Genomic DNA, 57671 nt, shown 5'->3' with positions numbered 1-57671 from the left:
GAAAATCTGAACTTGAATCGCGGAATCCATCCCCACGATGGTCTTCCAACTATCCTCCTGTTTAGCTTGAACCAGGTAACCTTCGTTGGTATGCATGCCCTCAGCGTGTAGCTGTTTCTTTTCACGTAGCCAATTTTGAATAGCCTGACCGACCATCTCAAGGTCCAAGCCATCAGTTAGTTTAAAAATTCTTGAGTCTGCCATCTTGAAATCACTCCTATTTGTCTTCTTTAGCTTCCCGCATCACCATCTGAATCCATTTCTGCGAGTACCCATACTTCCGAGCTAACTCGTGTTGATTATGTCCGTTGAATTCTTTTAGCACTAGCTGAGCTGTTACCTTACGATCGTATAAATGGACCGGAAAATTTAGTTGGGTGCCTTTATAATGCTCGTAGATAATCAGCATTGATTCGGTCCCAACTAAATTATTCAAACTCTTGTAAAATTGATGTAACGCATCCAGCTCAATTCGCTCTGCCATTGTCCTCGCCACCTCCTTAGGCTAAATTGTAATTGTTTGCGAATCTTTTAGTAACTGCACTTATCCTCGCCCTTTTCCACGAAAAGTGCCGTAACAATGGCATGTCACTCGTCTTGCAAAATGCCGTTTGTTTAAAACGCCGTCACGATAGGCACCCTATTTCATGTCAGGACAACTTGGCAAAAGAATTGACGCTAGATTTGCGAGATGCGTGCTTCTATTGCGCTTAAAAATATTTTTCGGAACACTAATTTTGAGACACAATTACCGGTCATTACACCTAAAAAAACTACCCTCAAATTTCTTTGGGAATAGGAATAGTCAACTTCAGCCACCATGTTGTTTTATTAACGCCGGCTAGTACACTTTAAGGGAGACATCAAGCTTTGCGTCGAGGAGGAACCAATCATGACTGCGTATTTTCTTGTTAATCATCAGGACTATTTTGCAACTGGTTTTATCGTCAACAACGGTACCGCATACATCGATACTGGCGCTGGACTTGACGTCGCGGTAACGGTGAAAGCTGACAGTTCAGCGGACGCCAAAGCCGAATTGTACCGCCAAGTCTTCACGCATCCCGCCGCGGGGAGTGAACCGGCCACATTGACTGAATCAGAACATGTGCAATTGACCCAGAAACTTGATGAAGGTTTCACGTTAACCAGCACGGACGGCTTGGAAAGCTGCTAAAAATACTGAATTCGAGGTAATCACAATGACTGAAAATGTTAAAAAGAACGAAACAAAGACAGCGGATAATCCATTCTGTCATGCGGGGATGACCTGTGCCCCTGGCTGCGGCTGTGCGAGCGCCGATGGGATCTGCCACTGCCCAATGATCTCTGACCGTAAGTGTGCCTGTGATGGCTTCTGTGGCGTCCCGAAGCACTAGTAACTGCTGGTGACGAGGATTATTAATTTTGGCGTCAAAATTTAAGCTCGACACACAGACGTGGCGATGCCTTTTCAATCAGGCATCGCCACTTTTTTATTACTGTTGTGCTACTTCGCTACTTACCTACTGGAACTCTATGTATTCAACATCGAGATAACCTCGTAGCGCTTTCGAATACTTAACTTCACTCAAAAAACCACCTCCGTTTTGGAAGTGGTTTTTCATAATCTTTTGCGTTTTCGACTTAACTTTATTTAGAACCTGTTAGTTCCGCTTCCGGAATAACAACGTGCCCAAGCTCCCAATCAACACTGCCAAGCCGGCCAACGGAGAAACGGACTTGTCACCGGTTTGTGGAAGAGTCGTGGCCTGGTTAGCTGACTTAGCAGCCAGTTTAACCGGGGCATGACTGGTAATCTTGGCGCCTTGACCATGGGTCTTCAGGACGATTGGTTTAGCCACGGGCTTGTCCGCTACCTTATCTCCCGCGTTATCAGGTACCTTTCCTGGTTTAGCCGGGGTCGTGGGGTCTACCGTGGCGGCATCCCCACCATTATCAACCTCAGCGTAGGTAAAGATAACCGTTTGATTATTAGCGGTAAAAGTTCCGTTGGCAGTCGTATCGCCAACCACCTTGTATCCAGTAATCGTTGGTGCGGCAACGTTGTAGGTATCGCCGACCTTTCCTGATTTCACGGATTGTGTCAACACGTTGCCGTCTGTGTCAACACTCACGATTGTGACAGTCCCCATCGCGTCGGGTGTTGGATCGACTGGCGTGACTGGCTTAGCATCGGCCGTGTAAACGTAGGTAACGTCAATTGCCGTAGCCGCTAAGGTCCCGGCGGCATTTTCTGGTGTGGTCTTCAGCTTGTAGCCGTCAATCGTCAATGGCGATGTGGTATAGGCGTCCCCAACCATCCCATTCACCTGGGTGTCGACATGAATCGTGGCCCCCTTATCATCCACGTAATGCACGCTGACCGGTGCCGCTGCGGTAGCCATTTCATAGGGCTGAATGATTTGGAAATTGTTGTAGTTGTCTTTAGATTGAACCTTCGCCGTCAAATAATACTTATTGGCTAATGGTGTCACTCTGAAATTTTTATAGCTGGTGACACCGGGCTCCTGAGCCTTGATGTCGTTAAAGGTTAGGCTCCCATCAGCATTCGCTGTTGGCGTCCCACCCTGGTAGTAAATATTGAACAGATCATCTTGACCATCATTGTAGTTCGAGTCATTAACCACCATGACATCGCCAGGGATTTGGAGCGCATCACTTTCGCCATTCTTAGTGACAACCTTAACCTTGAGAGTTGCCGTGGGGTTGCTCGGGTCAATCTTAATTGTCGGTAAGACCACCACCTGGTTATAGTCGCCAAAGGTTGCGGCCGACGCCGTAAATGCCCGGCCAATGACTGGCGAGAAGTCCATGATACTATTGAAATTTACGTATACTTCTTTTAGTCCGGTCATGGTTTCTAGTGGCGAAAGGTCTTGAATACGGTTATGTTGGACGTCTAAAGTTTCCAAATTGGTCAGATGAGCTAATGGCGAGAGATCCACAATATCGCCACGATACTTGCTGGAGCCCAGGCCAAACGTTGTCTTTAAATTAATCCAGGTCAACCCGGTAGCGTACTGTAGCCCTTCCAGTGAGAACGCGGTCTTGCCATCAATATAGGTATCCAATTTATGCGTTTGATTGCCACCAACCGCTTCTAACTTGGTTAATTGTTTAATGTTGTCCTGAGTAATCTGATCAACACTGGTCAGATCCAAGTCAGGTAATTCTTGTTGAATGTTATAGAGCACAATCAGTTGTAATTGTTTGTTAGGCATCCATTCATCGATAGACTGGTCCGCCTTAGCGACTGGCGCAGGTGTATCAGCGATTGGGGCGGCTGTCGGTTCCGGTGCATAATCTCTGAGGGTTCGCTTGGATGTTGTTTCCACCCTTTTAACGGGAGCTACAATGTGGTCCGCTTGGTTATCCTTATCCACATCATTATCATCGTTCGTCTCTTTATCATCGGCCGTGACAGTTGGCGCAGGATTATTTTGTTCTTCACCGGTTGGCAGATTCTCTTCGCCATCGTCGACCTTAGCGACAGGAGCCGCCGGCTGTTCTGGCTGTTCCGAATCGGGTGCCTTTTGGGCAACAGGTACCTGATCTGCCGGCCCATCAGTGGCGGCGTTGGCCGTCACTGGAACGCCAAATGCCAATGTAGCGCTTACAATTCCGGCAAATACCCAGAATTTTCCCTGCTTGTACATCTTGTAGTGACGTTTACTATTATCCAAAGGCTTCATGATTTATCGCTCCTCACTGGCGGTTCCTAGTTAAACGGTCTAGTTGTCATTTGGAAATTTATTGACTATGTAATAATGTTTCGTATTAACTAGTTCCATTATAACGACTAAACCAGAAAAATACTAGGTCATACTACGAAACACTTTGTTAGTCAGACAAGGGAAATTCAATCGTAATCATTTCTGTGATCGCCCAAGTACCGGCGCTTAGGCCAGTGACATTTTTAAAAAAATTCACTCAAAAGTCTACAAAACCAGCTTCACACATTTCCAAATATGGCAAAAAAGGCATCCGTTATCGTCGCGGATACCTCGGTCATTAGTTTCTACTGTCGATGTCGCTTAAACCACCAGCCACCAAGGCCGGCCACCAAGACGACCCAACCTAACCAACGAATCGACGTGACCCGTTCATTCGTCGCAGGCAAGGCCACCGATGGTTTCTCAGGCTTCGTTGCGGTCGCAAACGCACTCCCAGTATGGAGCGGCAACGTCGTAGTTGGCTGACCAGTCTGACTGTTACCTGTTGCCGTCTCGTTGCCGACGGGTACGGATGGCTTGGCTGGCTCAGACCCATCCCCCTGACCGCCACTCACCACATTAGGTGCGCAGGTGTAAGTCACGTCCACCGGCTGCTCACCAAAGATCCCGACGGCATTCGTCGGCTGGCCAACGACCTGGTAACCTGGCAGTGACAGTGGTTGCGTCTGATAAATACTCCCCACCTGACCGACAACACTGATATCGCTGTGAACCGGCATCCCCTCAGCGGTCTGATAGTGCACCGTCACACGACCTTGCTTAATAGCCGGCAAGGTTGGGGTCGGTCCCGGGGCTGGGGTAGGATTCGGTATCGGCGGGGTAACTGGTGACACCGGAGCTAGTTTACGATAGACATAGGTTACCGTGATCGCCTCATCGCCAAATTTTCCCTGCGTGTTGACGGGCGTTCTTGTCAGCTCATAGCCGGGAATCTTGGCAGCTTCCGTCCGATAATCATCACCAATATCCCCATTCAGAGTTTGACTGGCCGCCAGTTCATGGCCTTGCTCATCCTGAAAGTTCACCGTGACTGGCTTGGCGGCATCACCGATATCGTACCTCTGAATAATCCAAAAAGAGTATTTGTTTATCTCATACTTTGCGATTAAGAAATAGTAATTACCCGTTTGAACGCCACCTTGAGGGAACGACGCCTGGTCACTAATATTCGTAAAATCGAGCCCACCTTGGCCATCCTCGGTGACCTTCCCCCCCTGGGTGTACCAAAAGGTAACGGGATCACCATCGTAACCATAGGCACCACCCACATAATGGTGGTTCAAATACATATCTTCGAGTTGCTGGTCGACACCCGTGGCTAGCTCACCGTTCTGTAAGTGAATCGGAATATCCAAATGAACTTTGCGTGTCCACGAGTTAACCTTGATGGGATCCGGAAAGATGTACTGAAACATGTCATTATCACTGACATCAGCCGGAATATTCTTCAGGCTTGAAAAATCCGCGATAAAATTATCATGAAGCTGCAACTCCGTGAGATTGGTTAGCCCCGCCAATGGCGACACATCACTGATTCGGTTATTACTCAGCCATAACTTCTTCAGTTGTGTCAGATTCTTTAACGGTGACACGTTCTCGATATTCCCGAAGTTTTGATAAGGCGCCGCATCCTTGCCCCCACCACCCATCATGAGGACTTCTAAATTAGTGGCGTACTCCAGACCATCAAGCCGATATTCTTCGCCACCCGGATTGTAGGTCGACTCGCCATTCTCACCACCGAAATAACCAATAAATAAGGCCTTCAACCGCTTCATGTCATCCTTCGTAATATCAGCAGTTGACTGCCAAGTCTTCTCATCATCCGGAATTGGAATGAGATGGGTTAATTGATAAAAGATTGCCCGTTGGAGCCGCTTGTTCGGCATCCACTGATCAATCGACTCGGTGGCCTGTCTACTCGTCGCACGTGGTCGGTCGGCCTTAGCCGCAGCGGGCTTCGGCACCTTTGACTTCTCTGGCTTGCTCCCGGCTTCTGGCGCGGTCACTGTTTCATGAGTTGCCACAGCATCCGACACAGCCATCGCGGACCCGGTACCTCCTGACGCCGGTGCTTTGGATTCACTTTGACTCTCTTCGCTCGAACTATCCGTTGAAGACGCACTCCCCAAGAGCGCCTCCCCTGACCGATCGACGTCCGATCCAACCGACGCCTGTTCAGCCGTCGTGATCGCCGCTAGTGCCCTCACCGGTGTGATGAGCGGCCCACCAATTTCAGTTAAAATAACCGCGGTGACCATCCAGCTTTTAAAGTGTCGTGTAGCTTGCTGTTGACTGACTCCTGCTCCCCAATGCATGTCAAACGCCTCCTGAACCTGTGATAATAGTTGCTGGACGCCACTGATTACCACAGAATAATCATGATTGCTCAACTGTTGTGAACTGACTTTAGTATATCGAACTTCATCCGGACTTTCTACACGTTATTAACAATTTATATTGTGTCTAACCGGTAATTTGTTTCGACATTAATTGGTCGTTGACTCTAATCATCTGAGCAGGTGCTGCATTTCAATTGTAAATTCATCCGTAACAAAAAAAGCCGTCCCACTGTGTGAGACGACTCCAATTCACCCTGAAAGCATTCGTTACTGGCAATCAAAGGCCTACTTAAAGTATTTTTGAGTCACTAGATTTAGCTAACTAAATGGAATTTTTCAAAATGTGCCTTCAAATAATCCAGCGTCAAACTCTTCGTCGTCTTGATCAGCTGCTGTGGCTCACCGCTAGCCATTAACTGGCCACCGGCTTGCCCACCCTTGGGGCCCAGATCAATCAGGTAATCAGCGTTGGCCATCAGATCAAGGTCATGCGTGATGATGATAACCGTGGCGCCCTTGGCCTTCAGACTGTTGATCACACCCAGTAGCGTTTGCACGTCCTGAGGATGCAACCCAACAGAAGGTTCGTCGAAGATAAATAAGGTCTTGGCTTGGCGTTTATTCAAGTGGCTCATGAGCTTTAACCGTTGGGCTTCCCCACCAGACAAGCTTGGCGTGCTTTCGCCTAAATGCAGGTAGCCCAGTCCCATTTCATCTAGCAATTGGAGCTGCTTCTCAATCTTAGGAACCGTTTCAAAGACACTTAACGCCTCACGGACCGACAAGTTCAACAGGTCGACAATGTTGTAGCCGTGCCAACGAATCTGTTGAATCTCGTCCTTGTACCGCGCGCCGTGGCAGTAAGGGCAGACCTCTTCCATGTCCGGCAAATATTGAATATCCAGAGTAATGGTGCCCAGTCCGCCACACTGTTCACACGCCCCCTGCTTGTTATTATACGAGAAGTAAGCGAGGCTAAACTTCTTGGCCTTGGCTTCCGGTAAATTGGCAAATAGCCGCCGCAAATTATCCATGATGGTGGTGTAGGTGGCCACCGTCGAACGGGTATTCTTCCCAATCGGCTTGGCATCCACGGACACGACATCTTTCAAATGGGTCTTCAGGGTCGTCACCTGCTTGGGCAGGGCGGCCTTGGCATTCGCCGCCTGAATGGCTGGGACTAGGCTGTCCAAGATCAGACTCGTCTTACCAGCGCCAGAGAACCCAGTAACGGCGGTGATTTCATTTCCAGGAATGGACACAGCGATGTCGTGTAGATTAAAGTAATTCTGGACCTCAAACTGCGTCGTGAGATCGCTGGCCTTCCGACTAGCGGGCACCTTGTCATGCATAATGTTAGCCTGTCCAGAAATGTAAGGCCCAATCAGTGATTGCGGATTCCCCACTAAGTCTTGCGGCGTGCCCTCGGCAATGATTTGACCGCCGGCATCCCCCGACCCCGGGCCAATCTCAATCACCCAATCGGCAGCTGAAATGATATCGACTTCATGATCAACCACAACCAAAGAATTTCCTTGGGCAATTAGTTCCCGGAAGATCCGGATCAGCCCCTTAACATTATCGGGGTGTAAGCCAATGGAGGGTTCATCCAAGACGTACAGAACCCCCGTCGTCTCCGTCCGAATAGTCTTGGCGAGTTGGAGTCGTTGGAGCTCTCCGGTCGACAATGTATTGCCGTTTCGCGATAAGGTCAGATAGTCCAGTCCCAGTTCCAGCAAAGGCCGCAACGTATCCGTCAAATTCTTGAAGAGCACATCAGCCATGGCTTTCATTTCAGCGGGCAACTCTTCCTTTGCCGCCGTTTGCCAGTCGGACAATGACCCCAGGGTCAGGTCAGAAACTTCCGCAATATTTTTACCGCCAACTAGTTGCGTCAAGAGTTCTGGATTCAGCCGCGTTCCGTGACAGGTTGGGCAGACAGAGAAGTGGAAAAATTCGTTGACCTTCTTGATCGCGCGATCACTTTTCACCGTCTTCAGGGAATCGTAGACGGCCTCGTGGGCGTTCTCATACAGCGTCTTGTCGGTATGGAAAACTCGTCCGGTTGAGGTCCGAAAGTCTACGGGATACTGCTTCTTGGCACCGTTGAGGACAATGTCTTTTTCCCGGTCGGTGAGGTCCTTGTAGGGCACGTCAATGCGTACGCCCAGCGTCTCCGCCACCGTCGGCATAAAGTTTCGGCCAGGCAAATGCCATGAAGCCACAACGCCTTCAGACAGACTGAGGTTCTCGTCGCCAATCAACTTGTCTTCGTCTAAGGTCTGAACCGTCCCCGTCCCATGACATTCTGGACAGGCCCCACCGGAATTGAAGGCAAAGTCTTCGGCGGATTTCGCCATGAATTCGACCCCACACTCCGGACAGGTCACGATTCCCATCTTGCTGTCGGCGCCACCCGGAAGGTCCATGGCCTGAGCCACTTTCAAACTGGGGGCGATCCGGTGCCCGTTGGGACAAACCATCGAGCCGAGGCGCGAGAAGATGAGGCGCACGACGTTAAACAACTCACTCATCGACCCCACCGTTGAGCGCTCGGAAGGGACGCCCGGCCGTTGCCGCAGGGCGATCGCGGACGGAATGTGCCGAACTTCCTGGACCTGCGATCGCTTGCTTTGACCGATTCGCCGTCTGGTATAGGTGGATAGCGCCTCCAGGTACCGCCGCGACCCCTCCGCATATAAAATTCCCATTGCCAGCGAACTCTTCCCGGATCCCGAGGGACCTGAGATTGCCACAAACTGATTCAAGGGAATGTCCACGTCAATGTTTTTTAAATTATGGACGTTCCCACCCCGTACACTGATATGTTCACGTTGTTTTTCACTCGTTGTCATACTTGCCCACCTTTGCCTTTAGTTCCGTTCATGATACTTACCATTTTAAACTATCCTGTAACGGTACAGTCAAGTCTGGGGGCTCTGATTATCGGCAATCTTTAGTCGTTAGCCATGAGTCCTAAAAAGTCGTCTCACGTCAACTGTAGCCCCGCTTCAACGGCCCAAGACTTTTCACGGATCGGCATATCATCATTTTTAAAAATAAAATAGGTCTTACCAAAGTGTACAGTATACTGTACAATATACCAATGAGGTGATCACATGAATAGAGACGATATGATTTCACGGCAACTGCTACAATTGGCTCGTAGAATCAAGCAGCGCCGAAATTTTCACATTAAGAATTTGAATTTAACCACCGAACAGGGTGACGCCTTGCGGTATTTTGCGGAACATCCCCAGCAAACCGTCGCGATGTTTAAGGACTACCAAGGGATTACCCACCAAACTGCCCGCGTGATTGTCCAACACATGGTAACCGCAGGGGTCGTGGAGCTCGTGCCCAATCCTGACGACGGCCGGTCAAAGCTAGTCATAGTGACTTCGCTGGGGGCAACCAAATACGCACAGCTTGATCAGCATGGCTGGCAAACAAGTAAAGAACTTTTCGCTGGCTTTACACCGGCAGAACAACAACAATTTCTAGCATTAGCCCGCCGCGCTAATGCCAACTTAGAAGGGAAATGATTTGGCGTGCACACACGCTTATATACCAAAGATGTGTCCTTAGTTTTAGTGGCCAGTTTCTTTTATTTAATGGGGCCAATGTTAATCAATCCGATTATTGCCGGATTTGCGGCTAATGTCGGGGCTAGCAGCATTCTAGCAGGTGTCATTGCCGGGGCCATGAACTTGACCGCGCTGGTCTTGCGGCCACTAGCTGGAAATCTAACCGACCGCGTGTCTAAATACACTCTCACGCTAGTCGGTGGCCTCTTGCTTTTACTAGCAAGCCTAGGCTATACGCTGACCACCAACGTGGCGTTAATTCTACTTTCTCGTGTGATTAGCGGTGTTGGCTATACGTTATGTTCCGTCTGTATGGCCACCTGGATGGCGGACCTCTTGCCAGCCGATCGAATCGGTTCGGGGATGGGAATTTATGGGTTGGCCAGTGCCTTAGGGATGGCCGTGGGCCCAGCAATTAGTGTCTACTTATACCAACACTACAGCTATCAAAGTGTCTTCTGGGTCGCTGCCCTGTTCAGCGTCCTCATGCTGGTTGTGATTCAGTTCGTTGGCAACCATGGTCGTCCCGTTGCCCCGCGCCCAGCGAGCACGACATCCCCTAAAAGAGTTCAATTAGTTCAACCCAAGGTCGTTCCCCTGGCAGTTATCCTACTGTTGTTTTCGTTACCCTATTTTGCCACAGAAAACTACATTGTGAGTTATATTGCTCACCGGCACTTTGCCGTGCCAGCGGGCGTCTTCTTCCCGACTTACGCAATTATTTTATTGATAATGCGGATGGCCTTACGCGATGCGTTTGACCACGTACCCTTCAAGAAATTCTTCTGGCTATGCTTAGGCTTTAATCTCCTGGGCATCATTGGTTTAACTGATTTGAATAATTGGTTCATGCTGTTCCTCGGGGCCTTTGGCTTCGCTGCTGGTTATGGTTTGATGTTTTCAATCTGCCAAGCCAAGGCGCTCTCTCTTGTGCCCAGATCAGACCGCGGCTTAGCCAACAGCACCTTCTATATTGGCATCGACCTCGGGATGTCTGGCGGACCGATGCTGGCGGGGCTCATTACGGCTATTCTTCCCTGGTCATGGCTCTACCCAGTTATGGGGGTAACATTGCCATTGATTGTGATCGTTTACTGGTTTGATCGCCGTTCATTGACCTGAAATCACTTGAACTTAAAGCCGCCGTCAATTCAGAGTGATCACTGTTTAGGCTTCAGTAGTCAACCTAACTCCTGAAAAAACAATCGTGTCATTATAGAAAAGACATCACCACATGCTTAAATTGCATGTCGTGATGTCTTTTCTAGTAATCTTAGTCTGTTATTTGGTAACACTTTGAAGAATTGTCACTCTTAGCTAGCATCTGCCTCTTCCGTCACAAACGTATGCTTGTCATCCAACACATACTGGAACTCCACAGCGTTCAACATCAAGCTAGCCTTAAACAACGCCTTGATCCCCTGTTCGTTACTCATCACCACAAAGAATTCCCGGTCGGTGCCACTGACGCGTTGAAAAGTTTCGTACTCGCCAGTGAAACCCTCTTTGCGGAATAAACCAATAATCTTCATCATTTCAACTTGTGTGACTGCTTTGTCTGCCAAATTCAATCTCTTTTCTCTCTTAAAGTGAGTTGCTAATTATCAATGCTGGTAGCCAGTTTCAGGCCACGAAAAAGCCGCCCCTAAATACCGAGGCGGCTTCGAGTCGGAAGGACTACTTGCCCATCTTCGTCTTGCTGATCATGTTTAACTTTTCATCAAAGTCGTAGACAACTGGTTCACCAGTAGCCATTTCGAGGTTCATGATGTCATCGTCGGAAATCCGTTCGATGTACTTGCTTAAGGCACGGAGTGAGTTACCGTGGGCGGCGATGATGACGTTCTTGCCGTCGAGTAACTTAGGTGCGATTTGGTCTTCCCAGAAAGGCATAACACGTTCCAGGGTAACCTTCAAGTTTTCACCACCGGGTACGATGTTAGGGTCCAAGTTAGCGTAACGTGGGTCCTTAACAGCTGAACCTTCAGCGTCTGCATCCAAAAGTGGAGGCAAAACATCGTAGGAACGACGCCAGATGTGCACTTGGTCGTCACCGTACTTTTCAGCGGTTTCCTTCTTGTTCAGGCCTTGTAAAGCACCGTAGTGACGTTCGTTCAAACGCCAAGTCTTGGTTTCTGGAATCCAAAGTTGGTCGGATTCTTCCAAAACGTAGTGTAACGTCTTGATCGCACGCTTCAGAACTGACGTGTAGGCGTAGTCAAACTTCATGCCAGATTCCTTGATCTTTTGACCAGCGGCCTTGGCTTCTTCAACACCCTTTTCACTTAAGTCAACGTCAACCCAGCCGGTGAACTTGTTAGCTAAGTTCCATTCACTTTGTCCGTGGCGAATCAATACTAATTTTGCCATCACTGATAACCTCTTTCTGTTGTAGAATACCTTGTCATTTTACACCATCTCACCCTAAATTTCAGCCTAATTCTCCCGGTCTGACAATGTAATCGTTTTCCACTAATCGATTAGCCATTTACGACCTCAGTTAATCGGGCTGTTAATTAAAAAAGTCAGTTCAGCCCAAACGGCCAAACTGACTTTTTGCTATTTCTGATCACTATCACTATCGTTATCTTCGTCTTCACTCTGATTATAATTGCGGCGAATCTCACGCAACTTTTCCAGCTGAGGCGCCTGATGCAAGCCATGCACCGGCCGGACACCCAGAATATCCAGGAAGAAGGTGAAGATTGGCACCCCAACGATCAGGCCCCAAACACCGAACAAGGCTTCCCCGGCCAACAATACCACGAAGGTGTAGAAGATTGGCAGTTCTGTTCGACTGGACATGAACTTGGGATTCAACACGTAGGCTTCTAACGCGTGAACCACGACGATCATCACGAGGATATAGACGACGTAGCGGAAGCCACCCACCGTGTACCCCAGAATCGTAAGGGGAATAACGGAGACAATCACCCCGGCCACTGGAATCAGACTCAGGATAAAAATCATAATGGCCAACGTGGCCAACTGGGGCATCTGCATGATGGCCAGGATAATCGTGGTAATCACGGTGTTGCAGAGGGCGATGAAGAATTGTGCCTCCAGCACAACCCCGAACGTATTGACGAACTTCGTGGCAAAGAAGTTAATATCCTGGAAAAACCAACCATACGTACTCGTGAGGAACCGTTTGGAAAAGGCGGTCATCTGTTTCGACTCAATCGTGAAGAAGAAACTCAGAATCATCGACATAAATATGGTGAATCCGAACGACCCAATCGTTGACAGGTAGGTCAAGACCAGCTTGGCACTACTCTGAACCTGCGACACGATATTCGAACTACTGATATAGCCAGAGATCCAGCGGATGATTTCATTATTTTCGTTAGCGGGATTCTCATAAAAATTAATGAGTCCCTCAATCCCGTGAACCGACGACGTCACAATCTTTGGCAGGTAGGCTGTGATCGCCCAATACAGAGCCCCCAGCACCGCCACGTAGGTCACTGTCACAATCAATGCCGGTGGTATCTTCACATACCGCCGCACGGCTTTGACTAACTGAAGCACTAAAAACGTAAAAATGAACGTTAATAAAATCATGTTCATTTCGCTTCGAATCAGCCACAGCACAAAGATTAGCAGCGCCAAGATAACGAAGCGTCGTAGCCGCACATTGTCGATAAATCGTTGCCAAATACTCAAACGTCATTCCTCCCATTTCATCTTCTTTTTATTATACCGCATTGGTCGAAAATCCCTAGCACTTTCCACGGCAAGCTGGTCGTCACCCGCGCCTCCCGGTCGGTTCTGGAAACGCTGGAACGTAGTGGGCACGTCGGGAAGCCAAAGAGCGGTCTCCCCGAACGGCCTTGTCCTAACCGGAGGAACCCACTCCGCTAAGGACAACGACACCACTGAGCATTTCCAGAACCGACCTCCGGCTGACATGGTGATAACCCCATCAAATCATGAGGGCGAGCCAGCGTATTTTGACGGGATAGGACAGTGTTAGCCGGAGGAAACCAGCCAGGAGGCTCAGCCGTGTCATTTCCGTTAGTCGAGTGACCTTCTCGGGTTACGGAAAGGCCGAGCTTGAAGACCGGGTTGTGGGCTTCAAGTCGTGCCCACCGCGTTCCAGCCTCCTGGCTGGTTTCCGGGAGGCGCTGAGCCCAACAAAACCTGAACGCAAAATAAAAAGCGTGGCCGCATCCACGCTTTTCAAAGCCTATTTCATTTAAGATTCAACGCCTTCGAGAACAGTTGTCCGTTCGTTGGTGAAGGTCAGTTGTAAGTCGTCCAGTGCCAAGGCCCGGTGGATAATCGCCGAAGCCCCGCCCTTTAAGGAGGCTTCCCGTGAGTTCTTAGTCAACAGGAGTGGCGCCTTGCGGACGATAGCTAATTGGTCCACGTAGTTCCGCACGGTATCCATCATTTCTGGCAACAGCTCCAAGATTGGGGCGTTGACGATGATGGCGTCCGGCGCAAACGTGTTGGACAGGTTCCCTAAAACCTTTGCCAGGTAGTAGGCAAACTCGTCGAGAATGGCTAACAGTTCTGGCCGGTGACCCAGGTAATCCCGCCGAATCCGGTTAACATCGACCCGGTCAATCTTCTGGTAGGCCATGATGCGTTGAAGCACCGTGCCTTCTGCCACATAGTGGTTGACCGTTTCGGAATTGCCTTCCTGGTAACGGTCAGCCAACGGACAAGTCCCAATGTTTCCGGCCTCACCATTGTGTCCGCGGTACAGGTGGCCTTCGGTGATGATGCCGGCACTGACTTGGTCTCTAATCGTGACCGAGATCAGGTTGCGGTAAACACCCTCGCCAGAGAAGTCCCGCTCGAAGATTGCGGACTGATTAGCCAGGTCTTCCAGAACAACGGGAACTTGGAATTTGTCGCTAAAGTACTTTGCCAAATCAAAGTTCTTGAAGCCTTTCAAACTGGAATCCAAGATCTGGTTGTCGTAAATAGTGCCGTCCAACCCGAATGAGATTCCTAACAACCGCGTGTCGCTATCGGCAACGGTTGCCGCGATCTTCTCGTCAATCATATCGAGCACCGTGGTTAAATCCACACCACGAGTGGAAACGCTCGCATAATTCTCAGAACGACCATCCAAACGACTGGTGATCATCGAGAACCGTGACCGCAAAATGTTAATACTGATGACATAACCATACCCCACGTTTAGTAATGCCATGACAGGTTTCCGACCGCCGTTACGCGTGCTGACACCGTGACCAACCTCACGGATCAACCCTTCATGCAGTAACTGGCTGTAAATATCAGAGACCGTCACTTTGTTTAAACTCAGGTTACGGGAAATTTGACTTCGCGAAATCGGACCAGCGTTGACAATCTGCTGTAAAACTTGCTTTTCATTAGTCGTACGCATGATATGTTTGTTGATAATCATAATTTTCTGGCAACGCCACGTCCCCAATAGCCTTGTGGTGATTTGGGAATCAAATCAGTTCAGGTCGCCCTATCCCCCAAGATCGGTGCTCACCCAGCTATTTTCAGAGGCAGCGTTGCTCTACCCCCCTTGTAGATTTCTGATTCTATCTATATAGTAAGACACCCTTACAAATTTAGTGTAAATAATGACTTGTGAAATATTCGAAGTTTTGAGTTCACAATCTTACCAGAAATACCGAAACGACGGCGATTAGGACAATTAATTTACCTAGATATCCCGCAGGTAAAGTAATTAACTTACTAACTTATTTGTTTGCTAACCTTACCATCATGTCAAGTTTTAAGACTGTTTGGATAGATATGGTAAGTTTTCCTACCAAATCGATCGGCTTGACTCGCATACGGCAATTTTTTCTGCTAGTTATGTGATACCACCGCCTCCGGCTGACGTAGACGAATCCCGAATAGCGTCTTCTAATCATCAGATACTTTATCGCGAGACAAGATGGACAGCACTCGAGTTACCCAACTATCACTATAGTTTCTGGAGGCTCCACCATATATGCGCAAAAAAAGAACCCAGACACTATCGTCTAGGTTCTCACATCGTTTACTTTAAGTTTTGTTGGGTGTATTGTGCCAACGAAATCTTTTGCTTGCTGGCTTGTTGAATGGCAACCCGCACGTCTTGGTCACTCATGGCATCCGAGTGGCCCCCAGCCGCGCTGATCGTCTTTCTCGCGTTGGCAATCTGGGCAGCGATAATCACCTTACCGTTAACCTCTTTCTCCTTCTGTGTAACGGTGTATTCGTTACTTCCGGAGTAATTACTTGCGGCCGCCTGTTCGGACGACGTCAGGGACGCGCTAGAGCTGCTAGCAGTACTGTCACTCGACGAAGCACTCGTTGAAGAACTTGTGTTAGCCGCTTGGCCCGCGTTGTTGGACTTCCGTAATGCCAAGGCTTGATCATACAAGTTTTGGTAATACTTCTGGCGGAACTTCGCGTTGTTAAATAATTCGTCCAAGGTTGTATTGGACTGACCATAGTTCAGGGCCTGATTTTCACCCGTGGCCTTAGTCAAAATCTTCTTGAATTCCTTGACGTTGGCCAAAATTCCCTTAACTTGCTTGACCTTCGCCTTAGCCCGCGTCACAAGGACGGACGAGCCTTTCTTGGTATCCTGAACGGCTTCGTAATGCTTGCGTGCCGTCGTAAAGTGCCGCGCATCCAATGCATTTTCCCCGGAAACGAACCGCTGCGTCTGTGTCAGATACGTCTGAGCTGACTCGTCATTCAAACGCCGCTTGAGCGCGTTCTGGAAATAGCTCTCTGCTTGCGTGTAATGCTTACTTTGAATAGCAGTCCGGCCATTGGCCATCGCTGCCTGGTACTCTTTAGCTGTCGCATGATGATTTGAATAAGCGTAACCACCAATCAGCAGTGCCACAACGACTGTCGCTACGACCCATACCCATTTTTTCAAAATGAAAGACCTCCGCTGGTTAATTGTAGACTCATTATACCATGGTTAGCGGGTAAATCGGTCAATTTTACCGAGTCCCTGCGACCAAAATCCAGGTTAACCGTTTTCATCCGAATCCTTTCCTTACGTCTAACAGGGTGAAAGGCGTATAATGATGAGGTAATTTTGTTTTTCCACTATTAATGGTAGAAAAACCGGAAAGGACCCCTGTCATGCTTGAAAAAACATTCTACAAGACGTTTCTAAGCCACACCTTTAACATCCCTGTCCGTGTCAACTATTGGGACGGATCCAGTGATGTCTATGGGACTGGCACTCCCGACATCACCATTACCTTCCACGAAGCCATTCCGATTAAGGAAATCTCCAGCAACGCATCCATTGCGCTGGGTGAAGCCATCATGGACGGTAAGATTGAAGTCGACGGCAGCATCGAAGACCTGATTACTGCGGCCTACGAAAACACGGATTCCTTCTTCCACAACAAGAAGTTTATCCACTTCCTGCCAAAACAAAAGCACACGGTCAAAGAAAGTAAGTCCGATGTACAAGAACACTACGATATTGGGAATAACTTTTATAAATTATGGCTAGATGACACCATGACTTATTCCTGTGCCTACTTCGAATCACCCGATGATGATTTGTACACCGCACAGGTTAACAAAGTTCATCACATCATCAAGAAGTTGAACCCCCAACCGGGTAAGACGCTTCTCGATATTGGTTGTGGTTGGGGTACCCTGATGTTGACGGCGGCCAAGGAATACGGTCTGCACGTCACCGGGATTACGCTAAGCCAGGAACAATATGACTACGTGAACGCTCGCATTAAAGAAGATGGCCTCGAAGACGTTGCCGAAGTTCGGTTGGAAGATTACCGGGAATTAGGCAACGAAAAGTGGGACTACATCACCTCTGTTGGGATGTTCGAACACGTTGGTCAGGAAAACTTGGGCCAATACTTTGAATGTGTTCAAAAGTACCTGATGAATGACGGTGTCGCCTTAATCCACGGAATCACCCGGCAACAGGGTGGGGCCAACAATGGTTGGTTAAACAAGTGGATCTTCCCAGGTGGCTACGTGCCTGGCTTGATTGAAAACACCACCCACATCATCGAGAGTGGTTTGCAGATCGATGATATGGAGCCTCTCCGTCGTCACTACCAAAAGACGGTGGAAATTTGGGACAAGAACTTCAACGAACACCGTGACGAAGTCGTCAAGATGTTTGACGAACGCTTTGTTCGGATGTGGGATCTTTATCTTCAGGCTTGCGCAGCATCATTCAAGTCTGGTAATATTGACGTGATTCAGTATTTGATCTCAAAGGGCCCTTCAGCCCGGATGTTACCAATGACGCGGGACTACATGTACGACGAGACCCACGATAAATCAAAAGTAACGGACTAATCAACTGGCCTGAATGACCGCGGATCATTCGACCGACTTAAAAGCACCACCAACCTGGATTGATCACCGGGTGGGTGGTGCTTTTTTGATTTGAATTTTATTTGTCGTTTTGCCAACTCTGTTCGTAAACTATCTCTCGTTTTGCAACAAAGACAGCCGTAATTATCAATTCATGGTCGTTTACGATTGCAATGATTCTGTATGAGCCAACACGAAAACGTACATATCCTGCATAATTACCAACCAGTTTCTTTCCAGGAGACGATGGAAAATCAACGCCTATAAGGTGCTTTGAAATCCACTTAGCCAATGTTCTTTGCGTTCCTTTATCTAACTTTTTAAGAGCGTCTCGAAATGAACGTGACGTGCGAACGTCATAATTACTCATGGTCTAATCCCAATTCCGTCAACGTTTCCTGCCACGACTTAGTCTCAAATTTGTCTGCCTTCCAGGACTGATAAGCCTCATCGGCAGCCTGAATATCTAACCAATCCTCAAGACTTTGAGAAACAACTTGCTTAATATAATCAGATTTACTGATTCCATGAGCTTGCGCATAAACCGTAAGCAGTTTACTCGTCTCGTCATCAAATCTTACTGACGTTGCCTGTGCCATAAGAAAGCCCTCCTTATTTGTAGTCAAATATTACTACACCACATTTTTCTAGTCAACTCTTTTGTCTCCTTACCACTTATAACTCATAGCCAAACTGACGAGCTTCTTAACTATTGTTCCTGATTTTCATCTCTGGTATTTCTGCGTGACAAAACGTGGTATAGTTAGGCCAATCCAAATGATTTCAATTCAAAACTAATAACAATGATAATCATATTTTAAACTGATATTTTTTTGTAAACCAGATCAAAAAAAGAAGCCCAGCATGACTGCCAGACCTCATCTGATTTATTCGTTAAGTTAGTGTCAAAGGAACATCGACAGGAGGAATACCCCTGCCAGCCCGACAACCACGGAAACGGCCATCGACCGCGTTCGATAGGCAATGTAGATCACAATCACTGCCGCAATCATTAAGGGATAGTTGGTTAGAACCAACCCGTAGCTAGAGCTATCGATGAAAATATCTTTAACTACTAGAGCCGTAAATAATGACACCGGCACAAACTTCATCCATTCGTTAAACCATTCAGGAATGGCCCGCTTGGTGAACAACATCAGCGGCACGAAACGTGGGACGAAGGCAACAACAAATCCCAAAATAATTAGCCAAAAATGTTGCGTACTGTTCCAGTTATTAACTGCATTCATAAAGTTCTCCCTGCATCCTAATTAGCGTCTGAATGTTCCACAACTGACTTCTTTGACCCTGGGCTATGCATCCGTCGCAACCAGTGGCTGTTTGGCATCTTCTTTTGCAGAAGTTCTTCTAACCCGAAACCAATCAATGAAGCCACGATTGTCGCAATCACTAACCCTAACGTACTCTTGGTCACAATCATGAAGAAGGCAGCCAATACTGCCGAGACGAGGCAAATTAACACCGTCAAGTGACTCTTAAGTTGCATCACAATCATGTAAAGGAACAAGGACGTCAGCGCAAAATGCACAACGCTCAAATCGATCTTCAATGCGCTACCGATTAGACTCCCGATAACGTTACTTGTTGCCCAGAACAACAACGAATAGTGCTCAACCGCTAAGGCTTCGCGCACCGTCCACTTCTTATCTGTGGCAAACTTTAAGTAATTAATCGCATAATTTTCATCGTTTAACGAAACCGCAAATATAAATAGAAAACGGTTGGATTGGCCTTTTAAGTAAGGCGATAGACTTGAACTTAGTAGTGCATACCGAAGTTCCAAGAAAAACAGCATCAAAACAATTGAAAGTAATGGGGAATTAATAGTCAACATCGTGGCAATTAAAAATTGACCCCCACCAGAAAAGACCAGCAGTGAAACTAATCCAGTAAGGAATGTATTGAACCCTGCCGCGTGTAGCAAAATCCCACAAGCCAGCCCGATAGGTATGTAACTCAAGTTAAGGGGCATGGCTACCCGCAAGGTCGACCGCCACATTGGTTCTGTGGGGTCCGGCACCTGCTTGGGGTTTGGCCGTCGTTTATTCAAGAATGTCTGCCTCCGTCGAATACTCTGAGATATGAAGCACGTTAATGGATTTACCACTTACGCGTAAAAACCACACGATGATATTTTAACATGTTTCAGCCCATTTTCATATAACATCTCTGATATTTATCAAGGGTTATCCCTGATCTAGCTAGGATCTATGAAACGTTTGTGAAGTTACCCAGGAAGTTTTCATAACTTTCATTGCTTTTTAATCTGTCGTTGTGAAATGACGACCGTAAACTTCCAGATCAGCGGTAAATCCTGGCATTTCGGCAATTTCTGGCAAGTGGCCCCACTGTTCGTAGCCGGCCTTTTCAAAGAGCTTCCTGCTGGCCTGGTTGTGGCCAAAGATACGGGCAATCACCGTCGTCAGTCCCAGTTTGGGTGCTTGTTGGGCAATCCAATCAACGGCCTGTGAGCCGATGTGCTGGCCCTGTTGGTCACTAGCCAGGTAGAGAGCCGCCTCAGCCACGTGACGATAGCCAGCGCGGTCGCTATAGGGCTCTAAGCCGACGAATCCAGCCACCCGGCCCTCGTTTTCAATCATCCACAGTGGAAAACGCAGTGGATTAAAGCTCGCGAACCAATCCTCGCGTTGGGCCACCGTCACCGGCTGCACATCTGCCGTGCTTTGCTTGGTGGCCACCGCTTCATTATAAATGGCCACAATCAATGATAAGTCGGCGCGTTTAGCCTGCCGAAATTGGATACTCATTCTAAAGTCCCCTTTTCTCATACCCCTTTATTATACGCAAAAAGCGACGCGAAACCAGCGGTCTCACGTCGCTTCTCAGCGAGTCGTTATTAAGAATGACTATTTGTATTTGGGTCTTCGACCTCTTGGAGTTTTTGGTTATCGTCCAATTGGGAAACGCCCATTAAATGCTTCTTTTGAAGCCACCACATCGTTGGCCAGAGTAAGGCAACGGCACCTGCTGTGAACAACAGGAGGACCCAAGTTGCCAAACCAACCATGCCAGACATCCCTGAGGTAATCGCCTCACGGAAACCTAAGATGGAGTAAGTCATTGGTAAGAATGGGTGCACAACGTTGTAGAAGTGGTTCGTGACTTCCATTGGGAACGTCCCACCGGAACCCCCGAGTTGAAGCATCAGGAGAACCATGGCGATGAACCGTCCAGGGTTGTCCAGGAGCATCGACAGGAACATGACAATGAACATCGACGCCTCCGCAAACAAGACGGAAATCAGAATCATCTGCATTGGGTGATCAACGGATAAGCCAGCGAGCATCATCAGTGATGGTTCGATGACCCCCATTGCTAACCCTTCAACCGCACCAATTGACAGCTTGCTCAGGTACCAACCTGAAGCGGAACCGCCAGCCATGGAGACCTTCCGAATTGGGAAGGCAAAGTTGAAGACTAAGGCCCCAACATATAACGCCACGGAAAGCACGTAAGGTGCTAAGGCATGTCCATAGTTAGGCACGTAGCTGTAGCTTTCGTGCTTCAAATGAGTTGGTGCCGCAAACATATCGGCCGTCTTGCTGGTCAATGGTTGTGCGTTAATTTGGTCAGCCCCTGACTTCAGTGACTTGGCCAAAGTACCGGAACCCTTGCTGAGCTTCTTGGTTCCTTGCATCAGCTTGTTGCTGTTGGCATCCAGCTTAGCAGATCCGTCAGCCAGTTGGTTAACCCCACTGGTCAGCGTTGGAATCTTACCGTTTAAGGTTGATAACCCACTGCTGAGTTGACCAGCACCACTGTTTAATTTAGCAGAGTTGCCGTTCAATTGGGAAACCCCACTAGCAACTTGGCCAATACCAGAGTTGAGTGATGACGTCCCACTCGTGAGTTCAGACCCCTTCTTAGCTAACGTGTTGCTCCCGTCTAATAATTGGGAAACACCGGAAGTTAAGGCTGGGATATTGGAGTTAAGCGTGTTTAAACCAGTCGTTAACTGCTTAGAACCACCCAAGGCTGAGTTAACACCAGCCGTGTAAGTGTCTAAACCAGTTGATAACTGCTTAGCACCAGTGACCAATTGACCCAAGCTGTCTGAAGCTGTACCTAATTGAGAAATCAGGCCAGCCTTAGCTTGGAGCGTCGTTAATGCTCCAGCGACTGTAGCTAAATCTTCATTCGTTAAGCCAGAACCCTGCAATGCAGTTACAAGTCCTTGCATTGAAGAAACATATGGTGCCATTGCTCCAAGGCCATTCAATGCTGATGTCAAGGTAGTTTGGTAGGTACCCATAGTTTTAACATCGACTAGTAAGTCACCAACAGCTTTATTATAGGATGCATCACTTGTTGAAGTGGCCGAGCTTACCTTAGTACCTTGTATTTTTTCATTAGCATCTTGGGTTGCTGTCGCAACTTCTGCTGCTTCAGACTTCACGTCACTGCCAGCACTTGCAGCACTGGCCAAAGCAGCAGCTTTTGTGCTAGCGGAGGCAGCGGCTTCTTGCGCTTCTTTGAGAGCCGTTGCATTTGAATCAGTACCAGTAGTTGTTGAACTACTCTGTTCTGCCAATAATGTTCCCACAGTTGTAGCATCAGTTGCCATCTTATCCATATCATCTGATAATCCATTTAATGACGTAGGATCAATTGTTGACATAGCTTTCAACCCATTTTGAATTGTTCCCAATGTGGTCTGGTCTAACATGTTTGCAGTCTGAAGTTGTTCTAGCAAGTTATTCAACTTACTCAGCTTTGTCGGATCCTTCGTTAAATCGGACAGTGTCGTCAAACTAGGCCCTAATTGGTTCAAGAGCGTCTGCATTTGCGTCAACCCATCAGCGATCTGAGAAGATCCACTAGTCAATTGACTAGAGTTAGCATCCAGCTTCTTCAGTCCCTTAGTCAGCGAGTTACTCCCAGTCTTCAACTGCGTAACTCCACTAGCCAAAGGTCCAACCTTGCTGCTCATCTGACCTAAACCACTGTTGAGCTTGTAAACACCGTCAACGTAACTGTAGGTCCCACTGTTCAGCTTAGAAGCCCCAGCTTGTAAGGTTGGCATGTTGCTGTTTAACTTCGAGACACCGGCCGTGTACTGGCTGAGTCCAGAGGCTAAGGTTGCAGAGCCCGTGCTTAACTGTTGAATCCCGGTGGCCAATGGCGTCACGGAAGTCTTCATTTGTTGCAGACCATTGTTCAACGTCTTAACCCCGGTGGTGTACGTGTTTAACCCATCGGTCAACGTGACCGTCCCGTCCTTCAATTGGGCAGAACCCTTGGCAGCCTTCTTCATCCCTTGACCCACAGTGTAGATCTGCTTGAACGTCGCCTGTGCGTAGGCCTTCGTGACCTTGGCACGGATCTGACTGTCCAGCTTATCCGAACCAACTTCACTCATAACTTGCGCGATGTAGTTAGCGGAACCGTTGGTCTTGTACGTGAAGGTCATCTTCTTCGGATGCTTGTCCAGCGCCGTAGCGGCGTTAGACGAGAAGTTCTTGGGCAAGGTGATCACCGTGTAGTACTTGTGGTGCTTCAACCCATCTGCGGCGGTCTTGGCCGACACAAACTTCCAACCCAATTGCTTGTTCTTCTTTAAATTCGTTACCGTCTGATCCCCAACATTTAACTTCTGTCCTTGGTAGGTGACAGGCTTGTCTTGGTTTACCACCGCAACAGGTAGCTCGCCGGTTTCACCGTACGGGTCCCACACTGACTTTAGAAAGAAGATACAGTAGAGGAACGGAATGAACATAATGGCCAACACAGAAATCAGAATCAACCGGTTGTGCCGAATGTAATTCCATTCGCCTTTAATCATCTTCACTAGTTTCAACTCCCTTTTCCTTTAAAATTCCTCAAAATAATGGCTAATTATTATAGAACATAGTCGCACAATAACGCTTGACTTGTCAAAAATGCAACAGGCCATCGACAATCCCTCAGATCAGTGTTATCCCTTGCCACTACTGGCTTCTGAGGTTAATTCGGTCGACTAAAGAAAATGTTTCACAGAACCGACTCATCAGACTTTAACCTTAAAAAGTCTGTAATATCGGGATTTATCCGACCTGGTTTACTGAAAGCTAACACCCATTCCAGCGGAAAAGAAAGCTTTTTTTCATTCAATCTAACGCAACAAGTGTCGATTACCAACCCGAAAAAATCGCCCATCCCCGTAGGGATCGGCGAAAAACTTATCTCAGGATTAGCTGGGTTTAAAACAGTGAAACAATTGACCGCCAAATGCGGACAAAGATATTGGCCTTTTCAACGGCCTGGGTCACCTTCAGTGGCACCTTGGTCGTCTTGGTATTGCCCAAGAAGCCTAATTGGTCGCCCTTCATGGAAACATTAGCGGTCCCAATCGTGGCATCCTTCTTGACTGGGGCTTCCAGCGCCTTATTCTTTTCCAGCTTGGCCTTTAACTGTGGCTTAGCGGAAACGTTGCTGGCAACCTGGTCATTGCGGATCCAAAGCTTAACGTCCTGACCCAGAACCGTCTTGGCGGTCTTTTCCTTGGCGTCATTGGTCTTGATGCTCTTGGCACCCTTGATCTGGTCGCCGGCCTGGTAACTGACCGTCTTGAAGTTATTGTAGACGTAAGACATCATCTTCTGCGTCTGTTGGAAACGGGCAGGGTCAGTTTCGGACTTGTGGGAAGCGTGCAGCACCACCGTCACGATCCGGTTGCCATCATTATCGGAAGTCCCAGTAAAGTTGGCACCGGCGGCATCGGACGTCCCTGTCTTCAACCCATCAACGTGAAGCTTGCTGTAAGAAGCGGTCAGCCCCTTCAACATCCAATTCCAGTTGTCCATCTTCGTGGCATCCTGGGTGCCCTTCGCAAACCACAACTTATCAATCTTCGTGGTTTGGAGAACTTCGGGGTACTTGTTCAGTAAGGCCACAGCCAATTTAGCTTGATCGGCAGCGGACCATTCGTTTTCGGCAGAACCCGCCACGTTTGAGTAGCCCAAGTTACCGACTTGCTTGTTAGTTAACCCACAGGCATTGTAAATTTTAACGTTGGTCATGCCGAGCTTCTTGGCCTGTGCCTTCATCTGGGTGACAAAGGCGTGTGGTGAACCGGCAACGGCACTCGCGAGGGCTTCAACGGCCCCGTTAGCCGAGTAAATCAGGGAAGCCTGGTACAACGACTTGACCGTGTAGCTGTGGCCGGCCCGCAGTGGCACGTTGGATAAGTTGGTATCCTTGGCGACCTTTGCCACGTCCTTGCTGACGGTGATCTTTTTGTCCCACTTTAATTTGCCACTGTGAATCGCCTGGAGCACCAGGTAAATTGACAACAACTTGGTCATCGAAGCGACTGGTAAGGCCTTATCACTATTCTTGTCGTATAAAATCTGACCCGTCTTGGCGTCGACCGCAATCCCGGCCTTCGCCTGTAGGTTCACCGTGCTGGTCGAACTGGTTGCCGCTTGTGCCACAACCGGTGCGCTGGCACCCAAACCACTTAACCCACCGGTAACCAGCGTCACCGCCGTCACCAGTCCAATCAAAACTTGCCGTAACTGTTTCTTCATGAGATTTAAAACTCCTCTTATCTTATGTAGTGTCGGCAATGCCGACGCTGATGCTATTTTGTCTTTTCTGCTGTGCGTAACCGTTCAGGAATGGCCAACGGGTGGTCATGCTTGACGGGTAAGTGAATCACGAAACTGGTCAGATGGTCATCCGACTCCACGTAAATGTAGCCGCCGTGAAGCGCCACAATACTCTGGGCAATGGCCAAACCTAACCCGGTTCCGCCGGTCTCCTTGGAACGCGACTCCTCGACACGGTAGAACCGCTCGAAGATGAGGGCCAGGGATGCCTTAGGAATCTTCGGACCGTCGTTGGTGACGCGGACTTCCAATTCGTCGGGCGAGACTTGTTTGGCAATCAAATTAATCTCACTACCGCCATTCCCATATTTCAGAGCATTGGATACCAGATTATTGAAGACCCGCACCAATTTCTCGGGGTCGGCCTCCATCATCAGGCTGGCCGGTGTGCTCGACGCGCCCACCGTCATGGCTTTCTTCTGCCCTTCCAGCTCGAAGCTGGCGGCCAGTTGTTCCAACATGGCGGCTAAGTCAATCTTGGTAATACTGAGCGGCGTATCGGTCTGGCGGACCTTGGTGTACTCGAAGAGGTCATCCACCAGAGATTTCATCTGTTTAGACTTCAAAAACGCCGTGTGCGTGTACTTGAGGAGGTCTTCCTCACTGTGATACTGCTGGTCCTCGATGAGCCCCAGATAGCCGATAATCGACGTTAACGGCGTCCGGATATCGTGGCTCACGTTGGTAATCAGTTCATCTTTAGACTTCTCAATCGCCCGCTCTTCATTCATCGAGCTGATCACGGAATCCACCAGGGCATTCACGGAATCCACAACGCGTTGAACGTCACCACTCACGCGAAAGGGAATCCGGTGGTCAAAGTGGCCGTTGGCAATGTAATGGAGCTCGCCAATGATGTGGCGCAACTGCATCTGGCGGTAACGCCGAATCAGGCGCCACCACACAACCAACGCGTCCGCAATCAACATCAACCCGATAAACAGGTTCTCCCAACTCCATAACTGAAAATTGTTGGGGCCAAACATCACGGAACGTTTAATAATGAAGATCCCGTCTCGCAGACCTGGATTACTCTCGATGGCCTGGATGATGAGCACCAGCAATGCCAGGTTCAGCATCAACAGGAGAATCACGGTGACGACACCTTCCATGAAGAGCGCACTCTTCTCCCGGGTGGTTAGCTTCATGGTCTAGCCTCCCCGTGTCCCGATAAACGGTAATTTTTAAACTGTAACATGGTCATCCTCGATCTTCTTGATTAGTGTGACTCGATCTTGTAGCCGACACCCCAAACGGTTTGAATGACCTTCTCACCATTCGTAGCATCCTCAATCTTATCGCGCAAGTGGCTCACGTGCACCATGACGGTCTTGGCCGACACGATACTCTCTTGACGCCAAACGCGTTCGAAAATCTCGTCGGCTGAGAAGACCCGGTTGGGGTGACTGGCCAACAGGTACAAGATCCCAAATTCAAGCGCAGTCAAGGAGATCGTCTTACCGGCAATCGTCTTGACTTCGTGAGAATCCTTGTTGATCGTCAACGTCCCGATATCCAAGATATCCGGGGCATCGTCGGTCACTTGGTCTTGGCTCCGCCGCAACAGCGACTTCACTCGGGCCATGACTTCTAAGGGGTTAAATGGCTTGGTAACATAATCGTCCGCCCCCGTGATTAGCCCTTGAATTTTGTCCATGTCACCGGTCTTAGCCGAAAGGAGCAGAATTGGAATCTGCGAGTCCTTCCGCACTTCCTTAACAACTTCAATCCCACTCATTTCAGGCATCATGATATCCAGAATCATCAAGGCGATGTCTGGCGTTGTGTGAAGCTTGGTCAGCGCTTCCTTGCCGTTGTATGCGGTCAGAGGTTCGTAGCCTTCATTTTTAATGTAGATTTCGAGTAATTGTGCAATTTCTTTATCATCATCGACAACTAAAATTTTCATATTCGGTTTATTCTCCTTTAACAGCTAGGTTAGGTCACTAGCGGTCTGCCCCCAAGGGTACTTTACTTCTATTCTAGCAAATTTCTCCTGCGAGGCGACGTCAAAACCCGAACCTTTAGTCGGGCGTAAGGCACTTAACCATTCCTTAATCTTACACTATTTACCGGCCCTCCGCCAACCTGTTGTTTAAGCCCTCGATAAGTCTTTTCAAGCTAGTGGCCCGCAGGGACGCTTAGATTCTTTCCAAGCCCGAAGGGTGCTTTGAGTTTTAAATCGGCAACGTTAGTCGATGACCCCGCAACCTCCCGGCTGACAGGGACTGGAACGGGGTGGGCACGACTTGAAGCCTTTCAAAGCTCGAAAGTCTACAAGCTCGGCCTTAGTCTAGGCCGGAAAGACCACCCAGCCAAGACTAACGACACACCTGAGCCCTGTCAGCCGAGAGGTTGCGCAACACGGAGCGTTATGGAGACTCTGGTGGTCTGGCTTCGAAGTCTCAAGTTGTCGTGTCCAAGTATCCTTTGCATTACCCATCCCCAGAAAAACCAATTCCTCAACAACATGACGAAATCACCCAGCTTCCTCAAATAGGTTTACGAGCTCCGATCTCCCAGCGAGCTTCGCCTTCAAAGACCAGCTCTAGCCCCAGGTGGCCAAGGGTGGAGTCCCGTGTCGAGGCTGTTTGGTCGGTGGATTTCCGGCCCTACAGCCTGGGACGACTTTAAGACTCACGCTTTTGGTGAGGCTTAAAGCGAGGGTGAAGACCGCCTTTCAGGCTTTACCCGTGCCCCACAGGACGGAACCCTTGGCCACCTGCGGCGGCCCAATCTTCATCCAAAAGAAAAGGAACCAGCTCAACAAGTGAACTGATTCCCATAAAACAAGTTATTTGTAGTTAGGTGCTGCCTTGGTAATTTGCACATCGTGTGGGTGAGATTCGATCAACCCAGCGTTGGAAATCCGAACAAACTGGGCGTTGTCAATCAAGCTTTGGATGTTGGCACTACCGGTGTAGCCCATCCCAGAACGGAGGCCACCGACCATTTGGAAGATGATGTCGTTGACGCTCCCCTTGTATTCAACTCGAGCTTCGATGCCTTCGGGAACCAATTTGTTAGCTTCGTTGACGCCGCCTTGGAAGTAGCGGTCGGCGGAACCATGGGACATTGAAGCCAGACTACCCATCCCGCGGTAGGTCTTGTACTTCTTACCATTGTCTTCGATGACGTCGCCAGGGGCTTCGTCTGTCCCGGAGAACATGGACCCAAACATTACGGCGTTCCCACCAGCGGCGAGGGCCTTGACGATATCGCCAGAGTACTTCATCCCCCCGTCGGCAATGATTGGCTTACCGAATTCACGTGCAACCGAAGCGGCATCGTAAATGGCGGTAATTTGAGGAACCCCAACACCGGCAACAACCCGAGTCGTGCAGATGGAACCAGGGCCGATACCCACTTTAACGACATCAACACCGGCTTCGAACAAGGCCCGGGTACCTTCACCCGTGGCAACGTTCCCGGCAATCAACGTAGCATCTGGCAATTGCTGGCGGATTTCTGCAACCTTGCGCAACACACCGGCAGAGTGGCCGTGTGCCGTGTCAATGATAATGGCGTCAGCACCGGCATTCAACAGCGCCGTGGCGCGGTCAAAGGTGTCGGAAGTGACCCCAACGGCTGCGGCCACCAACAAGTGATTGTTGGCGTCAACGGCGGCATTCGGGTACTTAGCGGCATCGTTTTCGATGGCTTTCACGTCGGCCACCATCTTGGCTTGGTCCGTCGCGCTCATGTTCTTGTGGATGACCCCAAGGCCCCCATTTTGCGCCATAGCCGTGGCCATCTTGGTCTCGGTGACGGTATCCATCGAGGCACTGATAAATGGAACGTTCAACTTTAGATTTGGCGCTAATTGGACACTTAGGTCGACTTCATTCGGCAATACATGACTTTCTGCGGGTATTAACAAAACATCATCAAACGTGATTCCTTCTTTAGCAAACTTCGTGTCCCAATTAGACATAGTTGATATCGCTCCTCTTTAATTTAGTCTCAGGCTCGGTTAGGAATCCTGGGAGATATTGTTTCTAAATTTACCAGTCTAGGTCACTCAGGTCAAGGACTCTCATTGAACTATCATAGTTCTCTTTGCGTCTCCTGTTAAATGCCTACCGGCGTTTGAACAGCCAATAGGTTTCGTTCACCCCTTCAAAGATCTGGGAATGCTGGGCCACGGGCCGGTATCGTTTGAGGAGCATCTTAGACATCTTGGCCGTGCCGGGATTCAAATCACCACTGCTGATCCGACCGGCCACGCCAGGCCACTGTTTAACGGTCTTGCCTACTGGCGTATTCAACACGACCCACTCGACGTCTTTATCGCGAATAACGGCCTGTTGCGACGCCAATATCTGGGGCGCCGCACTCTGCGAAATGTTGTAATTCTGGAAGTAGTAGGTGTTCGGCACCGCGCCGGACGCCGTATAGAAACCCATGTCAATCGACCCGTAGTTCAACATAGTCAGCTTGGTATCGGCCGGCGTCTCCGTTCGCATCAAGTGGCCAAAGACCACCTGAGCGGGCTGTTGCGGCCGGGTCGTCGCAGCCTCGGTAATCGCCGAATTATTCGGGAAAACCTTCGAGTTCGTCACATTGTTATTAACCCCCAGCACCAGTAGGAGGCTAAAGACCAACGTCGCCAGAATCGGAAACGGCGCATCCCCCGTCGGCAAAGGCACCCGTTTAAACGCCCACTGACACAGGTAAACGAAGGGCAGAATGAAGAACGCAAAATAAATCAATTGATAATACTGATAAACGGCGTTGGCCTGGTAGCCATAGAGGGCAAACAGATCGGCACCTAAATTGGTTAATAGATAAGTCCCCCGCATGAATGGATCGTGGAAGATGGCCGGTTGAAACATCACGACCAACGTCCCGATAATGCCTAAGCCAAAGAAAATCACGTTACTCAGATAGAATTGCGAAACCAATGTCGTGGACTGAACCAGGTTGGCAAAGAAGGCCACCGATGAAGTCAGGTAGACGTGGGTATTGAACAATACATAAACGTTGATGAACGCCCCCAACGACCCGGTCGCCAGGAAGTAAATCAGCCAAGGCAACGTGGTGGCAAGAAAACCAATCGCACTCCACGCCACCAGCTTGCCCAGCTCCCGCCACCGCTTAGTCACGACGAGCCGGCCCATCAACAGGAGGTAGAAGACGATCCACGCTCCTAGCAGGGTATATTTTGACAGCAGAACCACCCCAACGATGGCCCCCTGTGCGGCATACCCACCGCGGCTCCCATTTAGCTGGTTCCGGTCGAGCTTAACCATGAAGTAAACCAACGATATCAGTAGCGGCAACGTGAAGAATTCCACCGTATCCCCGTAATCATAGTAGGGGTGGTACAGCAACAGGCTCGGTACCAGGATCCCCGTCAATAGAGCTGGGAGTGCCGGGGTTCCCAACAAACCTGCCAACCGGTAGACCAGAAACATCGCGGCGACTAGCGTGATAATTTCGACAATAAAGATTAATAAGAAACTTCGTGACGACACCAGATAAGCCAACCCGTGCAACAGGTAAACATAGGGGCCCTTCTGTTCGAAGATGTCCTTGTAGGGCACGATGCCATGCATCATGGCCTTCCCCACCGTGAAGAAGGCATTGTTGTCGGGTGAGGTGTCGAAATAAAAGGCCGGTGAGGTATAGGAACAGAAGGTCATGATAAAGGCCCCAATCACCGTAAATAGCCCCAGTACCTGCAGATTACGCTCGTGAAGTTTGTCTCTGAACCACTTAATCATGAGTCCTCTCCCCTATCTCTTCTCTGTTGCGTTGTTGCAGTGAAATATCAAATAAAGTTGGTGCTAAACGATCTGGTTGCAGAAATCCTCGCCTTCCGGGAGGTTCCGTACATGCTGGAACGTAGTGGACACGGTTTTGAGCCAAGGGACGTCTCAAAAGCCGGTCTTCTCGTAAACCGAGTGAGAAACCTCGGCCAACGAGAACGACACCACTGAGCATGTACGGAACCTCCCTCCAGGCCTAATACTAGCCACTCTGGAAACAGAGGAGGTCTGGCAACACTCCAATTGTTCCCGTTTTTCCCGTCAAGTAATTATCGGGATCAAGGTTGTCGGCAGTGATCAATTGACGGGTAGGTACGCATCAACGAGAAGTCATAGACTATCACGTTATTTACAACGTCGTTAATATTGTAAAATCCAACGAAAACCTCACGCGTCTTGAATAACGGTCACGCCACACCACAGCGGTAACGGTCATCCCCTGTCTCTTGTCGCCAGTCCCACCCAGTAAACTTGATGACCAATCTCAGCCGGAGGGCGTCAGCTAGGGGGCTCAGTGATGACGTTGTTGTTAGCGGGGTGCCACTCCCCGGTTACAACAAGGCCGAGCTTGTAGACTTTCGCTTTTTGAAAGGCTTCAAGTCGTGCCCACCACGTTCCAGCCCCCTAGCTGACGCCCGTGAGGCGCGGCTTTAAACGCCCTTAACCATCATCAAAGCTACATGGACTTAGGGCGTAGAGGTCAAAAAAAGAGACCGTAGCCGACACCACGGTCTCTCCAAACACAGGAGGTAGTTTTCCGGTCTCAATCCCCGTCGCCACCCTCCTGTGGCGTGTGCTCGCTAACTCGAGCACAACGGGTGTCTTCAGGTTACCGCCAAACCACACCCAGCCAACGATTGACCTAGGCGTCTAGCTCAGCTTAACGGCCCCCTCGGACCACTCGACTAAATACCCCGCGTCACAATCTTATTTGTAAAGAACGTAACGAACGGTGTATGGACGATAGCCCTTTTCGTGGACAGTGAAGGTGAAGTACTTGCCGCCCTTGCGGAGATCCCGTGCTTCACGCTTTGAGAGTTTGATTTCAAAACGACCGTCATGACGAACTCTGAAGCGTTCGATCTCGCGACCTCTGCGGTTACGAAGAACGACTTCAGCACCCTTCCGGCCCTTCTTGAACTTGATGATGCGTTCACCATCGTAGTAGTGGTCGTGTCCCCGCATCTTAGCTTCGGCACTCATAATCTTCTTCATGTCAACGTGGTGACGTGCGAAGAAATGTGGCCACCGGAACCAAACGTGTGTCACTTCACCAGTAGAACTCGTGGCACTGGAAGTTGCGTCACTTGAAGCCGCCGCAGCCGATACCGAGTCACTTGGCCCGGACTCCGCGGAGCTTGCATCGCTCGACCCAGCTTCACTAGATCCCGTTGCTGGCGTCACAGCACTCGCAGTGGTTGCCGACCCACTACCACTACCGCTATCCGCATCAGCACTACTCCCGTCAGCGTTCGCAGTGGTTGCAATCGCACCAGCGGCACCTAAGGTCGCAACTAACCCTAAGACATACCCCATGATTTTCTTCATAATAAATCCTCCCCACGAAATGAAGTTATCAGAGTGGTCATTTGCTTGGCTACTCGAGTGCATGATAGGGCCAAATGGATGCAGCAACAAGGGTATTTTTTAGCCACTTTATCCCAAAATAAAATCAGCGGGTAACGCTGCTAAACGGGCAATTTGCGCCCCTTGGTAATGATTTATGTAAGAATACAATTTTGCATAACGTTAATTTATAAAAAATAGTATTTACCATATTCTTAAATTCTAAAATCATTAGTTAACAATAAATATCAGTCAATGACTAGACATGATAAACTTAACATTTTGACGAGAGAAACCTCTTAGTAGCCGTCGTTCATTTGTGCTATGCTTACGACAGTTCAATCACGCTTCAAAGGGGAGGAACCAACCATGTCTACAATTGACGGCCATAAGAAACCATTGAGCCTTACACCAAGTGAAAAGCTAATACTCACCAGACGAATTAATGGCAACCTAACCTCACAACGCAAATCGGAACTGTTGCGGTCCAAGCAACGACTTCAGTCACTACCGACGCTGAAGGTGTTTCATTAGTGGGAAAAGCGGGCTTATATCCCATCTCAGATTTGATTGATAGATCATGTTTAACTACTTTTGATTGTGTGCCACCTACTTGTTCCACTAAATCCGCACTTAATGATTATACGAGTATCAACCAATTTTTAGTAAACGAGGCCTATGACTTTGATATTGGAAATCTAGCTAAAACTTTCGTCTATCTCCAAGATAACGTCGTTGTAGGGTTCTTTACAACATTAGCAAGTTTGACTACCATCAAGAACACTTATCGAAAAGAAAAAAAGATCATCACAAACGGCGCGTCAAACTACCCTGTCATTGATATCGTTTACTTTGCTATCGATAAGCATTATCAAAGAAGACAACTGGGTAGTGCCTTGATGAAGGCTTTGTTAACGATGCTCTATGAAAATGTGATCACGCACACTGGTGTTGCTTTAGTCACTGTTCAAGCACTAGAAACTGCCGTCCCCTTTTATACCCAAAATTTTAGTTTCGAAAGACACGCCTCCAGAAATCCTAGAGGTCAACAAGAAATGGCATTGACGATCCCTGAAATTGCACAACTGATTGATGCAAATCTATAATTATTTTGGCGCCATGTATCCATCTTCATTAAGCACAATCACACATTATCTCCAACTGACCCTGCCTGCTGTTAAGCAAGTAGGGTCAGTTTTTATACCTCAAGTCATTGTCATGCTGGATCTAAGGCATAGGCCGGAGACGTCGCGCTTACAATCCAGTATGAAAACAAAAATGCCATCCCCGAAAGGATGGCATTTCAAATTCAAACTTAAATTTAGCCCAGTAACCCGCCGCGAATGTTGTAACGACGACGCATCCAGAGCATGATAGCGATGGAAATAAGTCCCAGAGCGATACTTGGCTTTGGTTGGAGAACTGGGTTGATCACTGGTGGTAAGAGTTGGGCTGAGAAGAACAGCACCATCCACACAACGAAGACCAGGACAACCAGTAAGGTCCGCATCCAGCCATTGTAACGGTGCTTGATCTTCGGATCGAAGACCCGCGGCATCACTGGCAGGGCGAATCCGGCAACCAGGGCACTGACCGTAATGGCCGTAATCCCAACGGGTTGACTCGTCGTCATCATCTTTGGTGAGAAGAAGTAGATCAGCCCGAACATCAGGTTAAAGATCATGAAGAACGTCAAGGCGTTGTAGATCATATTTGGCCAGTAGTCGGGACCCCCAAAGAGGGAGGTTGGCTTCTGTGGCCCCTCGACCACGAGTTTTACCCGCGCGTCGATATCCCCATAAGTATTCTTACCGGTCTTCCCAGACTTTTGGCCTTCAATCAACTCGTTAACCATGGCTTGCACGGCCTCAGACTTGCGTTCTGGGGTCAACTTGGTCCTTTCCAAGGCCTTGTTGAAGCGGTACATGTATTCGGCGTTACGCTTGGTCAACCCGAGGTTGTCAAACGCTGCCCGTTCGTTGACCGCAACATTATTGCGGTTCTGACGAACGCCCGCATTACGCGGAGTTTGCTTGTTATCACTCATCTAATCTCTGTTCCCTTCTAAACGTTGAATCGGAATTCGACGATGTCGCCGTCTTCCATCACGTAGTCTTTCCCTTCGACCCGCAGCTTACCGGCTTCCTTGACGGCAGCTTCGGTTTCGAGCTTATCCAAATCATCAAATGCCATAACTTCAGCGCGGATAAATCCACGTTCAAAGTCAGAGTGAATGATGCCGGCGGCTTGAGGGGCCTTAGTGCCGCTTCTGTACGTCCAGGCACGGGTTTCCTTACCACCAGCCGTAAAGAACGTTTCCAGGCCTAAGAGGTGATATGAGGCCCGAATTAAGCGATTCAATCCGGGTTCTTCCACACCCTCGGCTTCGAGGAAGTCCTGCTTTTCGTCATCGTCCAATTGAGCGATTTCTTCTTCGGCTTCGGCGGCCACGGCAATGGCCTCGGCGCCTTCCTTGGCGGCGTAGTCCTTGATCAGACCGAAGTACTTGGAGTCTTCGGGATCGGCCATGTCGTCTTCGGCAATGTTAGCCACGTAGAGAACGGGCTTTGAGGTTAACAGGAAGAGGCCCTTCACAATCTTGGTTTCTTCCTCGTCAAAGTCAATCGTCCGGACGGCCCCACCGGCTTCGAGGACGGGTTGAATCTTTTGTAGCACGGCCAATTCAGCCTTAGCTTCCTTGTCGCTTCCCTTAGCCGCACGTTCAACCTTGGCTAACCGCTTGTTAACGGCATCCAGGTCGGACAGGCCTAATTCCAAGTTGATCGTTTCGATATCATCGATTGGGTCGATCTTCCCGGAAACGTGGGTGATGTTGTCGTCGTCAAAGGTGCGGACAACGTGAACGATAGCGTCCACTTGGCGAATGTTTTCCAGGAACTTGTTTCCCAGACCTTCACCCTTGCTGGCACCCTTGACGATCCCGGCGATGTCGGTAAATTCAAACGTCGTTGGGACGACCTTCTTGGCTGGAATCAATTCTTGAATCCGGTCCAAACGCTTATCAGGAACTTCCACCATCCCCACGTTCGGATCGATCGTGGCGAAGGGGTAGTTGGCCATTTCGGCCCCCGCCTTGGTAATCGCGTTAAATAAAGTTGACTTCCCGACGTTCGGCAGGCCAACGATTCCTGCAGTTAATGACATAGCAATTATTCACTCTTTCCATTCTCGGCGTCGGCTTTACGAACCAATACCTTTTTTAGTTTCTTTTCAAATTCACGCCGTGACAACATCACCACGTGACCACAATTGGTGCACTTGATCTTAATATCCGCGCCCATTCGGGTAATCTCCCAGCGGTTGGTGCCGCATGGGTGGGGTTTCTTCATTTCTACCAAATCACCTAAATCGTACATGGTCATGCCTCCCATGAGTTAGTCCTGGTGGATATTCAGCAGGTCTAAGATGCGGTTCAGATCGTCATTGGAAAGATAGTCAATCTCAATCTTTCCTTGCTGATCCTTGCCGGCAGTCTCGTTAATCGTAACCTGCGTGCCAAAGTGTTCCTGGAGTTGATTCTCCGTGGAGCGCAGGAATGGCGACTTCTTCTTGGCCGGCTTCTTGGCGAGCTTCTTCGCCGCACCATTCAGCTTACCAACTTCGGCCTCCAAGGCTCGCACGGTCATCCCCTCACTCACGGCGCGCTTAGCTAACGCCACGAGCTTGGTCTTATCCTTCAAGGATAACAGCGTCCGGGCTTGTCCCATGGACAGGTCGTTCTTCTGTAACATATCCTTCACGGCCTTAGGCAGTCCCAGTAACCGCAAGTAGTTGGCGATGTATGGCCGACTCTTGCCGAGACGTTCGGAGACTTGCGCCTGCGTCAAGGTGAGCTTGGTCATCAACGTATCGTAGGCTTTGGCTTCTTCCAATGGGGTTAAATCCTCGCGTTGGAGGTTTTCCAACACGGCGATCTCCATCATTTGTTCCTCGGTCACGTCACGGATAATCCCGGGAATCGTGGTCTTGCCGGCTAAATTAGACGCTCTGAACCGACGTTCACCGGCCAAAATCTCGTAACGGTTGACCCGTTTGTCTGGTTGCCGAACAATGATTGGTTGGAAGACCCCGGTCTTTTCGATCGAGGCGGCCAGATCATCTAAGCCCTTCTTGTCGAACTTCTGGCGGGGTTGGTACGGGTTAGGTCGGATATCGGCCAACGTCAGATCAACCACCGTTTCTTCGCCGGCGTCGACGCCATTTTCGGCAAATAACGCGTCAATTCCGCGGCCTAAACTTTTCTCTTTCTTACTTGCCATGGGCTGCTAGCACTTCCTTTGCGAGTTCAGTGTATACTTCGGCACCTTTCGATTTTGGCGCATAATCAATGATTGGCATCCCATGACTCGGTGCCTCCGCTAACTGGACGTTACGCGGAATAATTGTGGCGTAAACCTTGTTTTGGAAATACTTTTTAACTTCTTCGTTAACCTGTTTCCCGAGATTGGTCCGGGCGTCGTACAGGGTTAATAAGACCCCTTCGATCTTCAGGTCGCGGTTAAAGTGCTTTTGAACCAACTTCACCGTATTTAACAGTTGGGTCAGTCCTTCCAACGCGTAGTACTCACTTTGAACCGGAATCAAAATGGAGTTCGCCGCGGTAAAGGCGTTGATCGTCAAAAGCCCTAACGAAGGGGGACAGTCGATGAGGATATAGTCATACTCATCCTTAATCTCATCGAGCGCCGCTTTTAACCGGGTTTCCCGTGCCATCATTGGCGTTAATTCAATTTCCGCACCGGAAAGCTGGATGGTTGCGGGCACGATATCCAGTCCCTCATGTTCCGTATGGAGAATGGCGTCTTGAATCGGCGTTTCATTTACCAAAACATCGTAGACTTCACGTTCAATGGTTGCCTTTTGAATGCCGACCCCACTGGTCGCATTCCCTTGGGCATCGGTATCCACCAGGAGGACGTGTTGACCGGCCGAAGCCAGCGCTGCGCCCAGGTTAACCCCGGTGGTGGTCTTGCCTACGCCACCCTTTTGATTGGCTAATGCGATGATATAGCCCATATGTCGTTCACCTCTAGCTTTCTTTTGGAATGTCAATGATGATGCGGTAACCGTCTGGTGTTTCTTCTTCCTTAGTCGTCAGCGTCATGCCGGCGTCCTGGACCATCTTCACCGAGTGACGAATCGTGTTGACCGCCACGCGGGTGTCCTTGGAGACACTGTGCTTGGTCACCTTGCGCCGCCGTTTGGGCTGTTTGCGTTTGGTAATCAGCGCCTCGGTCTCCTTGACCGTCAACTTGTCGGCAATGATCTGCCCCAACAGCTCGACCTGACCGGCATCGTCCAAGGCCAGTAAGGCCCGGCCGTGTCGTTCGGTGATCTGGCGGTTCAAGATGGCCTCACGTACGGGTTCGGCCAGCTTCAAGAGTCGTAACTTGTTGGCCACGAACCCCTGACTCTTGCCGATACCCTCGGCCAACTGCGACTGCGTCATGTGATTGAGCGCCATCAACTGTTGGTAGGCGTGCGCCTCTTCAATGGCGGAAAGTTCCTCCCGTTGGAGGTTTTCAATCAGCGCCATGGACGCCGTCTCGTCGTCACTCATCTCTTCAACGATGGCGGGAACGGTCTCCCATTTCAGTTGGTTAATCGCTCTGAACCGCCGCTCACCGGCGATGATCTCGTAATGGTCGGCCTCAAATTGGCGAATCACAATGGGCTGTAAGAGTCCATGTTCCTCGATGGTTTGTGCTAATTCGGTAATCGCGGTGGCGTCGAACCGTTGCCGCGGTTGAAACCGGTTGGGAATGATTTGGGCAACCGGGATCATTACCACGTTTTGTTTCACGGGATGTGTCGGCTGAACCGCCTTCTCCCGATTATTTCCAAATAATGAAAATGGCAATTATCTTACCCCCATCCCATTAATCTTCTAACGGTTCCTTATTGGGCGTCCCCGCCTTACGCGGATAACGCTTTGGTGTGTGCCGAACCTTGTCGATAACCACGATGTGGCGTTGGTCGCCACTCACAGGCAGTGAGAAGGCCTCATCGGCCGCCAGCTTGCCCCCGAGAGTCGCAATGGCTGTCTGGCTCATAGCGAGTTCATCCTCGGTCTGGGCCGCCTTCAAGGCCACGAATTGGCCCCCGACCTTAACGAGTGGTAAACACAATTCGCTAAGGACCGACATCCGAGCCACGGCGCGGGCCAACACGAGGTCGAAGCCTTCGCGATTAGCGGCCCGCTTGCCGCCGAATTCCTCGGCACGGGCATGATGAAAGGCCACGCCGGTCAAGTTGAGCTTGGCGGCGAGTTCATTTAAGAACGTGATTCGCTTGTTCAACGAGTCCACGATCGTCACCTGGAGCTGTGGGAACATGATCTTCAAAGGCAGTGACGGGAATCCGGCACCTGCCCCGACATCACAGACCGTTAACGGTTCCGTGCGCATCGCGTCCACGTAAAAAGCGGGGGTCAGTGAGTCGTAAAAATGTTTCAGGTAGACGTCTGGCTCCGCGGTAATCGTGGTTAAGTTTACGTGTTCGTTGGTCGCAACTAAGAACTCATAGTAGGTCGCAAATTGCTGTTCCTGTGTTGCGGTTAAATCAATGCCTTGCGCTGCTAACGCGGCACGAAACTCTTCTGGATTCATACGTTAATCTCCCAGTTCACTTCTGTGAAACAAGATTGTTTCACGCTTGGTTATACTTTACCTTACTTACTGGCGAAACGCAACTCGTGACCCCACGAACTGGCGGGGTTTTCCGCGGCGTTTCGCTCACACGTCGATACCTATTATACCGAAAATTAGGCTCACATGAAACGCCTATTCCTGAGGAAAACTAACGGAGGGGTGATTCCCGCCTTGCCACTGGGAATCACCCCTCCAAAATTTGTTTTTATGGTCTTGATTTGTCTTTGAGTTCAAGGTCCTGAGGATTGCCCCGGCGGGGCCTTCCGGGTGGTTCTGAGGAGGCTGGAACGCCATGGGCACGTCGGGAAGCCAAAGAGCGGTCTCCCCGAGCGGCCTTATTGTAACCGGAGAAAACCACTCCGCTAACAATAACGACACGGCTGAGCCTCCTCAGAACCACCCTCCAGGCTTTCCCTTAGCCATTGCCGCATCGATCACGCCAAATTTTTCTGGAAGTAACGGTGGTGAGAATTCCGAAATGTGCCTCGCCAATTCATCAACCCATTCTGACTGGTGAACGACGACTCATCCCCCGTAACCTGGGACCATGCGTCACGTCGTCATGACAACCACTACTCTCAGCCGGAGGTGACCGGGGGTGGAATCCTGTGTCGAGTTTCTTAGGCCGGTGAACTGCCGGTCTTAGAAACTGGGACGACTTCAAGATCCACGGGTTGTGTGGGGCTTGAAGCGAGGCCGAAGACCGCCCCTCAGGCTTCGGACGGGCCCCACAGGACGGAACCCCTGGTCACCGCAGGCGACGAAGTCCCGACAATATCAGATGTCAGATAAATGGCCCATTGACGATTCGCCGTGAACTGGTCAGACGAGGCCGATGTTTGGCAAAACCCGTGTTGTTCACTGTGACCGTGTCGATGATGGGTTGGCCCAGATAGAGGGGGTGGCTGGTGATGCTGGCTAGGCCACGTTGAATCGTGATGACGTTATACGTCACCGCGTCGTGGACCTCGTGGTAGTGTGGGTCCTGGCAATTGATGTAGGTTGAGGCCGACCCGACAGCCGTGACCGGAATGGTACTTTCGACTAAGTAGCTGGCCGCAAAATGTAAATGGCCGGTAAAGATGCCCCCGATATTGTGACCGTGGAGGATCGCCAAGAGTTCACGATTATTTTGCAGTAACGCGTAGCGCATCGGCCGCAATGCCGGCGCGTCTAGCGGATGGTGAAGGAAGATGAAGGCCCGGCGGCGAGGCGCTAAGTGGAGATTCTTGTTCAGCCAGTCTAGCTGCTCGCGATCGAGCCATCCCGCCTCCTTGTTCTCCTCCCATTTGGAATCTAAGAAATAGAAGTCCATGTTCTGATGAACCTGCTTGTAGGCGTAGTACGGTAGGTCAGGCTGGGATAAGTAGCCGTTGTTAAAGGCCTCACGGTCGTCCTGGTCCCCTAACACCACTTCAATCGGTGCCGCCAGCCGTTGCGATTGCTCACGCAGATAGCTGTGAAACCGGGCATAGTCCCCGGCCGTGCCCCCCTGTAAGAGATCTCCGCTCAAGACGACGAGGTCTGGCTGAAGCTGATGTTCCAAGACGTCGTCGAAGACCCGTTGCAGCTTCTCCTGCGGTAGTAGGCGCTGGTGGTACTGTGGCTCGACTCCCGGCGCCGTGAGTTGTGAATCTGATAAATGGATAATGGTAAATTTATTCATGTCCCCGTTGCCCCCCAAACAGATGATGGCCGCCGGGGAATCGGTCACCCGGTGACGGTTAAACGCCGATAATCACTAAGTTAGGTCTAGCATAGCGATCTTATGTAAATTAACCGTGTGTTCCCTGTCAACATCTTGTAAAGTTTCCGCAGATAGTGAGTAAACACGCCTGCTCTGCCTGTTCTCTTTTGCTACAAACCAGGCCTACTTTGTGAGTGTCGATCACAAAGTTGTTTATATTTGGGGGACACGTCAGAAACACTAGTCAGCGATCAAAAAACGGACTGAATTCACACCGAATTCAATCCGTAGATGTACTAGCTAGTTGTGACGCTTTGGTGGTCGGGAAAACCAAAGCATCGGTAACCACGTGATAATCAGTAAGATTAAGGTATCGAATTCCGTAGCGGACATACGATCATCCTCTTCCCCTTGATTTACCTTTTATCATACGCGGTCAATGTATTGATTTCGTATGGAAATGACACTCGTTTACGTAAAGAATTTGTATCAATTTTCAGCTAAAACCATTTACTATGAGCGACCCATCTGACAATAGGAGATATTATCCGAGTGCACGTAAACTAATCGCACGCATACTATCTCCTTATTTAGGCAACAAAAAGGGGCTGAAAGTCAGCCCCTAAAAGTTAAATCTCTCACTTATGGCAGAGAATCGCCTATCTTAAGCCTCTCACTTACGGTAGAGAATCACCTATAAATTATCGTTTTAGAATAGAAGTCTAGTGACTTCCTCAAGTTAAAAATAACTCATTTCATTCAAGAAGTAAACAGATTCGGACTCACCGTAACCAATTCTCAAAAAGGCTACAAATAACTAAATCTCTTCACTTCAACTGTTGTTAATTCTACACGACCTATGTGTGATTTCTGTATGAAACTGTACCCATTTACGTAAAGGTTGTGTAACAAAAGCGGCGTCTTAGCTTTCTTGCAGGTTCAAGTTGCCGTCCTCATCAAACAAGTTGATGTAGTAGTCAGTAGAATTTGAGCGGCTGGCATAATGATCAACCTTCGTTAAGTTTTCTACCAATGCGGCGACATCTGGCGCTTGATCGAACAGGCCATCCTTCTTCATTTGCGTCACAACGGAAGCGACATCCCCACCCATGACAACCAAATGTTTTGGCTGAACGATGGCGCATTCTTGAATAAAGAGATTGGCACTCTTGCGATAGGCTTCCTCGTGTTCGGCATCGCGTGGCTTGTTGAAGGCCTTCACAACCTTGGACGCTTCCGTTTCAATCGTGTTTTTCAGAATATCGGTCACGTAACAGCCACGGAAGACGTCATGGTTCGTCATCATAGCCAGGTTGAAGACGTGGGTCAGCGCAGACCCTTTCGGATCAATTTCATGGAAGTTGTACCATTCTTTACCTTCGAAGATATTCTTTTCTCGCCGCGAAATGTTCAGGGCTAAGAAGAGACAGTTCCGGTTAAAGACAGGTTCTGCCGCAAAGGCTTCTGTTGGGAAGTTATAGTCCAGCTTCAACGCGTCGGTGACGGCTCGCGGCTTGAGTTCAGTCTGGTCGGCTGCCATGCGTGCTTCAATCGTCGCCATGTCAGGCCGATTCTTATAGGTCAAAAATGACCCAATATCAGCTAACGTCAGGTCTCTTAGTTCACCGGGATGCGATTCACTAGGAGCCGTGAAACCTGTTTTGACTGCCATTAATTTTTCACAAATTTCCTTCGTTGTTGCCATAATAATAACCACCTTTTTTATTAATTCCCCATCACTTGGGGTTACTTACTGAGGCTATTATCCCAATTTGGACTGTCACATAATGTCAGTTTTGACGTCTCGTGTCACTTTTTTCGAAAGAAATTCAAAAAAGGCCAATTCGCAAATGAATTGGCCTTTCAGCGCCTCGCTAATGCGCCTATGTTTCAGATAGGGCACATTTCTGAATAAAGAAGAATCATAGACTTCCCGCATCTAAACACGACTTAATATTACTGGACACAAGTGTTATTTCTCTTTAGAATACCTACCTGTTTCCGTAGAGTTTGTGTATCGAGCCTTCACCCCACAGAAAAAGAGCCCAGGATCTCTCCCGGACTCTTCGGAATTCTGTAAGTAACGAAGACTAGTTCTTAATAGCGCGAACTTCTTCGAGGAACCACTTGTTGAAGGCAGCGGCATCAATGTCAACGGAAACCTTGGCATTGGTCTTGCCATCATGGTAAGCACCTCGGATGTCACCGACAGTTTCACCAATGGCAGCGCCAGTGGTAACCACGTCGATCCACATGTCTTCAGTGGTAATTGCTTCTGGGTGAAGTAAGTAGAAGATGGTGTTCACATCGTGCATCGCAATCCCGTTGCTGTTGTTATCACCATCATTGATGATAATGTCATGCAACATCTTACCAGTTTCGCTAATCTTTGGTAATTCTTCGATGCTGTCGTGAGTTAAGAGAGCCTTCATGGTAATGTCCAGGCCAACCATCACGATTGGAATACCAGACTTGTAAACGATAGCGGCTGCATCTGGGTCGGTGAAGACGTTGAATTCAGCGGCACTCGTCATGTTACCCTTACCTAAGGCACCACCCATGGCAACGATCCGTTCGATGTGGCTCTTAACTTCTGGGTATTCAGAGAAGAGTAAAGCAATGTTGGTGTATGAGCCAGTTGGAACCAAGGTAATTGGTTCGTCACTAGCCATGATTTCATCATGGAGAGCTTCGACGGCCGTCTTGTCTAATGGCTTAGGCAGGTCGGTTGGGAAGTCGTAACCAGGCATCCCTGATTCACCGTGAATCCGAGCAGCGTCTTCAAAGTCCTTGAAGAGTGGTTGTTCGGCACCAGCGGCAACTGGGATGTTCGCATTGAAGAAACGTACGATCTTCTGTGCGTTGATCGTGGTCTTGTCGACAGTGACGTTACCTGCAACAGTCGTGATCAGCTTCAAGTCAATGCTTGGGTCGTTGATCGCCATCGTTAAGGCAGCAGCATCATCAATTCCTGGGTCAGTATCCATAATAATCTTTGTAGTCATCATTATTTCCTCCCAATGAAAATTTGGTTTTTAACAGCGGCCGAAACCGCTTACGTTTAACCCTTGAGTAAAACCCTGTCATTACAACAGGGCACTAAATACCAGGTCGAGTAGGAATAGCCCACCCAACAGGTAGACCGGCCAAGTCAGGCGTTTGCCTTGACCCAAGGCCAGCTTCATTACCGGATAACACACAAACCCGAAGGCTAATCCGGTTGAAATACTATTGGTAAATGGAATCAGCACAATGATTAGAAAGGCTGGGAACCATTCGGAGAAGTCTGCCATCTTAATGTTCCCGATGGCAGCCATCATGATCGCACCGGTAATCACAATCACGGGCGCAATCGCCGCGGAAGGCACATAGGCCAACAACGGCACGAAGATGAGGGAGAGGCCAAACATGACCGCGGCCACTAAGGCCATCAGGCCGGTCCGACCCCCACTCTCGATACCCGAGGCACTTTCTGCGGCGGCAACGGTTGGGCTGGTGCCCAGGAAGCCGGAGAAGAAAGTGGTGATGGCGCTACCCTCGAAGGTCTTCTTGAACTTCTTTTGGTTGGGTAGGAGGCCCTGTAAGAGCCCCATCGACTCGAAGACCAGAATCATAGTCATCGAGAAGGCCGCCAGGATGAACGGCGTGCTGAGCCAGTGTGAGAAGTCATTTTTAAATAAAATCTCGTGGTACTGACCTAACCGCGCCAAATCAACCTTAGGCGTGTCACTATCCTTAACGCCGAAGAAGAAGGCTAACAGGCTGGTCGCAATGATCGCGATGAAGAAGTTCCCCTTCACCTTACGGATGTAGAGGACCAGGCTCAACACCAACCCGAACAAGGCCAGGAGTGGTGTGGGTTTGGTGAGATCTCCCAACACAATCAGCGACGACTTACCCGCCACGATGAGACCCGCCTTTTCCAAGCCAATCTCGACTAGGAACAGACCAATCCCTGCGGTAATCCCGCTCTTCAGCGATTCGGGTATTGCCGTGGAAAGAATCGTCGCCACCTTCGTAAAGGCGATTAACATATAAACGAAACTCGCCACGGCCGCGATCCCGAGGGCTTCCTGCCAACTCAGACCCATGTTCACCACGATGGTGTAGGTAAAGAAGGCGTTGACCCCCATCCCCGGTGTCAGAATGATTGGCACATTGGCCCAGAAGGCCATGACCAGACACCCAATCACCGAGGAGAAGATGGTCGCGAAGACACTGAGATCCGTGGGGATCCCGGCATCCTTAAGAATCAGCGGATTAACGATAATAATGTAGGAGATGGCGAAGAAACCGGTGATCCCCGCGATTATTTCGTTACGGACGACATCCTTGTTTCGCAAGGCTTCGCGTAACGTCATTTCGTTCGCTAAGTCGGCTTGCGTTTGTTGCTTATCCATTAGATTAATTTCCTATCTTTCAATACGTCATTACCCGACGTACGTACTTTATCGGGCATTGCAACCGAATGCTTTCACCCATTCGGCTGGGTTTCACTCCCGCATGGAAGGTCGGCACCCGGACTGACATCACGAGAGAACCTCGTTTTGTCGCTGTCCTTCTAGTATAACCTAGATTCGCTGACACAGATAGCCCAGAAGCCATTGGCCCTGGGCTATCAATTTTAAAACGTTAAGCTATTTGAATCGGGTTTACCAAACGAATAATCCAACCATACCGGCTGAAAGTAAGGAAACCAGAATCCCGGAAAGAAGCATGTAACCAACGTTTCTGGAGATAAGTTCGTTGTTTTCGCGGTCAACGATCCCCTTGAAACAACCGATAATCATCCCAGTAGTTGAGAAGTTAGCGAATGAAGTCAAGAAGACAGTCAAGATGGCACGGTAGTGAGGTGAGAAGGCGTTCGTGTTGATGGTACCGGTAATCTTACCCATGACAACGAATTCGTTGGTAACCAACTTCGTCCCCATGTATTGGGCAAAACCGAAGGCATCGTGAACGTCCAGACCCATTAACCATGCAAATGGGAACATGATTACCCCTAAGATGTGTTCCAGAGATAATACTGGGCTAATCAAGCCAAGTAACTTGTCAATCAAAGCAGCTAAGGCAACGAAGGCAATAACGTTACCAGCGATGATTAAGATCAAACGGCCGGCACCCATGATGGAGTCACCCAAGAATGAGAAGAATGGTTCGCGGCGACCGTCAGCTTCAACTTCACCGTCTTCAGCAGCAACTGAACTAGAACCACCGATCTTAGCAATCGTGTCTTCTTCAGGCGTAACTTCGACAGGGTTCAAGATGTTCGTGACGATGATGGCGTTCAAGATGTTAATTGGAACGGCCGTCAAAACGAATTGACCTGGAACCATTTGGGTATATGCACCCAAGATAGAAGCAGTGATACATGACATGGACATCATGGCAAGGGTTAAGTTACGTTCCTTACGCATCGTCTTTAATTGCAATTGAGAAACGGCAAGGGCTTCAGTGTTCCCTAAGAACATCATTTCAACAGAGAAGAATGATTCGAACTTAGGTTGGCCAGTAATGAAGGATAAGCCACGGCCGACCCACTTGATGATCCAAGGTAATACCCCGATGTAAGTCAAGATATCGAACATTGGAACAACCAAGAGGATTGGTAAGAGTGAACTGGTAATGAAGTTCATGGACTTAGCAGTCCCACCGAATTGTGGCGTTACCCAGTTAGGTAAGGCGAAGACAATCCCTTGGTAGGCAACTTGGACTAACCAGTTGAAACCATCGGCGGCACCCTTAACGATGTCTTGTCCGATTTGGAAACTAGTGAAGAACCAAGCTAAGACAAGGTTCAATACCAAAACAATAACAGTTGACTTCCAGTTGATCTTTTTCTTGTTCTTCGAGAACAAGAACGCAATGGCGAGGTAAACAAGTACCCCTAACATGTTAATAAAAATCATTGGTCGAAATACCTCTTTCCGAATTTTTTTAACCGACGACCCGTCAGTTTTAAAACAAACCGTTAAGTGGTCTCTAAGAATCTATGTACCACAGTTGTTGAAACGTTCATCGCGGTGTCGACGCCCGGATCGTATTCGTCAGAGAATTGGTGAATAGGTCCCTGCGAAGGGACTTGAATAATTGATGACTCTTTCTTCTGACGATCTACACGACCCCTGGTTGGTCGAAAATGTTCCTGCGATGCTGTGCCCCTCACCTCCTTTCATGGTGCTTAGTTTAACGTGCTGCGTTTTATTATTGGGTTAATTCATTCATAAAGCTATGTCCGGCTGCGTTACGGGCCAAACCGAAGTTCTCAAGTACCGTGGCCCCGACATCCGCTAACGTCCGACGAATGCCTAAGGCGTGGGCGCTCGGCCGTGATGGCGAATAGGCAATCAGCGGCAAGTACTCGCGCGTCGGCTTACCCGGCATGGTCGGGTCCCCGGCGTGCGTGGCGGTCAGGATGAGGAGGTCGTTAGCCCCCATGTCATTCATGACCTGCGCCAGGTAGTGGTCGGCGTTCATCAACGCCTTCCCAAACTCCCCAACGTTCCCTTCCTCACCCGCGAAACGAAATTCCGGGAGCATCACCGTGGCCACCCCAGAGGCTGGTCGATAAAGCTGGTCGTACAGGACGCGGAAGGCATCCTGATTACTGCCAATCTGGAATCGTTCGACGGTGTCCTGCGTTTGCAGGTAGCTAAGGAAAGGGCCGGCAACAGTTACGGGATAACCTGCCACCGGTAATGTATCGAACACGCTGCGGGTCCGGGTCTCCCCGGTGTAGTCCCACATCTCCCGTAAGCCCGTGGCACGCCCATTATCACTGGCGGCCATGTGCAAACGGCCAAAGAAGCCGTCGGGATGTTCGATGGGTGGGACGCCCGGTAGCGGATGGTCAACCCGAATGTTTCCGAGGCCCAAGCGCTGTAATGTTGGAAGATTTAGTTTACCCGACCAACTAGCCGCCACATGTCCAATTGTATCTGCGCCAACGGATTGAAAGCGGTTAGCGTCGGGGGCTTCGCCTAAGCCTAAGCCGGCAAAATCAATAACAAAGATGCGATGAAAAGCCACCGTTGCTCACTCCTTCGTAACCACCCCGTCAAAAACGACGTTGGCAAAATTTCGGTCTAGTAATAATATACCGTTTCCATCGCCGCCTGTAAATGGCTGATTGCATAATTTCTGAGAAACTCATTTCCGAACATTACGCCCCTTAACGATCCTTGCGACTCTAAGAATCGCGGCAGATCACGGATATTGACGAAAACGTTTTCTTTTTCGTCAAACGGTTTACGTTACATTTATACATTTATAATAGCGATCTCATTTACTCAAGTGCTGGGATCGGGTTAATTTCGACCGCTAAACCGGTCAGATGATGGATAACTGAACAATAAGTTCCTGCTCAAAAATAGCCGAACAAAACTGATACAATTGGTAAGCGGTTCCAATTGGTCTAGGATCTCCGTAATCGATCGGACTTGTGGTGGACTGGGGCTCCCCTGTCTTCTGGCTGCCAGCAACCTGAAACGGACTGGTCACTCGGACAGACCTACCACACCCCACCTGTCACTCTTATCATGACCAGTGGATTTATCCCGGACGCCAATCAATTCACACTGGTAATGGATCTTCTGAAGAATAAGTCCCCCTATAACCAACGGATAGAGGGGACTGTTGGCACCTACGCGGGTGTTATCCCCGTCATCATCGGCCATAACCAGCTGTATGTCGTGAAAAATTAATTTTTAAAAATTAAAAAAAGTGCATAAAAAAACGAACTTCAAGTTTGAAATGAAGATGACTTGAAGTCCGCTAACTCACGGAAAGGAGGTTGTGATTACTACTAAATTCCCGTTTCGTAATCAATTTAATTCTTAATCGCCTCATAACTATATTTTTCCAACTGAGCTGTCACAGCCGTTCTCATATTATTTAATTTCTGGCTATCGTCTCAGCTTGAATCAATTTTCTTAATGCCTTCATTACCCTAACAGAACACGCTATAACGATTCTTGTTGAAATCCTTGCATGACCTCTGTCACCGTAACATAGGAGCTCTAGTGAAATTCTGGAACTGTCGTCTAATCTTTGGAAACATCCACGCTTTCGTCAAGCGCTAAGCTTAAAACAGATATTAAGTTGTTGATGAAACTGTAACCTGGTACCTGAAGCTACTAGAGTTCTTTAGAAGGGTTATCTGAGTTGTCAAAAACTTTTTTCAATGGTGCGGGATCCTGAATCGTAAAACCTGTCTCGCGTCAAAACGGAAATCGGTTTCTTGAAGCAGTTACCAACTAGATTTGAATCTGAAAAACTGAATCTCACAACTCTTAATTCCTTTCCGCACCTTTATAGTATCACGTGTTGTAAGCGTTTACAACAAAAATAACAACAAATTTCAAATTTATTTTTGACCAAGTTTAGCCCCAAAAAGTCAAGTTTAATGCTCACCTGTAAACACTGTCACACCGGCGCTAAGAGCTTGTTGACAAGACAATTTCAGTGGACCGCTCCAGGCATGAAATTGGCTACCCAATCATAACTCGACTGGTTGTCGAAATTCCGACGAAAATTGTCCCAAAACAAGCGACAATTTTTATTGAAGCACGACCAAACTTTTACAAAAACGCCACCAATTATCCACGATATTTACCTGCGATGCTTGTTTTCTTCCGGCAAGTCTCAGCCTGCAGGGTGGTTCTGAGGAGGCTCAGTGGTGTCGTTTCACTTGGCTGGGTGATCTTCCCAGTCTAGTGAAAGCCCGAGTTTGAAGACCTGCTCCTGGGCTTCAAATCGTGGCCACCACGTTCCAGCCTCCTCAGAACCACCCGGAAGGCGCTGCCGCAGACAAAAAAACACCGCCAGCGGGTCATGACCGCCAACGGTGTTACACAACATATGAATCAATTCCAGGCAAATCCATGGGTTCTTGTTTGGAGGAAAAGTTTCACAGAATAGCTTAGTAAATTGATTCCAAGTTAAGTAAAAAACAAGTCTCTGGCTTGTGCGCCATACTCAGCGCACACCATAGTTATACCGCGAATTGGCGCCTTTTGCACTCTTTTTGACCCGATCTTTTCCGCCCTAATCGAACGAACGCCGGTAAACAGGTGTTTATAGGAAGAAATTATTTTTGAACTAATTCAAAAAGCCCGTCAAAAGACGAGCTTCTAAATTAACTAATTTTAGTACCAAACTGGCTTGTCGCCATCGGTGTTGGGCTTGTTAACTCCCAGTGAAGCGTGAATCGATTGCGTGGGATCGGCCACCAGCTGGGTAACCAGAGCCGCAATACTCTTCCGGGAAACTTCGGTCCCCTTGAAGGGTTCGCCCTTCTGAGTGGTTTCGTAGTCAATCTCATCGCGGTTACTCAACCAAGCTGGCCGGATAATCGTGTAGTCCAAGTCGGAACCTTCGATAACCTTGGCCGCGGCACTGTACGTTTCGAGGTAACCGCCATCCAGCATCTTGTGGTTGAATTCTCCATACTTGCCAGGCACTTCATCGTAGATTCCCAGCGTGGAGATCCAGATCAGGCGCTTAACGTTAGTGGCATCCATCGCCGCCACAACCGTCTTGGCTTGGTCTTCGATGTTGTCCCCAGCTAAGTTGGCGTAAACGATGTCGGTGTCGGCCATGGCCGCCTTCAGGTCGGCTTCGTTGTCGGCGTCCCCATCAACCACCTTAACCCGGCTACCAGCGGCGTCGGCCAAACGGCTAGCGTTACGCAGGAACAGCGTTAAGTGATTCCGATCATTGGCTAATAATTGTTCGGTAGCCAACTGGGCAATGCGACCGTTGGCACCTAAGATTAAGACATTTGTCATATGAAGACCCTCGTTTCTTTTTAGTTTATGGTTATACTGTAATACTCATAGTTACATTAAGCAAGTCAGACGTTTCAAGGCTTCCTGACCAAAATAGCCAAACCGCCACGGCCCCAATTGACGCCGCGGTATAAAATTATTTATGGCTTACCAATTATTACTTGCTCCATGTCGCCTATTTAGAACCAACAGAATGGCCGACGGTGGTGGTCGATGTCAGGTCGACCTGAAGGGAGGTTCCTGAGAGGGCTCAGTGGTGTCGTTAGTCTTAGCGGAGCGGGTTCCTCCGGTTAGACTAAGACCGGCTTTTGAGACCGCTCTTTGGCTCAAAACCGTGTCCACCACGTTCCAGCCCTCTCAGGGACCTCCCGGAAGGCGTCCGCTGGCAACGACTGACCAAAAAAAGCGTTACGACCAAAGCAGCAGCGCTTCCGCTTAGATTAACATTAACGTAACGCCTTGAAGTGGCGTTAAGCTGTCACCCAAGTCACCGAAAACCAGTTCCTTCTTGAAGACCGGTGAGTCGAGCTCAACTAAATTGGTTTTATCAATGCTCAGATGATAACGGCCGTGCTTATCCCGTTCCAAGGTGTAATTAATAAATTCCTGTTCAGGGGCGTAAGTCGCAAAGTGGGCAGCGTAATGACCGGTCTGATGGGAAACGACCAGACGAATCCCGTTTTCATCTCTAAAAATGTGCAAAATTGTTCACTCCTAAATTGATTGGAAATTATCCGATTTGGCAGAAAATAAAAAAGGAAGGGTCGTGCTCCGGTACCCCCTCCCGCTATCAACACGTGGTCAATCGGTGGGGAAGCTCCGTGGCACGACTGGTGGCAACCACGGCCCAGCAGCAATCTTCGATCGACCTCCGGGTACACAGTGATGCCAGCCTTACCAAACGTCGAACACGCTTGGCATCACCAGATAATTCCTCTATGTACTTCGATTGTACCATACTTACCCTGAAAAGATCAGTCAGGAGCGAAATCCCAATCGCCCTCTCATTTTAGCTGACCCTTGTCTGTGCGGGGCAAACATGCTTCAATGGGACTAGTGCTTAGCGATGGCCCACGGCCCGCCAGCAGGTTCACCCAATAAAGACTATACTATTTAACAATAACTACACGCATGGATGTCCTACAATGGCAAACACGAAAAACAGTCAGGCGGCAAAGATTCGCCAACAGATTATCAGCTGGCTTCAAGATCCAGCAGAAACGGAAGTCGTCTTCCAGGAAAAGTTCCCCGGGATTCGCGGGATTAGAGCGGTCAGCCTACGTCAAAAATTAGTGGCCCTCGGCTACGCCAACTCTGCGGTCATGGGTGCCGTCTCCGCGGCCCCTTCCGTTGACCACCGGATCAAGAAGGCTGCCCGCAAGCCACGGCAAGTCTTCTACTATTTCGATGGCGAACCCGACAACACGCCGGCCCCAACCGTTACCCCGGCCGTCAAGGTTGCCACGAGCCAGCCTAAGGCCACGCAACCCACCACGACACCTCAGCGAGTCACCCGGACCGTGGCCCCCGCTGCCGAGGGTCTCAGTGGCACCCCGGCCTTCCGTGACCTCCTGGCCACCAACCAGGCCCTGCACAGTCAGGTCGACGCCTTGCTCGATGCCGCGCAACAACAGCGCCCGCTCGGTGACCTCGAATTGACCTTCTTAACAGACTTCACCGCCCAGGTTGCCAAACAAACCGAACTATTAGATGCCTTGGCAACTCAGGAACGCATCGATCAGTTGCGCCACTAGGTTCTATTCAGTTAACGGCATACTAAATAAGGTGCTAAACAATTCACTTTTTGAAATTATTTCTTCAAAAAGCCTTGACTTTTAGGCCCGCAGCCTTTATTCTTTTATAAATTACTTTTAAGGGGGACGATTGCTGTGGCATTACATGAAAACGATCGCGTCTTTTGCGAAAAGACCGAGCTCTTCTCAAATTCATTCTACGGCACCATTACCAAGATGTATGAACACTCTGCGATAGTTAAGGTTGAACCAGACCAACTGTCAAAGAAAGAAACCGATAAAATCGACTCCTTTGGCGACCTCGTTGTGATTCGCCATACAGAACTTCAATTGGTCGACGCTGAGGGTAATCCAATGGATGAACCCGAAGAAGACGAACCTTTAGAAGCAGCAGAATAGTACGTTAGGCAAGGGAATGTGGCGTCGGCCACGTTCCCTTTTTCGTATGTTCTGGGTTGGTTCAGACCAAGACTGCCGACAATGCGCTTAGTTCTCGCCTTACCGGGGACCAGCTAGGGGGCTGGAACGCAGTGGGCACGTTTTCGAGCCACAGTGCGGTCTCGAAAGCCGGCCTTGTTGTAAGTGGCGGAAGATCACCCCCACTAACAACAACGACACCGCTGAGCCCCCTAGCCGGTCCCCTCACGGCTGATAGGGAGCACAAGCTGGCAAGATTACATCACAGTTCACAACGACCTCACATGACGTGTCTGACATTCCTGTGACGGACGACTCCGCCCACATTGTTTTGGTTACGGTCAATCTTAGCCGGAGGAGGACAGGGTGGAGCCGGCCGTGACGAGGGTGTAAGGCCGGGTGCTAGGTCCTTCCCGGCCTTACACCATGGGCGACTTTGAAGACCCGTGCCCCTTACGGGGCTTCAAATCGAGCGAGAAGCCCAGAGGGCTGAAGCGTCCCCACAGCAGGCGGAATCCCTGTCAGCCGCAGGCGTGCAGTTTCCACCACCAACTCAAGACCAAAATAAAAGAGGTGTCAGCAACGGCACCTCCCTCTGCGCGGAACAGAGATTTTTTTGAGTAGTTTATTCGGCGTCAATAACGCCAGCGATCTGTCGCATGAGCTCTGGGAGTTCTTCGACCAGCACATCACTAACGTGTTCTTCAACCTTCCGACCTCTGGCCGTGATTTGAAAAACATGGTAGCGGCGATCGGTTGGCAACGTTTCATCCTGAATGAACCCACCATTTAACAACCGGCTAATCTGAATCGACACCATTGATTGGCCGACGTTCAACCGCCGGGAAAGTTCGCTGGTGCTGATCTTTTCCGTCGCGAGTTCATGTAAAATCCGGTACTGTTCAAACGTAATTGCATCTCCACTGCTCGGTCGCTTGATAAAGGGACGCAGGAGCGAATTCAACTGGTGAATCCGGTCGACGTCCACGGCCAACTTGTTGGCTTCCATCATGATGCTCTTCCTCCTCGTGACCCGGTGATATGCCGCACCGGTAGTCCTTAACATAGTCATAGGTAGTTGGCGATTCATGGGTAAAAAGCATAATCCCTTAAAGTTACCGCCCCTAAACATCCTACCATAGATAACTGACTATATTATAAACAAATCACATCTTAGCCAAATTTCTTTATTACCAAACTAATATGACCGGCATTGTCAGCGTCGCTGAGACCTGTTACTCCGCTACGTCGCGCTCGTCCCCGTACCTGTATTTACGGGTATCCCCATCGAGGACTTGACGGACCAGTTCTTCGACCTCTTCGTCTGGAAAAACCAGGCCAACCTTAGACAAAAGACCTTTGGCTAACCCAACATGTTCCTCCAGCCGGTCCGCTATGACTTCCTCGGAAGTCATGACATAGTCGAACTGCTTGTCGTTATGATGCTGGTTGTCGGCGAAGTCTTGTCTGCGTGACTGGGCCTTGAACAGGTCCCGGGCCTCGTTGATATGCGTCCATAGTCTGTCTTTGGTATCGCAAACAATCATCTCCATTCCATTCTCTAACTGGATCCTGACCTTCCCTTTGACGCCAAATGAATTAATCTCGTCAACAAAGTGGCCATTGATCCAGCTATGGTGACCGCCCTTCTGAGGTTTATCGGTTGGGACCATTAGGAAACGGCCGACAACGACTGGGTAGGGTTGCGTCAGGTGGTATTTCTTCGCCGCAATAGCCATATCAAGCTTCATATGCCCGGCAGCCGCGCGTCCCTTGTTAATTACCTTGGTAGGACTCATATCCGTTCTAAAGATATGGTCATTAACCCAGACGATGGCTTGGCGCTGTTGCCGCGTGGTACTCATGTTCTTGACAAAGATAATGTTGGGCCAATCAAAATCACTACTGGTACCAGGATACTCATCAATCACATCTTCAAGTCTTAACTTGGTAAAATCTAGGACGCCAGTTTCTTGAACCTGTTGTTTCATCTCGGGCCGAAGACCCTTGATGTGACTAAGAGTTGAACTCTTCAATAGCATGCTCCAATGGTCATTTTGGCTTCTTAAATGCTTTACCAGGGTTGGTCCCTACCCACGTACATAATGGCATGAAACACGAATGATAGCAAGATATATACTCAGCTTGTATAAAAAAAGAAATATCAACGTAATAACTGACACAAAGCGGTCTAAACGATGTCTACCAACAATTATTATGCGGGTTATACACGAACTATAGTCCATTTTATACAATTTAAATCCGTTTTCTCACCCAATCTTCACCCAACTCTCGCATTCTCCTGGTATACTCAGCAAAAATGGAGGGATTGGCTATCATGCAAGAACCGCAAGACATCGTGAATTCATTAGGAAAAGTGCTGACCTTGATTCGTCTGATTCCCGGAGATGGGGTTCCCGTGTTCTTCGTCGCCAGTAACCTCGACATCCCCGAATGGTACCTGCAAGCCCTCGAGGACGATAAACTCCCCCGGCCCAGCCGTAGCCGTCTCGCGCTGATTCTATTGACTTACGGCCTCACGCTTGACCTGCTCGATGAGTACCAGATGGACCCAGACCTAACCACCACGCTCTTCAAAGAAGGACTCCGTAAAAACAAGGAACTTCGTAACACCGACCTGGGCGAAGAGATCGACTGGCCCGACACTACGGCTTTCTCCCAAAGCTATGGGATCGTCAGCATGACCGACAAGGCCGACCGCAATAGCTACGCCGATATTCTGCGGGTCCTGCGCAAAGACTTCGACGGCGCGTCAATCCCCGCCGCTAGCCAACGCTATGGCGTCGCCCCAATCATCTACTGGCAGATTGAGGCCGCCCGGATACCAACATCGACCAAAGTCATTGCCGAACTCAATGCACGCCTGCACACGGACAACCTCACCCCCTTCTTAATGGCTCCTGACCTCTATCAGGCGATCTCCCAGCAGTTAGCCGATTATCAGGAGAACTTACCAGTGTCTCGAGCGTAGGGGGCTTAGACACGACTTTAGGGGGATTAAAATTGATTTTGATTGATTGTTGTCAGTTATATTTATATATTAATAAATAATTTGGTCCATATTTTGATGGATTTCCAACTAAAATTGATAACTTTCTGTCCGGTTTCCTAAAGTCACATTCCCTCACTGAGATAAAACAGAATATGTACTAAAATACCCTCACCGAAAAATTCGGTGAGGGTATTTTAGATTAGATTTAGTTAGGATTAGCCAACGTAGCTAGTGTTTGGTGTTGCTGGTGTAACAGGCGTAGCGGCATCAACCGGGGACTTGCCTTCCTTAACAGTTGACGTGTAGAAGACTTGCGCGTTCTTAGCACTGCCGTAAGTTCCATCTTCGGCATTCTTGAACGTGTATTGCGTGTAAACTTGCTTGCCGTTAACTTCGTATGAAGGCGTGTTAAGCGTCTTCAAGCCGTTAGTAGTCAAGTAAGCTTCAACATCACTAGCAGTGAAGGCAGTGTCTGCAGTACCAGTGAAGGCATTAGCTACTGAAGGGAAGACAACAGTCGTAGCTGAAGCCGTCTTGCCACCGTAAACAGTCAAAGCGTCAGAACCACTAACTTGGCCCTTGTAACCGTAGAAGTTGATCTTAGTGTCAGCGTTTTGGTTCTTAACCACGTATAAGGTAACCGTGTCGCCAGTCTTGATGTTAGATAAAGCACTGGCATTCATGGTATCAGTAGCTGTGAAGGTGTACCCAGTACCCTTCAAAGCAGTCTTAGCCCAGTCGACCGCAGTGATTTGTCCCTTAGCATCGGCAGTAACGTCGGTGCCAGTAGCGGTAGAAACAACGCCCTTAGCATCCTTCAAACCGGTCAAGGTCGTTGACTTAACGTCAGTACCATCGGCCGTCTTGAAGTTAACCTTAACGTCGGTCTTGTCGTTGAAGACAGTAGATGGCTTAGTAGCCGTCAAAGCCTTGTAGTAGATGTAACCATCTACTGAAGGGTTCTTAGCGTCCTTAACGTAGTAGTAGAGCGTTCCTTCACGAGACTTCTTAACAGCCTTAGTTACCGTTAATTCATCGGTAGCGTATGGTGTCGTGTCGCTAACCTTAGCAGAAGCACCGTATTGGGTGTAACGAGGAGCTGACCATGTAACGTTTTGGGTACCTGGTTTAGCGAAGTACATCGTCGTCGTTGAAGGCATGTCAGCAGTCTTCGTCGTATAAGACTTCTTGATACCGCCGGCGAAAGTCCCCTTCTTCTTACCGCCGTAAACGTAACCACGGTACTTACCGTTCATAGAAACTACCTTGTAGTAAACGGCACCCTTGTTGGTAGTAGTCGTACGGTATGCCCAGAAGTAGTCAGCTGACTTACCTGAGTTAGCAAGCTTCGAGAGCGTAAAATATCTTGTGTAAATGCATAAAAGATTTCTGAATTGTATAGA

General features: G+C 49.2%; 50 protein-coding genes (1 of these 50 running past the window's edge). 10 read left to right on the top strand and 40 right to left on the bottom strand.

Translation table 11 applies throughout. The annotated features are described in order from the left end of the window. Together IV54_RS00360 and IV54_RS00355 are read right to left on the bottom strand one after the other, a co-directional pair. On the bottom strand, nt 1-204 hold the 5' portion of the coding sequence (locus IV54_RS00360; protein ID WP_057877438.1) for a zinc ribbon domain-containing protein. 483 nt of this gene lie to the left of the window's left edge; the window shows 204 of its 687 coding nt (coding positions 1-204); it begins with the start codon at nt 202-204; its stop codon lies off the left edge, out of view. Nucleotides 205-217: 13 nt separating this feature from the next. Further along, nucleotides 218-484 (bottom strand): Mor transcription activator family protein, encoded by a 267-nt coding sequence (locus tag IV54_RS00355; protein ID WP_057877437.1) that lies wholly within the window; start codon nt 482-484, stop codon nt 218-220. A gap of 408 nt (nt 485-892) precedes the next feature. Here IV54_RS00355 and IV54_RS00350 point away from each other — a divergent pair, with 408 nt between their 5' ends. Together IV54_RS00350 and IV54_RS11910 are read left to right on the top strand one after the other, a co-directional pair. Then, a complete protein-coding gene (locus IV54_RS00350) occupies nt 893-1177 on the top strand; it encodes a hypothetical protein (protein WP_057877436.1) in 285 nt (94 codons plus the stop codon). A gap of 25 nt (nt 1178-1202) precedes the next feature. Next, nucleotides 1203-1379: a hypothetical protein gene (locus IV54_RS11910; protein ID WP_164478995.1), complete on the top strand. Its 177-nt coding sequence runs from the start codon at nt 1203-1205 to the stop codon at nt 1377-1379. Between the two features lie 267 nt (nt 1380-1646). Here IV54_RS11910 and IV54_RS00345 read toward each other — a convergent pair whose 3' ends face one another. From IV54_RS00345 to IV54_RS00335, 3 genes are all read right to left on the bottom strand, one after another. Continuing rightward, nucleotides 1647-3695 (bottom strand): MucBP domain-containing protein, encoded by a 2049-nt coding sequence (locus tag IV54_RS00345; RefSeq protein ID WP_057877435.1) that lies wholly within the window; start codon nt 3693-3695, stop codon nt 1647-1649. 326 nt (nt 3696-4021) lie between these two features. Continuing rightward, complete coding sequence (locus tag IV54_RS00340) at nt 4022-6055, bottom strand: MucBP domain-containing protein (protein ID WP_057877434.1); 2034 nt, start codon at nt 6053-6055, stop codon at nt 4022-4024. A gap of 338 nt (nt 6056-6393) precedes the next feature. Further along, on the bottom strand, nt 6394-8934 hold the full coding sequence (locus tag IV54_RS00335) for an AAA family ATPase (protein WP_057877433.1): 2541 nt from the start codon (nt 8932-8934) through the stop codon (nt 6394-6396). Between the two features lie 264 nt (nt 8935-9198). Between IV54_RS00335 and IV54_RS00330 the strand changes: the two genes are divergently transcribed. Together IV54_RS00330 and IV54_RS00325 are read left to right on the top strand one after the other, a co-directional pair. Then, nucleotides 9199-9624, top strand: a complete 426-nt coding sequence (locus IV54_RS00330) for a MarR family winged helix-turn-helix transcriptional regulator (protein ID WP_057877432.1) — start codon at nt 9199-9201, stop codon at nt 9622-9624. 6 nt (nt 9625-9630) lie between these two features. After that, a complete protein-coding gene (locus tag IV54_RS00325; protein WP_057877431.1) occupies nt 9631-10788 on the top strand; it encodes an MFS transporter in 1158 nt (385 codons plus the stop codon). Between the two features lie 191 nt (nt 10789-10979). Here IV54_RS00325 and IV54_RS00320 read toward each other — a convergent pair whose 3' ends face one another. From IV54_RS00320 to IV54_RS00295, 5 genes are all read right to left on the bottom strand, one after another. Beyond that, nucleotides 10980-11231, bottom strand: coding sequence for a hypothetical protein (locus IV54_RS00320; RefSeq protein WP_057877454.1), 252 nt, complete (start codon nt 11229-11231; stop codon nt 10980-10982). A gap of 112 nt (nt 11232-11343) precedes the next feature. Next, nucleotides 11344-12036, bottom strand: coding sequence for a 2,3-diphosphoglycerate-dependent phosphoglycerate mutase (locus IV54_RS00315; RefSeq protein ID WP_057877430.1), 693 nt, complete (start codon nt 12034-12036; stop codon nt 11344-11346). Nucleotides 12037-12225: 189 nt separating this feature from the next. Next, nucleotides 12226-13332 carry an AI-2E family transporter gene (locus IV54_RS00310; protein WP_057877429.1) on the bottom strand — a complete coding sequence of 369 codons (1107 nt, stop codon included), beginning with the start codon at nt 13330-13332 and terminating at the stop codon, nt 12226-12228. Nucleotides 13333-13864: 532 nt separating this feature from the next. Continuing rightward, nucleotides 13865-15028, bottom strand: coding sequence for an ROK family protein (locus tag IV54_RS00300; protein WP_237756631.1), 1164 nt, complete (start codon nt 15026-15028; stop codon nt 13865-13867). 633 nt (nt 15029-15661) lie between these two features. After that, entirely contained in the window at nt 15662-16537 is an 876-nt protein-coding gene (locus IV54_RS00295) for a hypothetical protein (RefSeq protein WP_057877426.1), read from the bottom strand. A gap of 212 nt (nt 16538-16749) precedes the next feature. Here IV54_RS00295 and IV54_RS00290 point away from each other — a divergent pair, with 212 nt between their 5' ends. Beyond that, nucleotides 16750-17952, top strand: coding sequence for an SAM-dependent methyltransferase (locus IV54_RS00290; RefSeq protein WP_057877425.1), 1203 nt, complete (start codon nt 16750-16752; stop codon nt 17950-17952). Nucleotides 17953-18049: 97 nt separating this feature from the next. On the opposite strand, the gene IV54_RS00285 is transcribed toward IV54_RS00290, so the two are convergent. From IV54_RS00285 to IV54_RS00230, 12 genes are all read right to left on the bottom strand, one after another. Beyond that, a complete protein-coding gene (locus IV54_RS00285; RefSeq protein WP_057877424.1) occupies nt 18050-18340 on the bottom strand; it encodes a type II toxin-antitoxin system RelE family toxin in 291 nt (96 codons plus the stop codon). Then, nucleotides 18333-18569, bottom strand: a complete 237-nt coding sequence (relB, locus tag IV54_RS00280) for a type II toxin-antitoxin system RelB family antitoxin (protein WP_057877423.1) — start codon at nt 18567-18569, stop codon at nt 18333-18335. The genes IV54_RS00285 and relB overlap by 8 nt, the downstream gene beginning before the upstream one ends. 306 nt (nt 18570-18875) lie before the next feature. Next, entirely contained in the window at nt 18876-19220 is a 345-nt protein-coding gene (locus IV54_RS00275) for an AzlD domain-containing protein (RefSeq protein ID WP_057877422.1), read from the bottom strand. 17 nt (nt 19221-19237) lie between these two features. Further along, the gene (locus IV54_RS00270; RefSeq protein ID WP_057877453.1) at nt 19238-19990 is read right to left on the bottom strand and encodes an AzlC family ABC transporter permease; all 753 of its coding nucleotides are present in this window, start codon (nt 19988-19990) and stop codon (nt 19238-19240) included. Between the two features lie 262 nt (nt 19991-20252). Next, nucleotides 20253-20759 (bottom strand): GNAT family N-acetyltransferase, encoded by a 507-nt coding sequence (locus tag IV54_RS00265; protein ID WP_057877421.1) that lies wholly within the window; start codon nt 20757-20759, stop codon nt 20253-20255. A gap of 89 nt (nt 20760-20848) precedes the next feature. Beyond that, nucleotides 20849-23794 carry a YhgE/Pip domain-containing protein gene (locus IV54_RS00260; protein WP_237756633.1) on the bottom strand — a complete coding sequence of 982 codons (2946 nt, stop codon included), beginning with the start codon at nt 23792-23794 and terminating at the stop codon, nt 20849-20851. Nucleotides 23795-24191: 397 nt separating this feature from the next. Next, on the bottom strand, nt 24192-25520 hold the full coding sequence (locus IV54_RS00255) for a D-alanyl-D-alanine carboxypeptidase family protein (RefSeq protein ID WP_057877419.1): 1329 nt from the start codon (nt 25518-25520) through the stop codon (nt 24192-24194). A 53-nt stretch (nt 25521-25573) separates the two neighbouring features. Then, nucleotides 25574-26749 carry a sensor histidine kinase gene (locus IV54_RS00250; protein WP_057877418.1) on the bottom strand — a complete coding sequence of 392 codons (1176 nt, stop codon included), beginning with the start codon at nt 26747-26749 and terminating at the stop codon, nt 25574-25576. A gap of 71 nt (nt 26750-26820) precedes the next feature. After that, on the bottom strand, nt 26821-27510 hold the full coding sequence (gene croR / locus IV54_RS00245) for a response regulator transcription factor CroR (RefSeq protein WP_057877417.1): 690 nt from the start codon (nt 27508-27510) through the stop codon (nt 26821-26823). 885 nt (nt 27511-28395) lie between these two features. After that, nucleotides 28396-29535, bottom strand: coding sequence for an IMP dehydrogenase (gene guaB, locus IV54_RS00240; RefSeq protein WP_057877416.1), 1140 nt, complete (start codon nt 29533-29535; stop codon nt 28396-28398). Between the two features lie 145 nt (nt 29536-29680). Continuing rightward, the gene (locus IV54_RS00235) at nt 29681-31327 is read right to left on the bottom strand and encodes a glycosyltransferase family protein (protein WP_057877415.1); all 1647 of its coding nucleotides are present in this window, start codon (nt 31325-31327) and stop codon (nt 29681-29683) included. A 972-nt stretch (nt 31328-32299) separates the two neighbouring features. Further along, entirely contained in the window at nt 32300-32920 is a 621-nt protein-coding gene (locus IV54_RS00230) for a hypothetical protein (RefSeq protein WP_057877414.1), read from the bottom strand. 551 nt (nt 32921-33471) lie between these two features. On the opposite strand from IV54_RS00230, the gene IV54_RS00225 reads away from it, so the two are divergent. Next, nucleotides 33472-34044 carry a GNAT family N-acetyltransferase gene (locus IV54_RS00225; protein WP_057877413.1) on the top strand — a complete coding sequence of 191 codons (573 nt, stop codon included), beginning with the start codon at nt 33472-33474 and terminating at the stop codon, nt 34042-34044. Between the two features lie 215 nt (nt 34045-34259). Here IV54_RS00225 and IV54_RS00220 read toward each other — a convergent pair whose 3' ends face one another. The 13 genes from IV54_RS00220 to IV54_RS00155 form a co-directional block, all read right to left on the bottom strand. After that, entirely contained in the window at nt 34260-34985 is a 726-nt protein-coding gene (locus IV54_RS00220; RefSeq protein ID WP_057877412.1) for a DUF1129 family protein, read from the bottom strand. 17 nt (nt 34986-35002) lie between these two features. Next, nucleotides 35003-36103 (bottom strand): redox-regulated ATPase YchF, encoded by a 1101-nt coding sequence (gene ychF, locus IV54_RS00215; RefSeq protein ID WP_057877411.1) that lies wholly within the window; start codon nt 36101-36103, stop codon nt 35003-35005. A gap of 5 nt (nt 36104-36108) precedes the next feature. Next, on the bottom strand, nt 36109-36315 hold the full coding sequence (locus IV54_RS00210) for a DUF951 domain-containing protein (protein ID WP_057877410.1): 207 nt from the start codon (nt 36313-36315) through the stop codon (nt 36109-36111). A gap of 18 nt (nt 36316-36333) precedes the next feature. Beyond that, nucleotides 36334-37218 (bottom strand): ParB/RepB/Spo0J family partition protein, encoded by an 885-nt coding sequence (locus tag IV54_RS00205; RefSeq protein WP_057877409.1) that lies wholly within the window; start codon nt 37216-37218, stop codon nt 36334-36336. Next, a complete protein-coding gene (locus tag IV54_RS00200) occupies nt 37208-37975 on the bottom strand; it encodes a ParA family protein (protein ID WP_057877408.1) in 768 nt (255 codons plus the stop codon). The genes IV54_RS00205 and IV54_RS00200 overlap by 11 nt, the downstream gene beginning before the upstream one ends. 13 nt (nt 37976-37988) lie before the next feature. Further along, a complete protein-coding gene (noc, locus tag IV54_RS00195) occupies nt 37989-38819 on the bottom strand; it encodes a nucleoid occlusion protein (protein WP_057877407.1) in 831 nt (276 codons plus the stop codon). Between the two features lie 19 nt (nt 38820-38838). Next, nucleotides 38839-39567, bottom strand: coding sequence for a 16S rRNA (guanine(527)-N(7))-methyltransferase RsmG (gene rsmG, locus IV54_RS00190; protein ID WP_057877406.1), 729 nt, complete (start codon nt 39565-39567; stop codon nt 38839-38841). An 826-nt stretch (nt 39568-40393) separates the two neighbouring features. After that, entirely contained in the window at nt 40394-41275 is an 882-nt protein-coding gene (locus IV54_RS00180; protein WP_057877404.1) for a metallophosphoesterase family protein, read from the bottom strand. A 943-nt stretch (nt 41276-42218) separates the two neighbouring features. Continuing rightward, nucleotides 42219-43001: a hypothetical protein gene (locus tag IV54_RS00175; RefSeq protein WP_057877403.1), complete on the bottom strand. Its 783-nt coding sequence runs from the start codon at nt 42999-43001 to the stop codon at nt 42219-42221. 385 nt (nt 43002-43386) lie between these two features. Continuing rightward, nucleotides 43387-44301, bottom strand: a complete 915-nt coding sequence (gene rihC / locus IV54_RS00170; protein WP_057877402.1) for a ribonucleoside hydrolase RihC — start codon at nt 44299-44301, stop codon at nt 43387-43389. 81 nt (nt 44302-44382) lie between these two features. Then, on the bottom strand, nt 44383-45696 hold the full coding sequence (locus IV54_RS00165) for an NCS2 family permease (protein WP_057877401.1): 1314 nt from the start codon (nt 45694-45696) through the stop codon (nt 44383-44385). A 252-nt stretch (nt 45697-45948) separates the two neighbouring features. Next, the gene (locus tag IV54_RS00160; protein ID WP_057877400.1) at nt 45949-47205 is read right to left on the bottom strand and encodes a NupC/NupG family nucleoside CNT transporter; all 1257 of its coding nucleotides are present in this window, start codon (nt 47203-47205) and stop codon (nt 45949-45951) included. A gap of 295 nt (nt 47206-47500) precedes the next feature. Continuing rightward, the gene (locus IV54_RS00155; RefSeq protein ID WP_057877399.1) at nt 47501-48325 is read right to left on the bottom strand and encodes an alkaline phosphatase family protein; all 825 of its coding nucleotides are present in this window, start codon (nt 48323-48325) and stop codon (nt 47501-47503) included. 509 nt (nt 48326-48834) lie between these two features. Between IV54_RS00155 and IV54_RS11655 the strand changes: the two genes are divergently transcribed. Continuing rightward, nucleotides 48835-48999 carry a hypothetical protein gene (locus IV54_RS11655; RefSeq protein WP_157054315.1) on the top strand — a complete coding sequence of 55 codons (165 nt, stop codon included), beginning with the start codon at nt 48835-48837 and terminating at the stop codon, nt 48997-48999. A 1443-nt stretch (nt 49000-50442) separates the two neighbouring features. On the opposite strand, the gene IV54_RS00150 is transcribed toward IV54_RS11655, so the two are convergent. Continuing rightward, the gene (locus IV54_RS00150; RefSeq protein WP_057877398.1) at nt 50443-51084 is read right to left on the bottom strand and encodes an SDR family oxidoreductase; all 642 of its coding nucleotides are present in this window, start codon (nt 51082-51084) and stop codon (nt 50443-50445) included. 435 nt (nt 51085-51519) lie between these two features. Next, nucleotides 51520-51786: a hypothetical protein gene (locus IV54_RS00145; protein ID WP_057877397.1), complete on the bottom strand. Its 267-nt coding sequence runs from the start codon at nt 51784-51786 to the stop codon at nt 51520-51522. A 443-nt stretch (nt 51787-52229) separates the two neighbouring features. Here IV54_RS00145 and IV54_RS00140 point away from each other — a divergent pair, with 443 nt between their 5' ends. Both IV54_RS00140 and IV54_RS00135 read left to right on the top strand, forming a co-directional pair. Continuing rightward, nucleotides 52230-52838: a hypothetical protein gene (locus tag IV54_RS00140; RefSeq protein ID WP_057877396.1), complete on the top strand. Its 609-nt coding sequence runs from the start codon at nt 52230-52232 to the stop codon at nt 52836-52838. 135 nt (nt 52839-52973) lie between these two features. After that, complete coding sequence (locus IV54_RS00135; RefSeq protein WP_057877395.1) at nt 52974-53237, top strand: hypothetical protein; 264 nt, start codon at nt 52974-52976, stop codon at nt 53235-53237. Nucleotides 53238-53880: 643 nt separating this feature from the next. Here the strand turns inward: IV54_RS00135 and IV54_RS00130 are convergent. Together IV54_RS00130 and IV54_RS00125 are read right to left on the bottom strand one after the other, a co-directional pair. Then, the gene (locus tag IV54_RS00130) at nt 53881-54267 is read right to left on the bottom strand and encodes a MarR family winged helix-turn-helix transcriptional regulator (protein WP_057877394.1); all 387 of its coding nucleotides are present in this window, start codon (nt 54265-54267) and stop codon (nt 53881-53883) included. A gap of 223 nt (nt 54268-54490) precedes the next feature. Next, nucleotides 54491-55291 (bottom strand): hypothetical protein, encoded by an 801-nt coding sequence (locus tag IV54_RS00125; protein WP_057877393.1) that lies wholly within the window; start codon nt 55289-55291, stop codon nt 54491-54493. 302 nt (nt 55292-55593) lie between these two features. On the opposite strand from IV54_RS00125, the gene IV54_RS00120 reads away from it, so the two are divergent. Beyond that, entirely contained in the window at nt 55594-56247 is a 654-nt protein-coding gene (locus IV54_RS00120; RefSeq protein ID WP_057877392.1) for a hypothetical protein, read from the top strand. Between the two features lie 236 nt (nt 56248-56483). Here the strand turns inward: IV54_RS00120 and IV54_RS00115 are convergent, their stop codons facing one another. Then, a complete protein-coding gene (locus IV54_RS00115) occupies nt 56484-57524 on the bottom strand; it encodes a hypothetical protein (protein WP_057877391.1) in 1041 nt (346 codons plus the stop codon). Nucleotides 57525-57671: the final 147 nt, after the last annotated feature.

This window comes from Levilactobacillus paucivorans, from assembly GCF_001437125.1.
GTDB lineage: Bacteria > Bacillota > Bacilli > Lactobacillales > Lactobacillaceae > Levilactobacillus > Levilactobacillus paucivorans.
This window is presented reverse-complemented; position numbering and strand designations above follow the sequence as displayed.

Excerpts from the sequence above, each read along its gene's own strand:
- IV54_RS00355 (WP_057877437.1), bottom strand. The coding sequence starts at position 484 with ATGGCAGAGCGAATTGAGCTGGATGCGTTACATCAATTTTACAAGAGT.
- IV54_RS00350 (WP_057877436.1), top strand. The coding sequence starts at position 893 with ATGACTGCGTATTTTCTTGTTAATCATCAGGACTATTTTGCAACTGGT.
- IV54_RS11910 (WP_164478995.1), top strand. The coding sequence starts at position 1,203 with ATGACTGAAAATGTTAAAAAGAACGAAACAAAGACAGCGGATAATCCA.
- IV54_RS00345 (WP_057877435.1), bottom strand. The coding sequence starts at position 3,695 with ATGAAGCCTTTGGATAATAGTAAACGTCACTACAAGATGTACAAGCAG.
- IV54_RS00340 (WP_057877434.1), bottom strand. The coding sequence starts at position 6,055 with ATGCATTGGGGAGCAGGAGTCAGTCAACAGCAAGCTACACGACACTTT.
- IV54_RS00335 (WP_057877433.1), bottom strand. The coding sequence starts at position 8,934 with ATGACAACGAGTGAAAAACAACGTGAACATATCAGTGTACGGGGTGGG.
- IV54_RS00330 (WP_057877432.1), top strand. The coding sequence starts at position 9,199 with ATGAATAGAGACGATATGATTTCACGGCAACTGCTACAATTGGCTCGT.
- IV54_RS00315 (WP_057877430.1), bottom strand. The coding sequence starts at position 12,036 with ATGGCAAAATTAGTATTGATTCGCCACGGACAAAGTGAATGGAACTTA.
- IV54_RS00300 (WP_237756631.1), bottom strand. The coding sequence starts at position 15,028 with ATGCGTACGACTAATGAAAAGCAAGTTTTACAGCAGATTGTCAACGCT.
- IV54_RS00290 (WP_057877425.1), top strand. The coding sequence starts at position 16,750 with ATGCTTGAAAAAACATTCTACAAGACGTTTCTAAGCCACACCTTTAAC.
- IV54_RS00285 (WP_057877424.1), bottom strand. The coding sequence starts at position 18,340 with ATGAGTAATTATGACGTTCGCACGTCACGTTCATTTCGAGACGCTCTT.
- relB (WP_057877423.1), bottom strand. The coding sequence starts at position 18,569 with ATGGCACAGGCAACGTCAGTAAGATTTGATGACGAGACGAGTAAACTG.
- IV54_RS00275 (WP_057877422.1), bottom strand. The coding sequence starts at position 19,220 with ATGAATGCAGTTAATAACTGGAACAGTACGCAACATTTTTGGCTAATT.
- IV54_RS00270 (WP_057877453.1), bottom strand. The coding sequence starts at position 19,990 with ATGTGGCGGTCGACCTTGCGGGTAGCCATGCCCCTTAACTTGAGTTAC.
- IV54_RS00265 (WP_057877421.1), bottom strand. The coding sequence starts at position 20,759 with ATGAGTATCCAATTTCGGCAGGCTAAACGCGCCGACTTATCATTGATT.
- IV54_RS00260 (WP_237756633.1), bottom strand. The coding sequence starts at position 23,794 with ATGATTAAAGGCGAATGGAATTACATTCGGCACAACCGGTTGATTCTG.
- IV54_RS00255 (WP_057877419.1), bottom strand. The coding sequence starts at position 25,520 with ATGAAGAAACAGTTACGGCAAGTTTTGATTGGACTGGTGACGGCGGTG.
- IV54_RS00250 (WP_057877418.1), bottom strand. The coding sequence starts at position 26,749 with ATGAAGCTAACCACCCGGGAGAAGAGTGCGCTCTTCATGGAAGGTGTC.
- croR (WP_057877417.1), bottom strand. The coding sequence starts at position 27,510 with ATGAAAATTTTAGTTGTCGATGATGATAAAGAAATTGCACAATTACTC.
- guaB (WP_057877416.1), bottom strand. The coding sequence starts at position 29,535 with ATGTCTAATTGGGACACGAAGTTTGCTAAAGAAGGAATCACGTTTGAT.
- IV54_RS00235 (WP_057877415.1), bottom strand. The coding sequence starts at position 31,327 with ATGATTAAGTGGTTCAGAGACAAACTTCACGAGCGTAATCTGCAGGTA.
- IV54_RS00230 (WP_057877414.1), bottom strand. The coding sequence starts at position 32,920 with ATGAAGAAAATCATGGGGTATGTCTTAGGGTTAGTTGCGACCTTAGGT.
- IV54_RS00220 (WP_057877412.1), bottom strand. The coding sequence starts at position 34,985 with ATGAGTGATAACAAGCAAACTCCGCGTAATGCGGGCGTTCGTCAGAAC.
- ychF (WP_057877411.1), bottom strand. The coding sequence starts at position 36,103 with ATGTCATTAACTGCAGGAATCGTTGGCCTGCCGAACGTCGGGAAGTCA.
- IV54_RS00210 (WP_057877410.1), bottom strand. The coding sequence starts at position 36,315 with ATGTACGATTTAGGTGATTTGGTAGAAATGAAGAAACCCCACCCATGC.
- IV54_RS00205 (WP_057877409.1), bottom strand. The coding sequence starts at position 37,218 with ATGGCAAGTAAGAAAGAGAAAAGTTTAGGCCGCGGAATTGACGCGTTA.
- IV54_RS00200 (WP_057877408.1), bottom strand. The coding sequence starts at position 37,975 with ATGGGCTATATCATCGCATTAGCCAATCAAAAGGGTGGCGTAGGCAAG.
- rsmG (WP_057877406.1), bottom strand. The coding sequence starts at position 39,567 with ATGAATCCAGAAGAGTTTCGTGCCGCGTTAGCAGCGCAAGGCATTGAT.
- IV54_RS00180 (WP_057877404.1), bottom strand. The coding sequence starts at position 41,275 with ATGAATAAATTTACCATTATCCATTTATCAGATTCACAACTCACGGCG.
- IV54_RS00175 (WP_057877403.1), bottom strand. The coding sequence starts at position 43,001 with ATGGCAACAACGAAGGAAATTTGTGAAAAATTAATGGCAGTCAAAACA.
- rihC (WP_057877402.1), bottom strand. The coding sequence starts at position 44,301 with ATGACTACAAAGATTATTATGGATACTGACCCAGGAATTGATGATGCT.
- IV54_RS00165 (WP_057877401.1), bottom strand. The coding sequence starts at position 45,696 with ATGGATAAGCAACAAACGCAAGCCGACTTAGCGAACGAAATGACGTTA.
- IV54_RS00160 (WP_057877400.1), bottom strand. The coding sequence starts at position 47,205 with ATGATTTTTATTAACATGTTAGGGGTACTTGTTTACCTCGCCATTGCG.
- IV54_RS11655 (WP_157054315.1), top strand. The coding sequence starts at position 48,835 with ATGACCAGTGGATTTATCCCGGACGCCAATCAATTCACACTGGTAATG.
- IV54_RS00150 (WP_057877398.1), bottom strand. The coding sequence starts at position 51,084 with ATGACAAATGTCTTAATCTTAGGTGCCAACGGTCGCATTGCCCAGTTG.
- IV54_RS00140 (WP_057877396.1), top strand. The coding sequence starts at position 52,230 with ATGGCAAACACGAAAAACAGTCAGGCGGCAAAGATTCGCCAACAGATT.
- IV54_RS00130 (WP_057877394.1), bottom strand. The coding sequence starts at position 54,267 with ATGATGGAAGCCAACAAGTTGGCCGTGGACGTCGACCGGATTCACCAG.
- IV54_RS00120 (WP_057877392.1), top strand. The coding sequence starts at position 55,594 with ATGCAAGAACCGCAAGACATCGTGAATTCATTAGGAAAAGTGCTGACC.
- IV54_RS00115 (WP_057877391.1), bottom strand. The coding sequence starts at position 57,524 with ATGAACGGTAAGTACCGTGGTTACGTTTACGGCGGTAAGAAGAAGGGG.